The following is a 56778-nucleotide window of genomic DNA, read 5'->3' on the forward strand; positions in this document are numbered from 1 at the left end:
GCATGCCCGAACGCCGCACCCACGACTACGTGCGCAACGGCCTGACCACGCTCTTCGCGGCGTTCGACGTCGGCAACGGCAGGGTCATCAGCTCCCTGCACCGGCGCCACCGGGCCCAGGAGTTCAAGAAGTTCCTCGTCAAGATCGACCGCGAGGTCCCGGAGGGTCTCGACATCCACCTGATCTGCGACAACTACGGAACCCACAAGACTCCGGCGATCCGCTCCTGGCTGGAGCGACACCCACGCTTCCACCTGCACTTCACCCCGACCGGCTCATCATGGATCAACCAGGTCGAGCGGTGGTTCGGCTTCCTGAGCGACCAGCTGATCCGACGCGGAGCCCACAAGAATGTTCAGGTCCTCGAAGCCGACATCCGCACATGGATCAAGAACTGGAACGAGGATCCCAGGCCCTTCACATGGACCAAGTCCGCCGAAGAGATCCTGGGATCCCTCGCCCGTTTCTGCCAACGGATCTCAGGCGCAGGACACTAGTTCTTGGCGGCCTTCTTGATCAGGATCACCACTGCGGCGGCGATGCCGACCAGCACCAGGACGTTGACCGCGAAGCCGATCGCTCCCAGCACCGCGCCGACAATGGTCCAGAAGATCTTCCAGGCGATCACCAGCAGGACGATCGGGACGACGATGTTGCGCACCCACGAGGGCAGCGACTTCCAGAACTCAGCCATGTCCGTACCTTCTCCCCTCGGGCTCGGTGCCGGTGGTTCCGGCTGCGTTCCCGCTCCCTCGATCTCGACACTTCGATCGTAGGTCGCCCGGACGGGTGAATCGAGGTTTCCCGGCCCGGAGAGAACCCGGAGATCCATCCCTGAGCCCCGGCCCGGGAGAACCCTCAGGGTCGGGGTCAGACCGGCCAGGTCTCGCCCTGCCAGGCGGCGTCCCAGAACATCCACTCGTACCGCGAGGTGGTGGTGAAGTGCTCGATCACGCGCCGCCGTTCGCCCGCCGAGAGGTCCTCGCCGATGCGGTCGGTGAGGTCCAGGACGCGGCGCACCACGGCCTGGAACTCCTCCCCGCCGTACGCGGCGATCCACTTGGCGTACAGCGGGTCCGGGGAGGAGCGGCGCAGCAGTTCCTCGCCGACCCGGGCGTAGATCCAGTAGCAGGGCAGCACCGCACCGAGCGCCTCCGCGAAGGAGCCGCCGTAGACGGTGGCCAGCAGGTAGCTGGTGTAGGCGCGGGTGGTGGGGAGCACGGGTTCGGCGGCCGCGGCCGCGCCGTCCTCGCCGAAGGCGTGCAGGAAGTCGGCGTGCATCTCCTGTTCGGCGGCGATCGCGCCGACCGCGTCGTTGCAGAAGGCCAGCACCTCGTCCTCGCCGGGGGCCTTGGCGGCGCACACCGCGAGCGCCCGGGCGTAGTCGCGCAGGTAGTGCGAGTCCTGGACGACGAAGTGGCGGAACGCGGTGCGCGGCAGGGTGCCGTCGGTCAGGCCGGCCAGGAACGGGTGGTCGAGGATGCGGCCATAGATCGGCTCGACGGCCGCCCACAGTTCGTCGGTGAGTGTCACTGGCTCGGTGAGTGTCACTGGCTGCTCCTCGTTCGAATGCTCAAGTGCGGTGCGCGGCACGGTCAGTCCTCCGGCGGGGAGAACACCACCAGGACCCGCAGTTCCTCGGTGATGCGGTGGAAGCGGTGCTCCGTCCCGGCGGGGACGAACACCACGCTGCCGCGCGCGACGGTCGCGGTCTCCCGGCCGACGGTCAGCTCGGCCCGGCCGCTGACCACCAGGTAGATCTCGTCCTGGGCGTGCGGGGTCTGCGGGTCGGTGTCGCCGGGGGAGAGCGCGTACAGGCCGGCGGACATCGTCGGCTGCTTCAGGAAGCGCAGGTACGCGCCGTCGCCGGCGGCGCGTTCGGCGTCGAGTTCGTCCAGCCGGAACAGCTTCATCGGGGCACGGCTCCTCTCCCGGTCCGGGCCCATTCAACAACACTCCGCGTCACGGTTGTTCGGGGGAGCTTCCGCACGACGGGCGGGCCTGCCACCATCCGCAGCATGAAGAATTTCGTGATCAAAACGCTCATCAACGCGGTGGCGATCTGGATCGCCGCCTGGATCGTCAATGGGATCACGCTGGCGGGCGGCGACTGGCAGCACAAGACGGTCACCGTGCTCGCGGTGGCACTCGTCTTCGGTGTGGTGAACTTCGCCGTCAAGCCGCTGGTGAAGCTGTTCTCGCTGCCGCTGTTCATCCTCACGCTGGGCCTGGTCACCTTCGTGGTCAACGCCCTGATGCTCTGGCTGACGTCCTGGGCGTCGGACCGGCTGAACCTGGACTTCCACGTGGAGGGCTTCTGGGCGGCCCTGCTCGGCTCGCTGATCATCAGCCTGGTCTCCTGGGGCCTGCACCTGGCCTTCGGCGACGACGACTGAGGCACGTCGGGGCCGGCGGCGACCGACCGGCCGTCGGACAGCTCCCTGCGGCTGTCGGACGGCCGGTCGCGCCACCGGCGGTGCGGTGTCAGCTCTCGCGGCCGGTGGCGGACAGGATGCCGGCCAGCTCCTGGGCGAGGTCGCCGGCGGCGGTCTCCTGGCCCATCGGCACCACCAGGTCGGTACGGGCGAGGAAGGCCAGCAGCGGCGGGGCGGCGGCCCGCATCCGGGCGTCGCCGTCGGGGGAGCGCAGCACCAGGTCGACCTGGGAGAGGTCCTCGCCGACGGGGTGGATGAGCACGTCGCCCTCGCCGCTGGCCCCACCGATCCCGTCGACCAGCAGTTCGCGCGCGAAGACCCAGGTGACCGGTTCGTCGCCGGGCAGGTGGAACGTGAGCCGGACGGCGAACGGGTCGCCGCCGTCGTAGTCCAGGTCGACCGCGATTCGGAAGGAGAGCTCGCTCGACACCACGAGGTGCATCGCCATATGGGCTCGGACCGTGCTGTGCATGCGCCAGTACCTCTCGTTCTGCCCGCCCGGCACGCCGAGGGTCGAGCGGTGGGGTCGGGCATCTATCGGATGGCTGTCGGTTCTTTGTCCCCGGATTCCCTGTTCGGACCTCATCGTCCTGGTTTGACGGCGATGTGGACAAGGTGTGCTTTTTCAAATGGTGAACGAACCGCCCCGCCGGGGCGGGCGCATGATGGCGACGAGGGGGAGGCCGGCGGAACGGACTCCTCCGATCCGTTCCCGCGTGCGGGTTTCGTGCCCACCGGCGCGCGGGAGACTCCCGCACAACGCACGCGCCACCGGAGGTGGGAGCCATGTCGGGCCCGGTCCGTCCTGTCGTCAAGCGCACCGCCCGCGCGATCCTGCTGGAGTTCGATCCGGCCGCCCCGCACGCCCCCGCCTCGCTGGTGCTGATCCGCCGGGTCCGCCCCGGCTCCCCGCACCCGTACTGGATCACCCCCGGCGGCGGCGTCGAGCCCTCCGACGCCAGCGTGATCGACGCCCTGCACCGCGAGGTGGACGAGGAACTCGGCGCGAAAATCACCGACGTGGTGCCCGCCTTCGTCGACACCGTCGCGCACTCCCACCACGAGGACGGGACGCCCGCCCACCCGCACGGCGTGAAGGTGCAGCACTTCTTCGTCTGCCGGCTCACCGACTTCGACCCGTCCCGCCGCCACGGCCCCGAGGTGGAGCAGCCGAACGGCGAGTACGCGATCGTCCGGGTGCCGTTCACCCGCGAGGGCGTGACCTCGGTCAACGTGGTCCCGCCCAGCCTCCGCGCCTACCTCGCCGCCAACATCGAAGGCATCCGGGCCCTGCTCGCCGAAGACCTCGGCTAGTCGGCCAGGTCGTGCCGGACGGCGTCGGCCGGCATCCCGCAGCGGCGCAGCGCGGCCGCTCCGGCGCGGACCATCGCCTCCGGGCCGCTCAGGTACGCCGCGTAGCCGTGCCACGGGGCGTACCGGGCGACCACGTCGGGGAGCTCGCCGGCCAGTGTCCCGTCGGCGCCGCCGCCCTCGGAGAGCACTGCCCGGACGGTCAACCAGGGGTGCCGGACGGCCAGTTCGCGGAGTTCGGGGAGCCGGTACAGCCCGGCGGCCCGGCGCGCGCCGTAGAACACCTCGACCCGGCGGCCGCCCGGCCCGTGCGCGGCGACCTCCTCGACCAGGGCGGCGATCGGCCCGATGCCGGTGCCGCCGCCCAGGCAGAGCAGGTTCTCCCCCGAGCTGTGGTTCACCGTCATGCCGCCCTCCGCCGGGCCCAGCCGCAGCACGTCGCCCGGCCGCGCCCGGTGCACCAGGGCGTTGCTCACCCAGCCCGCCGGAACCGCCTTGACGTGCAGCGTCAGCAGCCCGTCCGCGCGCGGCGCCGACCCGAACGAGTAGGGCCGCCAGACCCGCGGCCACCAGGGCGTCTCCACCGCCGCGTACTGCCCGGCCCGGTACGGGTACGCCTGGTCGGGGCGGAGCGTCAGCACCGCGACGTCGTCGGAGGCCTGCCGGTGCCCGACCACCTCGGCCTGCCACCACGCGGGGGTGGCCCGCGCCTCCTCCAGGCCCTCGACCAGCAGCCGCGACACCAGCGCCAGCAGCCGCCGCCAGGCCGCCTCGGCCCGTTCGTCCCAGGCGTCGCCGCCGTACCGGGCCAGTGCCTGCACCAGGCACTCCTCGGCCGAGGCGTAGTACCCGGGCAGCGCGCCGTAGGTGTGGTGGCGGCGGCCCAGCGGCACCAGGTGGGCGCGCAGCGCGGCCGGGTCGTCGCCGTGCCGGACGCACTCCTGAAGGGCCCGGAACAGCAGTTGGCGCTGCTCGTCCATGGCGGCCGGGAACACCGCCCGCAGCTCCGGGTGGCGCAGGAACATCAGCGCGTGGAACTGCGCCATCGTCCGGTCCGCGACCGGCTGCACGGCCGCCAGCACCGCCCGGATCGACGCCAGCTCCGCCGCGTCCGGCGGCTCCACGGGCGCGACCGGCCGCACCGCGCCGACCGGCTGCACCGGGGCGGGCCCCGGGCCGGGCATTCCCCATGCTCGGGCCCAACGGTCGCCCGGGCCGACCCAGTTGGGCGTCCGGGTCGGCCGGAACAGCGACTCGACCGCGGCGGGCGAGGGCGGCGCGGGGGCCGGCGGCGCGGGCACCGTCGGCGGCCGGGTGGGCTTCGCCGGGACGGCCGGCACGGGGGTGAGCGGCCTGGTGTCGAGTGCGAGCTGACGAGTAGCCAAGGGAATCGTTCTGCTTCCGGTCGACCGATCTGCTGACGCCGTCAGCACAGTGCCACCGACCGCACAGCAGATCAGGCAATTCCGTCAAAATCCGGACAACCGGACCCTCGGACCGCTACCCTCCCCCGCCCGGGTGCGGCGCGCACCGGGCGCTCCGCACCCGAACCGGGCTCACAGCCCCCGCAGCAGCATCCCCGGGCGCTCCACGCAGTCCGCGACGAACCGCAGGAACCCGCCCGCGGTGCCCCCGTCGCAGACCCGGTGGTCGAAGGTGAACGACAGCTGGGTGACCTGACGGACCGCCAACTGCCCTTCGTGCACCCACGGTTTCGGGGTGATCCGGCCCACCCCGAGCATCGCCGCCTCCGGATGGTTGAGGATCGGCGTGGAGCCGTCCACCCCGAACACGCCGTAGTTGTTCAGCGTGAACGTCCCGCCGGTCAGCTCGGCCGGGCCCAGCGACCCGGCCCGGGCCGCCTCGGTCAACCGGGCCAGCTCCACCGACAGCCGTTCGGTGCCCAGCAGTTGGGCGTCCCGCACCACCGGCACCAGCAGCCCGCGCTGCCCCTGCGCCGCGAAGCCCAGGTGGACGGCGCGGTGCCGGCGGACGGCGTCGCCCTCGACGCTGGAGTTGAGCTCTGGGAAGCGCTCCAGGCCGGCCAGGCAGATCCGCGCCAACAGCGCCAGCACGCTCACCTTCGGGCCCGGCACCTGGTTCAACTGGGCGCGCAGCGCCATCAGTTCGGTCGCGTCGGCGTCCACCCAGCAGGTCGCCGCCGGGATCTCCCGGTGGCTGCGGGTGAGCTTCTCGGCGACGGTGCGGCGCAGTCCGCGCAGCGGGACCAGCTCGTCGTCGGTTCCACGTGGAACCTCCGCCGCCCCGACCACTGCCGCCCCGACCGCTGCTGCCCCGACCGCTGCTGCCTCGACGGCCCCCGCCCGTTCGATCGCCCGCTCGACGTCCCGCCGGGTGATCAGCCCCTCGGGGCCGCTGCCGGCCACCCGCGCCAGGTCGAGCCCGTGCTCGCGGGCGATCCGGCGCACCAGCGGCGAGATCACCGCCAGCACGGCCGGGGCCGGCGGCACGGACGGGGCGGGCGGGGCCACCACGGGAGCGACCGGAAGGGCCGACGCCGCGGCGCCGCCCGGCACGACCCGGCGGCGGCCGGCCCGGCGGGTCTCGGCCACGCCGTAGCCGACCAGCGGCCGTTCCACCTCGGGCTCGGGCGCGATGTCCTCGGACACGTGCCCGGGCGCGACGGCCACGGCGACCAGCGGCGCGCCGACCGGCACCTCCTGCCCGACCTCGCCGAACCGCGCGGTGACCACGCCGCCGTACGGGCAGGGCACCTCGACCACCGCCTTGGCGGTCTCCACCTCCACCACCGGCTGGTCCACGGCGATCACCTCGCCGACCTCGACCATCCAGCGCACCACCTCGGCCCCGGTGAGTCCCTCACCGAGGTCGGGCAGCGTGAACTCGCGGACCACCGGCATCGCCATCACTCCTCCCACTGCAGCCGGGCGACCGCGTCCAGGATCCGGTCCACCCCGGGCAGGTGGTGGTGCTCCAGCATCGGCGGCGGGTACGGGATGTCGAACCCGGTGACCCGCAGCACCGGCGCGGCGAGGTGGTGGAAGCACTTCTCGGTCAGCCGGGCGGCGATCTCCGCGCCGGCCCCGCCGAAGCCGGTGGCCTCGTGCACGACCACGGCCCGGCCGAGCGAGCGGACCACCTCGCAGGCGGTGGCCTCGTCGAACGGCACCAGCGAGCGCAGGTCCAGCACGGCCAGGTCCCAGCCCTCGGCCTTCGCGGCCTCGGCGGCCTCCAGGCAGACCGGCAGCGACGGCCCGTAGCTGATCAGCACCGCGGAGGTCCCGGGCCGGCGCAGCACCGCCTTCCCGATCGGTTCGACGCCCGCCGCCGGGTCCCACTCGGACTTGCCCCAGTACAGGCGCTTGGGCTCCAGGAACACCACCGGGTCGTCCGAGGCGATCGACTCCCGCAGCAGCCCGTACGCGTCGGCGACGGTGGCCGGGGTGACCACGTGCAGGCCGGGGGTGTGCGCGTAGTACGCCTCGGAGGCGTCGCTGTGGTGCTCGACGCCGCCGATGCCGCCGCCGTACGGGACGCGGACGGTGATCGGCAGCGGGAGCTTGCCGGCGGTGCGGTTGCGCATCTTGGCGACGTGCGAGAACAGCTGCTCCAGCGCCGGGTAGGCGAAGGCGTCGAACTGCATCTCGACGACGGGGCGCAGCCCGTACATGGCCATGCCGACGGCGGTGCCGAGGATGCCGGCCTCGGCGAGCGGGGTGTCCAGGCAGCGGTCGGCGCCGAATTCGGCGGTCAGGCCGTCGGTGATCCGGAAGACGCCGCCGAGGGCGCCGACGTCCTCGCCGAGCACGTGCACGGACGCGTCGGCGCGCATCGCGTCGCGCAGGGCGGTGTTCAGGGCCTGCGCCATGGTGCCGGTGCGCAGGCCGTGCTGTTCACGGGTGGCGGTGGTCATCGAGTGTGCACCTCGGCCTCCGCGGCCAGCTCGGCGGCCAGCTGCGCGGCCTGTTCGCGCAGCTGCTGGGTGGGTTCGGCGTAGACGTGCGCGAACAGCGACATCGGGTCGAGGTCGGGGTCGGCGTGGAACTCGGCGCGCATCCGGGCGGCCAGTGCCTCCGCCTCCTCGGCGGCCTCGGCGACCAGTTGGTCGTCCAGCAGGTCGCGTTCGCGCAGCGCGTCCGCCAGCAGCCGGATCGGGTCGTGGGCCTGCCAGGCGGCGACCTCGTCGGCCTGCCGGTAGCGGGTGGCGTCGTCGGCGTTGGTGTGCGCCTCGACGCGGTAGGTGAGCGCCTCGACCAGGGTGGGGCCGCCGCCGTTCCGGGCGCGTTCGACGGCCTCGGTGAGCGCCTGGTGGACGGCCGCGGCGTCGTTGCCGTCGACCAGCCGGCCGGGCATGCCGTAGCCGACCGCCTTGTGCGCCAGGGTCGGCGCGGCGGACTGCCGGGTCAGCGGGACGGAGATCGCGTAGCCGTTGTTCTGCACCAGGAAGACCACGGGGGCGTGCAGCACGGCGGCGAAGTTCAGGCCCTCGTGGAAGTCGCCCTCGCTGGTGCCGCCGTCGCCGAGCAGGGCCAGCGCGACGGTGTCGTCCCCGGCCAGCCGGGCGGCGTGGGCGAGGCCGACGGCGTGCGGGACCTGGGTGGCCAGCGGGGTGCAGAGCGGGGCGGTGCGGGTGGCGCGCGGGTCGTAGCCGGTGTGGGCGTTGCCGCGCAGCAGGGTCAGCGCCTGCAGCGGGTCGACGCCGCGGGCGACCACGGCGAGGGTGTCGCGGTAGGAGGGGAACAGCCAGTCGTCCTCGCGCAGCGCCAGGGCGGCGGCTATCTGGCACGCCTCCTGGCCGGTGGACGCCGGGTAGACGGCGAGCCGGCCCTGCTTGGTGAGGGTGGTGGCCTGCTGGTTGTAGCGGCGGCCGGCGACCAGCCGGCGGTACAGCTCGCGCAGCAGGCCGGGGTCGGCCTTGTCCGCGGCGGGGGTCCCCAGGACGCGCAGCGGTTCGGCGTCCGGCAGCAGCGGGGCGGGGTCGGTGCGGGGCGCGGTGGCGCCGGGCAGCCAGCCGGGCACCAGGTCGGGGTCGGCCTGGTCCCTGTGGTCCAGAACGGTCATGTGGGGCACCTCCGGGGTGGTGGGGGCTCCCTACCGATTGTTCGGTCGCCTGTTCATCTTGACCATATCCGCGCCAAGACGGTGGACAGTCGGCCGAAAGGGCGGTCTGCTGGGGCCAGCACGTCCAATCGCGAGGGGTGGGGGGCCATGTCGGCTGAACAGGTGTCCAGACTCGACCGTGTCGACCGGTCGATCCTGCGGCTGCTGCGGCAGGACGGTCGCGCCTCGATCCGCTCGGTCGCCGAGCGGGTGCACGTGTCCCGGGCGAACGCCTACGCCCGGATCTCCAGGATGGTCGAGGACGGGGTGATTCGCGGCTTCACGGCCCGGATCGACCACGAGCGGGCCGGGCAGGCCGCCTCCGCGTACGTGACGCTGCGGATCGTCCAGAACTCCTGGCGCGCCGTGCGCGAACAGCTGCTGCAGCTGCCCGGGGTCGCGCACATCGCGCTGGTCGGCGGCGACTACGACGTGCTGATGCTGGTGCACACCGCCGACAACCGGGAGCTGCGCGAGCTGGTGCTCGGCAGCATCCAGTCGATCCCGCAGGTCCTCGGCACCCGCACCATGCTGGTCTTCGAGGAGACCGACCACATCCCCTCGGACGCCCCCTGAGCCCGGCCGACGGCGACCGGCTCGTCCCGGTGCGCGGCCCGTTCGGCGAGCAGGTCGCGCAGCGCCCCGGGTTCCTCCGGATCGACCGCGCTCACCGGGCCCGCAGGCCGCCGAAGGCCAGCCGGACGACGGCCTCGGGCAGGTCCTCGGCGCCGCGTTGGCCGGGGCGGTACCACTCCACCACCGAGTTGATCATGCCGAACAGCAGCCGGGTCGCCAGCCGCGGTTCCACGTCCGACCGCAACTCGCCCGCGCCGACGGCCTGTTGGACCAGTTCGGCGACCCGGTGGTCGAAGTCGCGGCGCCGCTCCAGCGCCCACTGCTCGGTCACGGTGTTCCCGCGGACCCTCAGCAGCAGTGTCACGTACGGCAGTTCGGCCAACAGCACCTCGGCGGTCCGCCGCACCACGTGCTCCAGCCGGTCCACCGGCCGACCCTCGACGGCCGCCGGCTCCTCCAGGATCGCGAACAGCGCGTCCAGCGCCCGTCCGACCGCCAGCCGCAGCAGTTCCTCCTTGCCGCGCACGTGGTGGTAGATCGAGGACTTGGAGATCCCCGCGGCCCGGGACAGGTCCTCCATCGAGGTGCCGTCGTAACCGCGCTCGTTGAAGACCCGCACCGTGACGGCGAGCAGCGACTCGACCGTGTAGGAGGCGCGCGTGAGGTTTTCGGCCATGGCAACGAGTATCGCCCCGTCCGCTCCGCCCCGTCAGCCGGGGTACGGTTCCCGGCCCGCCGTCGAAACGCCCGGCCCGGGAGTTCCGGCCGCCCGAAATCGGCGCAAAAATGAGGAATGGCGAGTCACGTCCGGCCGCATTTGCCAATACGTGCCGGGTTCCGCCCGGGAATTCCCCGCTTTGCTTCGGCCGTACCGCAGACCGGCCCGATCGCCGCTGGTACGGCCGCTACCAGGAGTGGTTCCACCGGTGGCCCGGGCGGCGCCGCGCGGAGGCCGACCCACCCGCCCCGCAAGGCCTTTGGCCAGCCCTGACGCAGCCTTACACTGTCCGCACCGCCGCCCCCGGCGGCCCGAAATGGCACAGGATGGAGGCGGCCCGTGGGTGTCGTCCGGCAAGGGATGGCGGGTCGTCCACCGACCTCCGCCGAGAGCGCGACCGAGAGCGCGACCACCACCGAGGGCGACCTCCCGGTCGAGGCGGACGAACCGGCGGAGGAAACCGCCGACGACCGCGAGCCCGGCTCCGCGACGGCTTCCGGATTCCGCGCCGCCGCGCACCGTTTCGGCCCCGCGCTCGCCCTGTACGGCGCGGTGAAACTCGCCGGATTCGCCGCTTTCATGTGGCTGCTGGAAACCAGCGGCCACTACCGGACCACCGACCCGCGTTTCGGCGGCGGCGTCCACCCCTGGGATGTGCTCGGCACCTGGGACGGCCTCTGGTACGAGAAGGTCGCGCAGCTCGGCTACGACCCGCAGCTCATTCCGGAGCAGGGTTTCTTCACCATCAAGCAGAATTCCGCCGCGTTCTTCCCGATGTATCCGGGGCTGATCCGCCTGGTGACGAACACCGGCCTCGGCCTGTACGGCGCGGGCATGCTGGTGTCGATCGTCGCCTCGTTCGTCGCCGCGGCCGGCATCTTCGCCGTGGTGTCCCGGCTGTACGGCCACCGGGCGGGCGTGATCGCGGCCGGCCTGTGGGCGGCGTTCCCGGGCTCCGGCGTGGAATGGGCGGTCTACTCGGAGTCGGTGTTCGTCGCGCTGGCCGCCTGGGCCTGCTTCTTCGTCATCGACCGCAACTGGCTGAGCGCCGCCGTGGTGGCCTTCATGGCCGGCCTGGCCCGGCCGAGCTCGGTGCCGCTGATCGCCGGCGTGGCGCTGGCCGCCGCCGTCGCGCTGTGGAGACGCCGCGACGGCGTGGTCGGCCCGCTCACCGCGATCGTGCTGCCCCCGATCGGCTGCCTGGGCTACCTGGCCTGGGTCGGCTACCGGATGGGGCACCTGGACGGCTACATCACCCTGCAGCGCGGCGGCTGGCTGCACTTCTTCGACTGGGGCCGCTACACCCTGCGGGCGGCCACCAACGTGCTGCGCGGCGAGACCAACTACCTGTTCGCGTACCCCACCGAGGACCTGATCGCGGTCGTGGTGCTGCTCTCCCTGCCGATCCTGCTGGTGTCCCTGATGTCCAAGCGCCCGCCGCTGGTGCTCGTCGTCTACACCCTGGGCACGCTGGTGATGGTGCTCGGCAGCCAGCAGATGTTCGGCACGCTGTCCCGCTTCGTCCTCCCGATCTTCCCGCTGCTGATCCCCCTCGCGGTCGCCCTCGCCCGCGTCCGCCTCCGCAACCTCGCCACCGTCCTCGGCGTCGCCGCCCTCTCCTCCGGCTGGTACGCGGGCTACGTCATCTTCCAGCTCGGCATCCCGTAGACCGCCGAACCGCCGCTCGCGCCCGGCCGGTTCGGCGCGAGCGGCACCGCCGGAAGTCCGTCGAACAGGCAGGCGCAGCCCGCCGGGATCGCCGACCGCCCGCACCCCGAGCAGCGCCCACGCAGAAGTCTCCGCAAGCGACGAGGACCGGGGGTTTGAAGAACCCTTGCACCGACCGATCGTTCGGTTACCCTGAGCTGTGTCCCGCCCCGCCCCCGTGAGGAGCGCACCATGGCCGCCGCGACCCCCCAGCCGGTCGACGAACTGATCGCCCGCCACCAGGACACCCTCGACCACGCCGTCGCCGCGGCCGGGTCACGCGACTACTGGTCGCCGTACCCGGAGTTCCCCAAGGCGTACGGCGAGAGCGCCGCCGCCGACGGCAAGGCCGCCTTCGACGCCCTGCTGGGCCGCGAGTTCGAGCTGCCCGGCCACCCCGACGGCGGCGAGCCGGTGACCGGCGAGGCCTCCCCGTACGGCATCGAACTGGGCATCGGCTACCCGCACGCCGAGCCGGACGCGCTGCTGGCCGCACTGGAGGCCGCCCGCCCCGCGTGGGCGAAGGCCGGCCCGGCCGCCCGCGCCGCGGTCTGCCTGGAGATCCTGGCCCGGATCAACGCCCGCTCGCACGAGTTCGCGCAGGCCGTGATGCACACCACCGGCCAGGCCTACGGCATGGCCTTCCAGGCCGGCGGCCCGCACGCCCAGGACCGCGGCGTCGAGGCGGTGGCGTACGCGTACGCCGAGCAGACCCGGCTGCCGCGCTCCGCGCAGTGGACCAAGCCGCAGGGCAAGCGCGACCCGCTGGTGATGACCAAGGAGTTCACCGCCGTCCCGCGCGGCACCGCGCTGCTGATCGGCTGCAACACCTTCCCGACCTGGAACGGCTACCCGGGCCTGTTCGCCTCGCTGGCCACCGGCAACGGCGTGCTGGTCAAGCCGCACCCGCGGGCCGTGCTGCCGCTGGCGCTGACCGTGCGGATCGCCCGCGAGGTGCTCGCCGAGGCCGGCTTCGACCCGAACCTGGTCTGCCTGGCCGCCGAGCGCGAGGGCTCCGCGATCGCCCAGGTGCTGGCGGTGCGCCCCGAGGTGAAGCTGATCGACTACACCGGCTCCACCGGCTTCGGCGACTGGCTGGAGAACAACGCCCGCCAGGCGCAGGTGTACACCGAGAAGGCCGGCGTGAACACCGTCGTGGTCGACTCCACCGACGACTACCGCGGCATGCTGAACAACCTGGCGTTCTCGCTCAGCCTGTACAGCGGCCAGATGTGCACCACCCCGCAGAACCTGCTGATCCCGCGCACCGGCATCCGCACCGAGGACGGCGAGCGCTCCTACGAGCAGGTGGTGACCGACCTCGCCGCCGCCGTCGACGGCCTGCTCGGCGACGACGCCCGGGCCGCGTCCATCCTCGGCGCCGTGGTCAACCCCGGCGTGCTGCAGCGCAGCGCCGCCGCGGCCGGCGGCGAGCTCGGCGAACTCGCCCTCGCCCCGCGGGTGGTGGCCTCGCCGGAGTTCCCCGGCGCGACCATCCGCACGCCCGCCCTGGTGAAGGCCGACGCCGGCAAGCCGGACGACCTCGCGCGCTTCCTCACCGAGTGCTTCGGCCCGATCGCCTTCGCGGTCGCCGTCGAGTCCACCGCCGCCGCCGTCGAGCTGCTGCACCGCACCACGGTCGAGCACGGCGCGATGACGGCCGGCGCGTACACCACCGACCCCGAGGTCGAGACCGCGCTGATCGACGCCTGCCTGGACGCCGGCGTCTCGCTGTCGCTCAACCTCACCGGCGGCGTGTACGTCAACCAGACCGCGGCCTTCTCCGACCTGCACGGCACCGGCGCCAACCCGGCCGCCAACTCGGCCTACTGCGACGCCGCGTTCGTCGCCAACCGGTTCCGCACCGTCGAGATCCGCAAGTAGTCGGCATCCGCACGTAGTCGGGATCCGCAGGCAGCGGACGCGCACCGCGGGCCCGGACGAATCCGTCCGGGCCCGCGGCGTTCCCTTCCCCCAGGGGGAGTTCGGCAGGGAGTCAACAGGGCCGCCCGCGGCGCGGGTTGAACACCCACGCCCGCAGCAGCACGAACCGCACCACGGTGGCCGCCGCGTTGGCCGCCACCAGCACGCCCAGCTCCAGCCCGCGCCCGGCCCGCGACGAGGCCGCGTGCAGCGCCGCCACCGCCCCGCTGGTCAGCGCCAGGCCCACCAGGAACGCGATGCCGCCCTCCAGTTGGTGCTTGAGGGCGTTCCGACGGCCCGTCACACCGAAGGTGAAGCGCCGGTTCGCCGCGGTGTTGAACACGGCGGTGACGCCCAGCGCCAGCGCGTTGGCGAGCAGCGCCGGCAGCGGCCGCCGCAGCACCAGGAACAGCAGCAGGTAGGCCAGCGTGCAGAGCACCCCGATCACCGCGAAGCTGACGGACTGCCGGCCGAGCCCCGGCGGCGCCTGGGCCTGCCGCACCCGGGCCGGCAGGTCGACCGCGCCCCGGCCGGCCAGGGTGTGCCGGGCCACCCGCAGCATGCCCTTCAGGTCGTCCAGCGCGGTGCGGACGATGTCCACCCGGCTGTCCGAGTCGTCCACCCAGTCCACCGGCACCTCGTGGATCCGCAGCCCGGACGCCTCGGCGAGCAGCAGCAGTTCGGTGTCGAAGAACCAGGCGTTGTCCTCGACCCGTTCCAGCAGCCGCTTCACCACCTCGGTGCGCCCGGCCTTGAACCCGCACTGCGCGTCGGAGAACTTCGCGGCCATGGTGGCCCGCAGCAGGAAGTTGTAGGTCCGCGAGATGAGCTCCCGCTTCGGACCCCGCACCACCGCCGAACCCCGGTGCAGCCGGCTGCCGATGGCCAGGTCGCTGTGCCCGGACAGCAGCGGCGCGACCAGCGGCAGGAACGCCTCCAGCCCGGTGGACAGGTCGACGTCCATGTAGGCCACCACGTCCGCCCCGCTCTGCCCCCACACCTGCCGCAGCGCCCGGCCGCGCCCCTTCAGGTCCAGGTGCACCGCCCGGACCTGCGGGAACCGCTCGGCGAGCGCCGTGGCGACCTCCCAGGTGCCGTCCACCGAGGCGTTGTCGGCCACCGTGATCAGCCAGTCGTACGGGAAGGTCTCCGCCAGGTACGCCTGCAGCCGCTCGACGCAACGCTCCAACGAGTGCTGCTCGTTGTACACCGGCACCACGATCTCCACGAGCCGGGTTCTGACCGCGGCCCCGGCCGCGGACCGGCCGTCGACCGCCGGAACGGAGCGGAGCGGGTGACGCATCGCTGGCTGAGTCATGGGAAGGAGGTTCACAGCCCCGAATGGGGCCGCGATGATGGCAGTCTGAAAGCGCTCTGAGAACCCGAAAGCCGTGGGACTCCGGTCCGTTGACCACCGGCCGACGGGGGATGACGACGGGAGAGACGGATGTCCGAGACGGAGTTCACCGCAGACGTGGTGGTGGTCGGGGCCGGCCCGACCGGCCTGCTGCTGGCCGGCGATCTGGCGGCGGCCGGACTACGGGTGACCGTGGTCGACAAGCGTGCCGAGGAGTCCAACCTGACCAGGGCGTTCGCGGTGCACGCCCGCACGCTGGAACAGCTCGACGCCCGCGGCGTGGCCGACGAGCTGATCGCCACCGGCCTGACCATGCCGTCCCTGCAGGCCTTCGGCGGGCTCCGGGCGGACTTCTCCGCGCTGCCCACCCGGTTCCCGTTCGTGCTGGTCACCCCGCAGTCCCACACCGAACGGGTGCTGCGCGACCGGGCCGTCAAGGCGGGCGCCGAGCTGCGCCGCGGTTCCGAACTGACCGGCCTGCGGCAGGACGCGGAGGGCGTCACGCTGACCGTCCGCACCGCCGACGGCGAGCAGCGGCTGCGTTCGCGCTACGCGGTCGGCGCCGACGGCGTGCACTCCGCGGTGCGCGACCTGCTGGGCATCCCGTTCCCCGGCGAGTCGGTGGTCCGCTCGGTGATGCTGGCCGACGTCCGGCTGGAGCACCAGCCGGAGGAGCCGCTGACGGCCGGCGCGACCGAGCGCGGCTTCGTCTTCCTCGCCTCCTACGGCGACGGCTGGCACCGGGCGATCGGCTGGGACCGCGACCACCAGGTGGCCGACTCCGAGCCGGTGGTGCTCGCCGAACTCGCCGACCTGATGCGCGAGGTGACGGGCCGCGACCTGGGTCTCGCCGAGGCCCGCTGGACGTCCCGCTTCCACAGCGACGAGCGGCAGGCCCCGAGCTACCGCTCCGGCCGGGTGTTCCTGGCCGGCGACGCCGCGCACTGCCACTCCCCGGCCGGCGGCCAGGGCATGAACACCGGCCTGCAGGACGCCGCCAACCTGAGCTGGAAGCTGGTCGCCGCCGTCCGCGGCTGGGCCCCCGACGCGCTGCTGGACACCTACCAGACCGAGCGCCACCCGGTCGGCCGGACGGTGCTGCGCAGCTCCGGCGCCCTGGTGCGGCTCGCCCTCGGCCGGCACGCCACCACCCGGGTGCTGCGCACCGCGATCGGAGCCGTCGCCGAACACCTGGGCCCACTGGCCGAGTTGGGCGCCAAGCAGATCTCCGGCATCGGCTACGCCTACCCCGCCGAGAAGGGCGCCCACCCGCTGGCCGGCCGCCGCGTCCCGGACCTGCGGCTGGCCGTGGACGCGCCCGGCGGCCCGTCCCGGCTGTACGAGGCGCTGCGCGCCGGGAAGGCCGTGCTGATCAGCAACGACGAGCTGTCGGTGGCCGACTCCTGGGCGGAGCGGGTGGTCACCGCCGCCCCGGCCGACCCGCACGGCAAGCTGCGCGACACCGTGCTGCTGGTCCGCCCGGACGGCTACGCGGCGTGGGCCTGCGTCGACCCGACCCGGGGCGAGCTGCGGGCCGCGCTCAGCCAGTGGCTCGGCCGCCCCTGATCCTTATTCACTGAATTGATCTGTGGACATTCTGTTCATTCACTGAAGCCGTGCAGCGCTCCACAGTTGACTGTTCTTTAGTAAGCAATTGCTCAGGCATGGGCCAATTCCTGAAGGTTCTCTGAAAGATTCTGGCGAGCGTTTTCGAAAACCGGAACGCCCCCAGACTTCCGGAGGACCCCGTGCGACCCCGCTCGCTCGCCCTTGCCGCAGCCCTGGCTGTCCTGCCCCTGACCGCCGTCTCGCTCGGCGTCGGCACCGCCCAGGCGGCGCCGACGCCGAACGCCAGCTCCCGGGTGGCGCTCCCGCAGACCGTCACCCCGGCGGTGGCGCGCTCCCACAAGCAGGGAGACGTCCCGGCCGACCGGAAGATATCCGTGGCCGTCAGCCTGAAACTGCGCAACACCGCCGAGTTGGACCGATTCCTCGCGGCGGTCGGCACGCCCGGCACCGCGGAGTTCGGGCACTATCTGACGCCCGAGCAGTTCAACGAGCGTTTCGGCCCGACCCAGGCCGACGTCGACCAGGTCCGCGCGTTCCTCGCCGCCCAGGGCCTGAAGGTCGACTCGGTCAGCGCCAACCGCCAGGTGGTGAACGCCAGCGGCTCGGCCTCGAAGGTCGCCGCCGCGTTCGGCACCCACGAGTCGACCTACAGCGATCCGCAGCAGGGCAACCGGACCTTCTTCGCCAACGACGCCGCCGCCACGCTGCCGGCCTCGCTGGCCGGCGTGGTCGAGGGCGTCAGCGGCCTCAACGACCACACCGTGCGCACCACCCGGATCGCCAAGCCCGACGCGGCCACCCCGCACGCCACCCCGAGCGGCTTCGGCCCGGCCGGCTACGACGGCGCCTACCGCCTCGATCAGCTGGGCGCGGACGGCACCGGCAGCACCGTGGCGCTCTGGGAGTTCGACGGCTACAAGTCCTCCAACCTGACCACCTACGACAGTCAGTTCGGCCTGTCCGGCCCGGCGGTCAGCACCGTCTCGGTGGACGGCGCCAACTACGACTCGAAGCCCGGCGACGGCCAGGGCGAGGTCGAGCTGGACTCGGAGATCGTCCGCGGCGTCGCCCCCAAGGCCACCCAGCTGGTCTACGAGGCCCCCAACAGCGACCAGGGCGAGATCGACATGGCCGCCAAGATCGTCTCGGACAACCGGGTCCAGGTCATCTCCATATCCTGGGGCTCCTGCGAGCCCGACACCACCGCCTCCTCGATGACGGCGGTGAACAACTCCTTCAAGCAGGCCGCCGCCCAGGGCATCTCGATCTTCTCGGCGTCCGGCGACGACGGCTCCCGGGACTGCACCCGCTCCACCTCGGGCTCCTCCGTGAAGGCCGTGGACTTCCCCGCCTCCAGCCCGTACAACACCGGCGTCGGCGGCACCAACCTGAAGGTCTCCGGTACCGCCTACAGCTCGGAGAGCGCCTGGAGCACCGCCGGCGGCGGCGTCTCCACCCAGTTCGCCAAGCCGACCTGGCAGACCGGCACCAACGTCACCGGCACCATGCGCACCGTGCCCGACATCGCGTCCAACGCCGACCCGAACAGCGGCTTCGCGATCTACACCCAGGGCACCAGCAGCGCCGGCTGGCAGGTCTACGGCGGCACCTCCGCGGCCGCCCCGCTGTGGTCCGGCTTCGCCGCGCTGTACAACCAGAAGGCCAAGGCCGCGTCCAAGCCCACCCTGGGCGAGGTCAACCCGAAGCTGTACACCGTCGCCAACAGCAGCTCGTACGGCACCGCGCTGCACGACGTGACCAGCGGCTCGAACCAGGACTTCGCCGCCAAGACCGGCTACGACCAGGTCACCGGCTGGGGCACCCCGATCGCCGACGGCCTCGCCAACGCCCTGCTCGGCACCGGCGGCACCACCCCGCCGCCCACCGGCGGCTGCACCGCAGCCCAGCTGCTCGGCAACCCCGGCTTCGAGACCGGCACCGCCGCCCCGTGGACCACCAGCACCGGCGTGGTCGACAACTCCGCCTCCGAGGCCGCCCACAGCGGCTCCTGGAAGGCCTGGATGGACGGCTACGGCTCCGCCCACACCGACTCCGTCTCCCAGTCGGTGGCGATCCCGTCCGGCTGCAAGGCGACGCTGTCGTTCTGGCTGCACGTCGACACCGCCGAGACCAGCACGACCACGGCGTACGACAAGCTCACCGTGTCGGTCAACGGCACCTCGGTGGCCACGTACTCCAACCTCGACAAGAACACCGGCTACACGCAGAAGAGCATCGACCTGTCCGCCTACGCCGGACAGACCGTCACCGTGAAGTTCAACGGTGTCGAGGACGCCTCGCTGCAGACCGGCTTCGTCATCGACGACACCGCGCTGAACGTCTCCTGACCCGCGTTCAACGCGGGTGCCGGGAGGGTCTCCACGGGCCCTTCCGGCACCTGTGTGTCAGGAGTGTTTCCAGTGCGATCCGTCTGCGAAATACTTGTCGTGACCACTGTCATATGTCCTGATTGATGACGTAGCCTCTCAACCCTGCATAGGGTTCCCCCACACTCGGCGGCGCACCTCCGACGCACCGCGGAGCCGGGGCGAACCCACCGAACCCGCCGGGTGGGGAAGGTGTCGCATGGGCTCACAGCAACCACAGCACGCCGGCCGGCTCCGCCTGGTCGGCCAGCGCGAACACGGCGGTGACCGGCCACCGGCCGGACCGGCCGCGCCGGCCGGCCCGCAGGCAGCCGTCCGCAACTCCGCCTCATCCATATCCGCTCCCGCGGCACAGGCCGCCGTCACCGCACAGGCCGCCGTCGCCGCGACGGCCACCGCCGCTGCGGCCGCCGCCGTTCCCGTCGTTCCCGCCATTCCCGTCGCGCCCGTCGCGCCCGTCGCGCCCGTCGCACCCGCAGCACCCGCTTCCCCGCAGGGAGGCTTCGCCGAGGTCCTCAACGCCGCGATCGAGCACAGCGGGCTCAGCCTCGACCGGATCCGCGCCGCGCTCGCCAAACAGGGCGTCAGAGTCAGCGTCACCACGCTCAGTTACTGGCGTCGCGGCCGCAGCCAGCCCGAACGGGCCACCTCGCTGCGCGCCGTCCACCTGCTCGAAGAACTCCTCGGCCTGCGCCACGCCGCCCTCACCGCGCTGCTCGGCCCGCCCCGCCCGCGCGGCCGCTGGGTCACCCAGGGCCCGGCCCCCGACGGCCTGCGGGTCGAACAGGTCTGGCCCGGCCAGACCGAACTCGGCGAGGTGTTCGCCGAACTCGACGCCCCGCCGGCCGGCCAGCTGGAGCGGCAGTCCATCCACGACGCCTACTACGTCGACGCCTCCCGCCGCGGCCACCTGCTGCGGATGCGCCAGGTGGTCCGCGCCACCGTGGACGGCGTCACCCGGCACGTCGTGGTCCACAAGTCCGACGAGGGCACCGACACCTGCCCCGAGATCACCAACGTCCGGCACGCCCGCCTCGGCCGGGTCCGCCGCCGCCCGGAGAGCGGGCTGCTGGTCGCCGAACTCCTCCTCGACCGGCCGCTCGCCCTCGGCGACTCCACCGTCCTCGAGTACGAGGTGCAGATCCCCGACGCCGGCCCGACCGCCGACTACGGCCGGTACTTCGCCGCCCCCGTGCGGGAGTACGTCCTGCAGGTCCACTTCGACCCCGCCGCCGTCCCCGTCCAGTGCGAGCGCTTCGACCGCACCCCGGGCGCCGAGACCGACCGTCACCGCGAGCCCCTCTGGATCGGCGCCTCCGCCAGCGCCCACGTCCTCACCGCCGACCAGCAACCCGGCCAGGTGGGCATCCGCTGGCAGTGGGAATAACCACCGGCCCGAATCCTCCGACCGACCGACCGTCAGCCCTGCTGCACCACCGCTCCCCCGGCCCGATGCCACGCCGCACGGTCTCCCCGCCGTTCACCCGTTCTGCCCAGTCCGACCGCCCATCAGGTGGTCCGCGCTGCTGCCTCCGTGAAATGTGAGACCCACTCACCGAGGAAAGGCAGGTCCCCTGTGCTGATGGAGTTCAGCGATGTCGAACCGGACGAGTCCTGTGCCTGCGGCGGCTGCACCGCCCGCCGCCGGGCCAGGCACCTCGCCGTCCGGTCGGGCCGAGGCGTCTCGGCGCAGGCCCGCGGCGCGCGGCGGGCGGCGGTGCTGCTGGCCGCCGTCGGCAGCGTGTTCGGCGGCGGGGCGGTGGCGTCGATAGCCGCGGCCGCGCCGCGCACCGACAGCCCGCAGACCGCCACCACGCCACAGGGCGGGGTCGCGGGCCTGTTCGGCGCACCGCCGACGGCCCGCCGGTCACTGGACCGGCCCGCCACCACCCGGACGGACATCATGCGGCGGGCGCAGTCCTGGGTGGACCAGAAGGTGCCGTACAGCATGTCGCAGTACTGGTCGGACGGTTACCGGCAGGACTGCTCCGGCTTCGTGTCGATGGCCTGGGGCCTGGGCAGCAGTCAGACCACCTGGACGCTGCCGGACTTCGCCGACCGGATCTCGAAGGACGACCTGCAGCCCGGCGACGTGCTGATCTACAACAACGCCAACGACCCGCAGGGCGGCTCCCACGCGGTGCTGTTCGGCGGCTGGGCGGACGGCGCGCACACCAAGTACACGGCCCTGGAGCAGACCCGCCCGGGCACCACCGAACGCAGCACCCCGTACGCCTACTGGCACAACTCCGGCGGCTACCAGCCGTACCGCTACAAGGGGTTGACCCGGCCGTCACCGGCCCCGGACGGCTCGGACGCGTTCCCGGGGGCGGACGCGTTCGGGCCCGGCAAGGTCAACGACTACGTGACGCGGCTGGGGAAGCTGCTGGTGGAGCGCGGCGGCGGCCGGTTCTACCGGGAGGGGCCCGGCCCGGACTGGGGCGAGGCCGACCGGAAGGCCACCGAGGCCTTCCAGCTGGCCCAGGGCTGGCGCGGCGCGGAGGCCGACGGCTACCCGGGCAAGGACACCTGGGACTTCCTGGTCCACCACAAGGGCAAGGACATCCCGCCCGCCGCCGGCGCCCCGGCGCCGCCCCCGCCCACCACCCAGGCCCCGCCGCCGTTCCCGGGCGCGGACACGTTCGGACCGGGCAAGGTCAACGACTACGTCACCCGGCTCGGCCGGCAGCTGGTGAAGAAGGGCTTCGGCGGCTACTACCGCGAGGGCCCGAGCCCGGACTGGGGCGAGGCCGACCGGAAGGCCACCGAGGCCTTCCAACGCGCCCAGGGCTGGACCGGCGCGGAGGCCGACGGCTACCCGGGCCCGCACACCTGGAAGCTGCTGTTCTCCTGACGCACGGCGACCGACGACCGACGACCGACGGATGCTCAGCCCTGCGGGAGCGCGCCGACGGCGGCGTGCTCCCGCACCCACGCGTGCATGGCGATCGCCGCGGCCGCCCCGGCGTTGATCGAGCGGGTGGAGCCGAACTGGGCGATCGAGCAGACCGCCGTCGAGTGCGCCCACGCCTCGTCGGTCAGCCCCGGGCCCTCCTGGCCGAACAGCAGCACGCAGCGCTCGGGCAGCGGGTAGGTCTCCAGCGGCACCGCGCCGGGCAGGTTGTCGATGCCGATGATCGGCAGTCCCCGTTCGGCGGCGTACGCGGCCAGCGAGGCCACCGAGTCGTGGTGGCGCACGTGCTGGTAGCGGTCGGTCACCATGGCCCCGCGCCGGTTCCAGCGGCGCCGCCCGACGATGTGCACCTCCCCGGCGAGGAAGGCGTTGGCGGTGCGCACCACGGAGCCGATGTTGAAGTCGTGCTGCCAGTTCTCCACGGCGACGTGGAAGCCGTGCCGCCGGGTGTCGAGGTCGGCGACGATCGCCTCGTGCCGCCAGTACCGGTACTGGTCGGTGACGTTGCGGCGGTCGCCGGCGGCGAGCAGCTCGGGGTCGAGCCGGGGGTCGTCGGGCCACGGCTCGGGGTGCGGGCCGACGCCGATCTCGCGGTCGTCGGCGAGGTGTCCGTCGTCGTACTGCTCGCCCTGCTGGGGCACCGAGGTGTCGCTCACGCAGTCGAGGGTACGGGCTCCTCCCGGGCCGGCTGCGGGCGCGTCCGGACGGCCTTCTCCAGCTCGGTGAGCGCCTGCATGACGAGTCGGGCCCCGGCCCGGGTGACGTCGATGCCCTCGTCGCGGGGGAGCGAGGCCAGCAGGTAGTCCCAGCTGCGGTGGGCCTCGCGCAGTTGGGAGAAGTCGACGTTCTGGCCGAGCAGGATCGCGGCGGCGGCGATCGCGGTGGCGTCCCGCAGCTCCTCGCCGAACGCGCCGGCGCCGGGCAGCGGCGGGGCGTCCTCGGCGGGCAGGTGGGCCTCCAGCAGGACGGTGGAGCGGTCCAGCATGCCGACCGCGGAGCGGGCCCGGTCGAACTGCTTGCGGCTCAGTTCCGGCGTCCTCGCGAAGTGGTGCACGGGCTCCAGCTCGGCCCGGTCCAGCGCGGCCAGCATCTCGGCGCGGGCCTCCCGGACGTCCAGCAGCGCGGCCCGCACGTCGCCCTCGGCGTGCCCGCCGGCCGGCTCGCCGTACGCGGTGAACACGGCGGCCGCGTACCGCCCGGCGGCGGCCAGCCACTCGGCGAGCCGCTCCGGCAGCCGGGCGGTCTGCCAGGTCGGGAACAGCGCGTACGCGCCGAGCGCGACCGCGCCGCCGAGCAGCGTCATCGCGACCCGGTCGAAGGCCAGCTGCACGGGCTCGCCGGGCTGCAGGCCGAGCAGGAACACCACGTAGGAGGAGATCGCGGCCGTCAGCAGCGCGTACCCGGTGCTCAGCATCATGTAGGACATGCCCATCGAGAACACGGCGAGGGCGGCCAGCACCCAGTCGTTGGGCTGGAACACCTGCACGATCGCGGTGGACACCAGCACGCCGGCGACGGTGCCGGCGATCCGGGCGACGCCGCGGCTGAAGGTCTGCGCGAAGTCGGGGCGCATCACCATGGCGGAGGCCATCGGCGCCCAGTAGCCGTGCTCGATGCCCAGCAGCCGGGCCGCCAGGTAGGCGGAGGTGACCACCGCGGACATCCGCACCGCGTGGTGGAAGATCGCCGAGTGCTGGTGCAGCTGCCGGCCGACGGTGGCCAGCGCGGCGGGCGCGACCTTGACCAGCGGGGGGCGGCGCAGTCCGGTGTCGGTGCGGGCCGGGAGGGCGGTCCGGTCCTGCCGGTCGAGCCGGTCGGCGGCCCGGCCGAGCAGCGTGGACAGCCGGCGCGCGGAGCGGCGGGCGCCGCCGCGCAGCAGGTCCTCGCCGGTGCCGGGGCGGGCCAGCGCCAGGCCGGGGGTGTCCTTGGGCAGGCGCACCGCCTCGCCCGTGCGGATCGCCCGGGCCAGCGCGTCCAGCACCTCGGCGGCGGCGGCCAGCACCTCACGAGCCCGGTCGCGCTCGGGGCCCTCCTCGGCGGCGCCGACCCGCGGGTCGGCGAGCGCGGCCAGCGCGGGCCTGATCCGTTCCGCGACGGTGCGCAGGCCGCGCAGCTCGGCCGGGCGGCGGCGGGCCTGCCGGGCGGTCAGCCGGGCGGCCTGCCGGGCGACGATGAACGGCTCCGGGTCGACGTGCGCCACCGGGTCGTGCCGCAGGCTGCGGGCGTAGTCGCCGAGCCCCGCGTAGATGTCGGCGAGGGCGTCGCGCTGCGCCCGCCAGCTGTCGATCGGCCACACGGTGACCACCAGCGCCTGCACGCCGCCGCCGATCGAGCAGAGCAGGGCGTGGCCGAGCGCGGCGGACACCGACACCGGCAGCTGCACCACCACCAGCATCACGGACAGCGTGTTGGCGGAGACCACCCCGGCGGTCGGGCTGATCGCCCAGGTCAGACCAGCGCCGAAGGCCCACAGCGCGAGCAGCACCGGGAAGGCCCCGGGGATGCCGACGGCCAGGTAGCCGAGGAAGGTCGACACCCCCAGTCCGGCGCCCGCCACCAGGGCCAGCGACGCACGCGGCCGGAACGAGCGTTGGAAGGTCGCGACCCCGGCGATGAACGCGCCCATCGCGGCGGACGCGGCGTGCGCGGGCCCGTAGATCGCCATCGTCGGGAAGATCACCAGCGCGGCGGCGACCGCGGCGCGCAGCGACCGGCGCGGGTTGGTGAGCGAGAAGTCCACGGTCAGCCCGGCCTTCGCGGTCTCGCGCAGGGCCGTGAACCAGGACATAACGGGAGCTTAGCGACTTTTCCGCCGCCGGCCCGTCAGCGCGCGCTCCACCGCCAACAGCGCCCCGGTGGGCCAGAACACCGCGTCCGCGGAGAGCATCGCCAGCGAGAAGAACGGCAGCCCGAGCACCACCGCGATCGCCAGGTGCTCGGCCCCCATCAGCACCAGCAGCACGTTCTTCAGCCGCCTGCTCGCCAGTGCGAACGGGAAGCCCACCTGCGCGAGCACCGTCCCGTAGCTGAGCAGGAAGGTCACCAGCAGGCTGCCGCCGAGCAGCGCCGACAGGCCCGGCCAGGGCGTGAACGAGGCCAGGTGCAGCGGGTAGTGGACGGCGGTGCCGTCCTGCCAGCGGGCGCCCTGCACCTTGTACCAACCGGCCGTGGCGTACACCAGCACCACCTGCGCGGCGATCACCAGCATCGCGCAGTTGTGCAGCATCGCCGCCAGCGCGTCGGCCAGCGCCCGCGGCTCGCTCCGGGCGTCCGGGTCGGGGGCGGGCCGGCGGGCGCGACGGCGGGCGTCCAGCGACCAGACGGCGCCGCAGCGGGTGAACACCAGGTAGATCGCCAGCAGGTGGACCAGGTTGTCGCCGCCGTCGCCGACCAGCACGTTGCGGTTCTGCAGGGACAGCACGGTCAGCGCGAAGACGACGGCGCTCGCGCGGGTGCGCCAGCCGAGCGCGAGGGCCGCGGCCGAGACCAGCGCCAGCAGGTACACCGCCTCGAACCACCAGCGTCCGTCGCTCCACGACAGCGCGGTGAAGGCGTGGGTCTCGGCGAGCAGCCGGTCGTTCAGCTCCGCCGACCAGGGCGAGCGGTCCCCGTACAGCAGTCGGCGGTTCGGCCACTCGCGCAGCAGGTAGGCGCCCCAGGTGCCGGCCACCCCGATCCGCACCGCCGCCGCCTGGTGGGGGGCGAGGGTGGTCAGCAGCCGCGGCAGGGCGGCCCGGAACGCCTCGAACCTCACGACAGGCCCCGCCGGTCCTGGTCCTGCACCGGCCACCAGGGCAGTTCCCGGGCGTGCGGGGAGGTGTCGACCTGCTCGTCGCTCCAGGCGGGCGGGGCGACGGCCCGGGTGTCGGCCCGCAGCTGCACCTGCAGCACCCGCTCCCCGCCGGCGAGGCCGATCCGCTGCAGGGCGATCCGTTTCAGGTACTCCTCGGCGAGCCGGCCGCGCGAGCCGGCGGCGGACGGGCCGTCCCCGTCGGGGTGGGTGGTGGCGTAGAAGTCCCAGGCGCGGCGCAGCAGGTTCTGGTCGAGGTGGCTGGGCGCCGGGTCGTGCCGGATCGCGGCGAGGTCGCCGGCCGTCAGCGAGCGCCAGTCCCGGGTGGTGATCCGGCCGTCGTCGGCGATGGTCTGCACCCGGGCGAACACCGTGACCTCGCGCTGCAGCGGGTCCGGTGCGAAGAGCTGCCAGTTCTGCTCGAACTCCGGGTACACCACGGCGTTCAGCTCGGCGCGGTACTCGCGGGACAGCGCGTTCTCCGGCGCCACGTGCAGGAACAGCGCGGCGAGGAACGCCAGGGTGCCGGCCCCCAGCCCCGCCCCGGCGAACGTCAGCACCGCCCGGGCGGGCTTGGACCAGACGCGCACGGCGGCCATCCTGCCGCACCGCGCACCCGTTCGAACAGGGGCGGGAGGGGCCGCTGTTACAGGACGAAGGCGGCCTGGCCGCCGCTGCCCACCATCGGGCGGCCGGCGGCCTCCCAGGCGTACATGCCGCCGTCCACGTTCACCGCGTCCCGGCCGTTCCCGACCAGGTACTGCACGACCTGCGCGGAGCGGCCGCCGACCCGGCACAGCACGTACAGCCGGGCGTCGGGCAGCTCGTCGAGGCGGGCCACCACCTGGCCGATCGGGATGTGCAGCGCACCGTCCACATGGCCGGCGTCCCACTCGTCCTGCTCGCGGACGTCGAGCAGGACGGCGTCGGCGGGCACCGAGGCGGCGTCGGTGGTGGGCAGCTGAGCGAACATCGGGGCGGTCTCCTGGGGTCGGGGCGAATCGTTCGGGCCATTGTCCGGCAGCAGCGCGGCCAGCCGGGACTGCCGGTCGGACGCGGTGGCCAGCAGCTGCTCGGCGAGGTCCTCCAGCAGGCGTTCCGGCTCGTCCGGGCGGAGCAGCAGCAGCTCGCCCATCGGGGTGCGCTCCAGCCGGACCTGCTCGGTGGCGAGCGCGGTGATCCGGCCGGTCAGCCACTCCAGGCGCTGGCGCAGCCAGGCCAGCCGGTCGGGGGAGTCGACGGCGGGCGCGGACTCCGGGTCGGTGGACCACTCCTCGGCGAGCCGTTCCAGCCCTTCGGTGTCGGCCAGCGCGTACGCCTCGTTGACCCGGGCGATGAACGCGGAGCGGCGCTGCTGCTCGGCCGGGTCGGTGGACAGGTCGGGGTGGGCGCGGCGGGCCAGTTCGCGGTAGACCCGCTGGGCGTCCCGGTCGGGCCGCACCCGGCGGGCCTCCGGCTCGCCCTCGCGCGGGCCGCGCTGCTCGGCGGGCTCGACCCGCTCCCGGGCCTCGGCCGCCCGCCGCAGGTCCTCGGGGTCGCCGCTGAGCGCCGCCACCGCCTCGGCGATCAGCGCGTCCAGCTCGTCCAGCTCGGCGTAGAGCGGGCCGAGCAGCTGGTGGTGGGCGAGCGCGAAGTTGTCGATCTCCACCCGCAGGGTGGCCACGTCCACGTCCAGGGTCAGCCAGGCCAGCTCGGCCGCCGCGACCCGCTCCTCCAGCTCCTGCCGCTCCGGATCCGCCCACACCTCGACGCTCGGTACGCTCACCCGGGCAACCCTACCGGGGCCGCCGCGCCGCCCGACCGGGTGATGACGGAGCACACCGGGGGCGCGCCGTCAACGACACGCAACTGATACGGACGAATCTGCCCGATTAACTACCTCCCATTGGCATCTCCGTGCTTCATTGGAGGACGCACGCAAGGACGCGCGCACCGGCCAGGAGGAGCAGCAAGAACTCAAAGGGGCAGACCGATATCCATGGTGGACCAGCCCATTTCCGCACCCGACCGGGCGGACCTGCCGGGCGGCCTCCCCGCCGGGGTGGTGGCGCTGCTGCGGGTGGCCGCCGTGCTGGTCGATCCGGACGGCCGGATCGCGGTGTGGAACCGCACCGCGGAGGAACTCTTCGGCCATCGCGCGGCCGTCGCCGTCGGCCGTACCGCGCACGGCCTGCTGCCCGCCCTCTGCCCCCGCCACGACTCGGACGCCCCCGCACACCGCTGCGACGCCTTCGACACCCTCGACGACCTCACCGCCGACGGCCCGTGGGCCGGCGGGATGACGGTGCACGACCGCGAGGAACGGCCGCGCGACATCCTCTGGTGGGCCTACCCGCTGGCCGAACCGGCCGGCCGCGCACTGCTGGTGCTGGCCGCCGACGCCGGCCCGCTGCGCGCCGCCGGCCCCCGGATCGCCCTCGGCGAGCGTCTCGTCCCGTACACCGCCGCGCCCGCCTCGGCCCGCCCGCAGCAGGTCGCGGCCGCCCTCGCGCCGCCCGTCGGGCAGGCCCCCGAGGCGCTGGCCGCGCTGCTGCCGCCGGGCTCCGCGGAACGCCGTGCCCGCCTGCTGGCCGCCCTGTCCGCGGCCGGCCCGCCGGCCCTGCGGGTGGACGGCGCGACGCTGCTCGCGGTCGCCCCGTACCAGTCCTCGCCGGGCGGGCCGTCCGGCACCGCGCGGGTCGCCGCCGGCATCGGCCGCCGCTACCCGACCCCGCAGCAGCGGGCCGCCCAGCAGCGCGAGCGCACCGTCCGGCGCCCTGCGGAGCCGCAGCGCGGCACGGGTGCCCGCGCCCCGCTCGGGGTACGGATACAGGCTGCCGGGTCCGCGGAGAACGCGCGGGTGCCCGGCAGCACCGTGCCCAGCCCACGCGAAGCCGCCGCCCACGGCCCGACCCCGGGAGGCCCCGCCATCGACCCCGCCGCCGCCCCACCCGAACCGGCCACCGCCCCGGCCGCCGTGCCCGGCCCCGCCAGGGCCGCCCGCGCCGGCGTCGAGGTGGTCCGCGGCCTGCCCGACGACGGCGACCTCGCGCTGCTGGCCTCGGTCGGCAGCCAGGTCGGCACCACCCTCGACCTGGACACCACCGCCCGCGAGCTGTGCGCGGTGCTGGTCCCCCGGGTCGCCGACTTCGCCTGCGTGGACGTCCTCGACGGGCTGCTCTCGGACGGCGAACTGCCCGCCGACCCGCCCGACGACCGCACCGTGCTGCGCCGCGTCGCCCGCACCTTCAACGCCGGCTCGCCGCGCTGGAACCACGTCCTGGACGAGGGCTCGCTGCTCACCATGCCGCGCGCCACCCCGCCCGGGCTGGCCCTGCAGGAGAACCAGCCGGTGCTGGTGCCGCTGATCTCCGCGGACGTCGCGGTCGACTACGCGGCCTCGCTGGGCGGCCCCGAACTGGAGCCGACCGTGGTCGGCCGGTCGATGCTGGTGCTGCCGCTGTCCGCCCGCGGCGCGGTGCTCGGCATCCTCAAGCTGCTGCGGCTGTCAGACCGGGCGCCGTTCACCCGCGCCAACGCCGACACCCTCAAGGAGATCGCCGCCCGCGCCGCCCTGTCGCTGGACAACGCCCGGCTGCACCGCGCCGAGTCCAAGGTCGCCACCACCCTGCAGCGCTCGATGATCCCCACCCGCCCGCCGAAGATCCCCGGCGTGCAGATCGCCCACCGCTACATGCCGGGCGACCGCAAGGCCGAGGTCGGCGGCGACTGGTTCGACGCCATCCAGCTGCCCGGCAGCCGGGTCGCCCTGGTGGTCGGCGACGTGATGGGCCACGGCCTGCACTCGGCCGCCGCGATGGGCCGCTTCCGCACCGCCATGCAGACCCTCGCCGCCCTCGACCTGCCACCCGGCCAGTTGCTGCGCCACCTCGACAACCTGGCCCTGAAGATCGGCGACGACCACCTGGCGACCTGCCTGTACGCCGTCTACGACCCGATCAACCGCACCTGCGAGCTCGCCTCGGCCGGCCACGTCCCGCCGGTCCTGGTCCACCCCGACGGACGCGGCGAACTGCTCGACCTGCCCTCGGGCGCGCCGATCGGCGTCGGCGGGGTGCCGTTCGTCGCCACCCGGATCGACGTCTCGGACGGCTCGATGCTGGTGCTGTGCACCGACGGCCTGGTCGAGGTCCGCGGCGGCGACATAGGAGAAGGTCTGGCCGCGCTGTGCGGCAACCTGATCGACCCCAAGCAGACCCCCGACGAGGCCTGCGACACCGTGCTGAACACCCTGCACTCGGACGACCGGCAGGACGACATCGCGCTGCTGGTGGCCCGCTTCGACGGCGTCCCGCCGACCGAGGTCGCCACCTGGCAGCTGGGCGTCACCGAGGCCGAGGTCGGCCGGGCCCGCCGCCTGGTGCGCGACCAGCTCGCCGCCTGGCAACTGACGGCCATCGGCGAGACGGTCGAGCTGCTGGTGTCCGAACTGGTCACCAACGCCGTCCGGGTGGCCCGCTCCGAGGTGCAGCTTCAGTTGATCAGGGTCGACAAGCTGCTGGTCGAGGTCAGCGACGACAACCACAACCTGCCGTCGCTGGAGCCCGCCGACTCGCTGTCCGAGCACGGCCGCGGTCTGAACCTGGTCAGCAAGCTGGCCGAGAAGTGGGGCACCTCCCGCAAGGCGGTCGGCAAGGTCGTCTACTTCGAGATGCCGCTGCCCCGCGGCTGAGCCCCCGTCGGGGTCAGGGCGTGACGGCCCTGGCCCCGCCCTGCGCCACCGAGGCGGCCGCGCCGACCCCGGACAGCACCCGCGGCCAGTAGTCGCCGAACACCTCGACCCAGACCGCGATCACCACCGCCGTGCTGATCGCCACCAGGTGCTCCAGACCCGCCAGGTTCGGCAGCAGCGCCGCCTCCGCCACCATCGCCAGCACCACGGCGCCGCCCGTCCACCAGGCCCGGCAGCGGAACGCCACCACCACGGCCAGCGCCACCACCGCCGCCGACGGCCCGGTGTCGCGCACGTGCGCCACCCAGCGCGGGAACCCCAGCAGGTGGTGCGGGCCGAGCGCCACCGCGAGCCGGGCGAACAGCGTCCCCGCCAGGGTGCAGACGTACGCGACCACCAGGGTCAGCCGCCGCCCCAACACGATCTCCGCCACCCCGAACACCAGGAACACCTGCGCCAGCGCCCCCCACACCGGCAGGTCCAGGGCCGGCACGTACAGCGACAGCGGCGTGCGCAGCAGCGACAGGTCCAGCGGCAGCGCCGCCTTCACCACCCCGATGTCCGCGACGAACCGGTCCCCGCCCGGCAGGTGCTGGACGATCGAGAACAGCAGCACCAGCGCGGTCGCCGCGGTCGCCAACGGCACCGCCGCGAATTTCCGCCGCAGCACCTGTTCCTTCACGGCGCCGAACAGCGCCCCCCACTCGGCGACCGCGGCCCGGCGGAATACCGCCCCGGGCCCCGATCGCACGCCCCCCGCGTGGGTGTTCTGCTTCACGTCCCGGTTCTCCCGTTTCCGACGTACGGCTTTTCCCGACGTCCGTCCTGTTTCGCGCCTCGTTCCACGCCTCTTCTTCGACACTACGCAGCGGACGTATCAAGGGCATCAGCTTCGAAGCCCGATCACGTCCTACCGGAGTCTGATCTCCCGGCCCACTCCGCCCCCCGGCGGAGGGACCACCGTCCCGGACCCGTCGGGCCCGGAAGCCCGTGGCTCAGCCCTTGCGGGCGTGCCGTCGCCGGAACAGCGCCGGCATGGTCGGCACCGTGATGAAACCCTCCGCGCGGGCGGAGGCGATACCGATCCGCGGAATCTCGCTGCTCTTCTGGAAGAGCAGATACCGCGGCTCCCAGATCGGCCGGTATTTCGCGTTCGCCCGGTACAGCGACTCGATCTGCCACCAGCGGGAGAAGAATCCCAGCACCGAACGCCACAGCCGCAGCACCGGTCCGGCGCCCAGCTTGGAGCCGCGCTCGAAAACCGACCGGAACATCGCGAAGTTCAGCGAGACCCGTTCCAGTTCGACCTCCTTCGCGCGCTGCAGGAGTTCGATGACCATGAACTCCATCAGGCCGTTCTCGCTGTCCCGGTCGCGCCGCATCAGGTCCAGCGACAGGCCGTGCACGCCCCACGGGACGAAGCTCAGCAGCGCCCGCAGCTCGCCGTCCCCGTCGAAGCACTCCAGCATCACGCAGCGTCCGTCGCACGCGTCGCCGAGCCGGCCGAGCGCCATCGAGAAGCCGCGCTCGGTCGCGCCGTCGCGCCAGTGGTCGGCCTTGGTCACCAGCTCGGCCATCTCCGTCTCCGGGATGTCCTCGTGGCGGCGGATCCGCACCGTGTACCCGGCCCGCTTGACCCGGTTGTAGGCCTGCCGGACCACCCGCATCGCGCGGCCGTCCAGCGAGAACTCGTCCAGTTCGACGATCGCCTCGTCGCCCAGTTCCAGCGCGTCCAGGCCGTGCCGGGCGTAGATCACCCCGGCCTCCTCGGAGGCGCCCATCACGGCCGGCACCCAGGCGTGCTCGCGGGCCTCCGCCAGCCAGGCGTCGATCGCGCCTGGCCAGGCCTCCGGGTCGCCGATCGGGTCGCCGGACGCCAGCGTGACGCCGCCGACCACCCGGTAGGCGATCGCCGCCTTCCCGCTCGGCGAGAAGACCACGGCCTTGTCCCGGCGCAGCGCGAAGTAGCCCAGCGAGTCCCGCTCGCCCTGCTTCTCCAGCAGCTCGCGCAGCTTCTGCTCGTCCTCGTCGGTCTGCAGCTCCTCGCCGCGCGGCGAGCGGAACGTCACGTACACCACGCCCAGGAACAGCAGCGCGCCCATCACGTTGATCGCCGCGTTCACCCAGGTCGGCACGGAGACCACGTCGATCACCTTCGCCGACGGCGTCACGGTGATCATCCGGTGCACGGAGTAGCTGAACCGGGTGCCGAAGCCCGCCCCGCTGATGTGGTTGGTCAGCTGCACCAGCACCGAGCCGATCAGGCCGCCGAGCAGCACGCCGCCGACGCCCGCCGCGACCGCGGTCTTCGGGTTGGAGCGGTCGCCCTTGGAGGTGAACTCCCGGCGCGAGACCAGCAGCGCCACCAGGAACAGACCGGTCAGCACCACCGAGAACCAGTTCAGGGGGTGCGAGGTGAAGTGCTCCCCCCAGACCAGCAGCGCCAGGAAGGTGGCGAAGGTCAGCCCCGCCGCGACGGTGTTGAAGATCCACGCCGCCCGCTTGCGGCGCCGCATCGCCACCGCCAGGAACAGCGACAGCGCGACCGCGGTCAGCCCGGCGGTGACCAGGTAGGGAGTGAAGAACTCTCCCTCGTTGTGACGCTGCACCTGGTTCCGGAACGGCACCGACAGCACCGCCACCAGGTTGAGCAGCGCGACCAGTCGCAGGTACCAGACCGTCGATCCGGCGGCCCGGCGCCGCCAGCGCTCCAGCGGACCGGGGCCTTCGCCCCGGGTGGGGGACACGGCCGAGGCAGCCGTCTTCACTGTGGACACAGCAACCATTCCAGACGATCGAAACTCGGGGCGCATCCGCGCGCAGTCTGCGCACTCGGCCCCGATTTCCATGGTTGCCCAGCGGAGATGAGAATTGCGTGAATCCGGTAGCGGATTCCCACCCCCGCCGATCGGCGGGGGTCCCGGGCCGTTCCCGGGACCGAACCGAAACCCCCACGAGGGAGAGACATGCCGCCGACCCGGGTCCTGATCGTGGACGACGAGGTGCTGGTCCGCTCCGGGCTCGGCCTCATCGTCGGCTCCGCACCCGACCTGGAGGTCGTCGGCGGCTGCTCCGGCGGCCAGGCCGAGCAGCAGACCCTGGCGCTCTCCCCGGACGTGGTGCTGCTCGACGTCCGGATGCCCGACCTGGACGGCATCAGCGTGCTGCGCCGGCTGCGCGCGCTGCCCGACCCGCCCGTCGTCGCGATGCTCACCACCTTCGACACCGAGGAGTACATCGGCACCGCGCTGCGCGCCGGGGCGGCCGGCTTCCTGCTCAAGGACACCGCGCCCGAACAGCTGGTGCACGCCGTCCGGGTGCTCGCGTCCGGCGGCAGCGTGCTCTCCCCGACCGTCGCCCGCACCGTGATCACCGGCTACGTCGACGGCGGCGGCCCCGACCTCACCGCCACCGCCCTCACCCACCGGCTCACCGGCCGGGAACTCGACGTGCTGGCGCTGCTCGGCGAGGGCCTCTCCAACGCCGAGATAGCCGACCGCCTGTTCCTCGGCACCGGCACCGTCAAGGACCACATCAGCGCCATCCTGGCCAAGCTCGGCGCCGCCAACCGGGTCCAGGCCGCCGTCGTCGCGCACCGCGCCGGCCTGGTCCGCGAACGCCGGGACGGGGAGTGACCGACGCCGCCGCCGCGGCCGCCGTCCCGCGACGCCGGGCCTGGCTGCGCTCCCCCCGCACCACCCTGCTGGTCCCGGTCGCGGCCGCCGCGGTCGACTCCGCCCTGGTCGCCAAGGGCTCCGAACCCTGGCAGATCGCCCTGTCCGCGCTGTCCGTCCTCGCCCTGCTCGCCCGCCGCCGCTACCCGCTGACGGTCGCCCTGCTCGCGCTGCCCGGCGCGTTCTTCAACGAGATCTGGCTGGCCCCGCTCACCGCCGTGTACGCGGTCTCCGCCGCCTACCCGAAGCCCCGGATCCCGGTCGCCTGCGCGGTCTCCTTCGCCCTGGTCGAGTTCTTCCACTGGCCTTTCGCCCCGGACCTGTTCGCACTCAGCCGGGACAACGCGCTGTACGCCATCCAGTGCGTGATGCTCGGCGCCGGACCGGCCGCGCTCGGCATGCTCACCCGCACCCGCCGCGAACTCGACGAACGCGTCACCGAACTCACCCAGGGCCGCCGGCGCGAGAGCCGGCTGATCGCCGAACGGGTGCTGACCGCCGAACGCGCCCGGCTGGCCCGCGAGATGCACGACGTGGTCTCCCACCAGGTCAGCCTGATCTCCATCCAGGCCGGGGCGATCCAGGTCGCCAGCACCGACCCGGCCGCCCGGGAGGGCGCCCGCACCGTCCGCGAACTCTCCGTCCGCACCCTGGACGAACTCCGTCAGATGGTCGGCGTGCTGCGCGCCGACGGCGCCCGCAACGGCACCCCGCTCAGCCCGCAGCCCACCCTCGCCGACCTGCCCCGGCTGATCGGCGGCAGCGGCCTGCCCGTCGCCCACCGGCTCGACCCCGGCCGCCGCGACTGGCCCGAGGCCGTCGAACGGGCCGCGTACCGGACCGTCCAGGAGGGCCTCACCAACATCAGCAAGCACGCCCCCGGCGCCCAGGTCACCGTCCGGGTCGCCGCCCGCGGCGAGAAGCTCCACGTCGAGGTCCGCAACGGCCCGCCGACCGGCCCCGCCCCCGCCGCGCCGCTGCCCGGCGGCGGACACGGCCTGGTCGGCCTGCGCGAACGCGCCGCTCTGCTCGGCGGCACCTTCACCGCCGGCCCCACCCCCGACGGCGGCTTCACCCTGCACGCCGTGCTGCCCGCCTGAGTCCGTACTGCCCGCCCGAGCCCGCGCCGGCGACGCGGGCTCGGGCGGCATTTCCGGGAACAACAAAAAGCCCCGCAGATCCTGAGATCTGCGGGGCTTCGCTGTGCGCGAGGGGGGAGTTGAACCCCCACGCCCTTTCGGGCACTGGAACCTGAATCCAGCGCGTCTGCCTATTCCGCCACCCGCGCATGGGTGTTGTCTTCGGGAGCTTGTCGCTCTTTCGACTCTTCGAGAAGCTTAGCGCATCTCTCCGGGTCTTCCGTTCGGCTCCCTTGCGGGTGCCCCTTCCGACATGGAAAACATTAGCACGCCCCGAGCCCCACCTGCGAATCCATTCCGCCGGGCCCCCTGCACGCCTCCCGCCGGGCCGCAACCGGGGGCCGGGCCGAACGGGTGAGCGGACCGTCCAGTGGGTACCCTCCGGGCGCGACCTGGCCGGGGAACCGTACGGAAGGGCCGGGCGTGGATACGATCAGTACGGAAGTACCGCTTTCCAGCCGAGAAGCCGGCCCGACCGACGCCCTGAAAGGGGGTGCACCGTGGGAGTCCTGAAGAAGTTCGAGCAGCGACTCGAAGGTCTCGTGAACGGCACCTTCGCCAAGGTGTTCAAGTCCGAGGTCCAACCGGTGGAGATCGCCGGCGCCCTGCAGCGCGAGTGCGACAACAACGCCAGCATCTGGAACCGGGACCGCACGGTCGTCCCGAACGACTTCATCGTCGAACTCAGCCCGCACGACCACGAGCGCCTCAGCCCCTACGCCGGGCAGCTCGGCAACGAGCTCGCCGGCATGGTCCGCGAGTACGCCGAGGCGCAGCGCTACACCTTCATGGGCCCGCTGCAGGTCGCCCTGGAGAAGGCCGACGACCTGGACACCGGCCTGTACCGGGTGCGCAGCCGCACGCTGACGGCCGAGGAGCCGCAGCAGCAGCCCGCGCCGCCCGCCGCCCCGCCCGGCTACGGCCGCCCGCCGACGCCGCCGGCCCCGGGCGCGCCCTGGCAGCAGGGCGGCGGCGCCCCGTACGGCGCTCCGCCGCCGCCCTCCGCCCCGCCCGCGATGCCGCCCGCCCCGCCGGCCCCCGGCAACAACGTCCGGCCGTTCCCCGGCGCGGGCCACGGCGGCGCCGGCACCCGGCGCTGGATCGAGGTGAACGGCGCCCGCCACCAGATCAGCCAGAACGCGGTCGTGCTGGGCCGCTCCACCGAGGCCGACATCCGGATCGACGACCCCGGGGTGTCCCGCAAGCACGCGGAGATCCGCCCCGGTACGCCCGCGATGGTCATGGACCTCGGCTCCACCAACGGCATCGTGGTGGACGGGCAGCACACCCAGCGCGCTACGCTCCGCGACGGCTCCCGGATCGTCCTGGGGTCGACCACCATCGTCTACCGACAGGTCGAAGGGTAGAAGCGGGCCGGTATGTCTGATCTGACCCTCACGGTCATGCGGCTGGGCTTCCTCGCCGTGCTGTGGCTGTTCGTCATCGTCGCGGTGCAGGTGATCCGCAGCGACCTGTTCACCACCAAGAGCGCCGCCCCGCGCTCCGGGCACCGGGCCGCGCCCGCCGCCCCCACCGCGGCCGGCGCGGGCCGCCCGCCGCAGGGGCAGCCCGGCGGCGCCCAACAGCAGCAGCAGGCCCGGCAGCGCCGCGGCCAGCCCACCCACCTGGTGGTGACCCAGGGGTCGCTGGCGGGCACCACGGTCGCCCTGCACGGCCAGACCGTGACGCTGGGCCGGGCACACGACTCCACGATCGTCCTGGACGACGACTACGCGTCCTCCCGTCACGCCAGGATCTACCCGGATCAGGCTGGGCAGTGGACCGTGGAGGATCTAGGCTCCACCAACGGCACCTATCTGGACCGACAGCGGCTGACCACGCCGACGCCGCTCCAGATCGGGGTGCCGATCCGAATCGGCAGGACCGTCATCGAACTGCGGAAGTAGTCAGCGCATGAGGACCAGCTCCACCCGAAGGAGGGCCCGGACAGCATGAGTCTCGTGCTGCGCTTCGCCGCCGGCTCGCACAAGGGCCTGATCCGCGAGGGGAACGAGGACTCCGGCTACGCCGGACCCCGGCTGCTCGCGGTGGCCGACGGCATGGGCGGGGCGGCGGCCGGTGAGGTCGCCTCCTCCGAGGTGCTGGGGTCGATCGTCCGCCTCGACGAGGAACAACCCGGCGCCGACCTGCTGTCCCTGCTGGGCGAGGCGGTGCAGACCGCCAACGACCGGCTGCGCCAGATGGTCGACCAGGACCCGCAGCTCGAAGGCATGGGCTGCACCCTCACCGCGCTGCTGTGGGACGGCCACCGGATGGGCCAGGTGCACATCGGCGACTCCCGCGCCTACCTGCTGCGGGACGGCCGGCTCGACCAGATCACCCAGGACCACACCTGGGTGCAGCGGCTGGTCGACGAGGGCCGGATCACCGCCGAGGAGGCCGAGACCCACCCGCAGCGCTCGCTGCTGATGCGTGCCCTGGACGGCCGCGGCCAGGTCGAGCCCGACCTGTCGGTCCGCGAGGTCCGGGCCGGCGACCGCTACCTGATCTGCTCCGACGGCCTGTCCGGCCCGGTCAGCCACCAGACCCTGGAGGAGACGCTCGGCAGCTACTACGCGCCGCAGCAGACCGTCCAGGAGCTGATCCAGCTGGCGCTGCGCGGCGGCGGCCCGGACAACATCACCTGCATCGTCGCGGACGTGATCGACGTCGGCGCCACGGACACCCTCAGCGGCCAGGTCAAGCAGGCCCCCGAGGTGGTCGGCGCGGTCGCCGACACCCAGGCGAACCCGATGCACGACCCGCACCTGCTGGACACGCCCGCCGGTCGCGCGGCCGGCCTCGGCCGCGCCCCGCAGGCCCCGCAGGGCGCCTTCGGGCCCGCCGAGGGCTACCAGGGCGGCTACGACCAGCCCGGTGGCTACGGCGCCCCGGCCGGCGACTTCGGCCCCGCCGAGGGCTACCAGGACGGTTTCGACCAGTCCGGCGGCTACGGCGACCCGGCGGGCTTCCCGCCCGGCGACGGCGCCGAGTACGGCGACCCCGACCCGTACGAGGGCGAGGCCCCGCCGAGCCGGCGCAAGAAGAAGAGCGGCCTGAAGTTCACCCTGATCGGGGTGCTGGTGCTCGCGCTGCTCGGCGGCGGCGGTTTCTTCGCCTGGCAGTGGAACCAGAGCCAGTACTACGTCGGCACCGACAACGGCCACCTCGCCGTGTTCCGCGGCACCGACCAGAACCTGGCCGGACTGAAGCTCAGCTCGGTCTACCAGCAGTTCACCGACGTGGAGCTGAAGTACCTGCCCGCGTTCCAGCGCGACCAGGTCGCCAAGAACATCCAGGCGAGCAGCCTGGACGACGCCCGGAAGCAGGTCGAGACGCTGCGCGCGCAGGCCGACGTCTGCAAGAAGGTCGCCGAGTCCAAGGCCGCCCCGGCCACCGGGGACGCCACGCCGTCCGCCCCGCCGTTGACCGAGCAGGAACAGCAACTCGCCGTTTCCTGCTCCGGGCAGTAGCCGCGGGCGATCCCGGGGGTTTTCCAGGCATGAGCACATTCGACGTGAGCAGCGGCCGCACGCCCACCACCGGGCGGCGCCGCGCCGTCGGCCGGTCCTCGGCGGGCGACGCCCCGAACCGGCGCAACACCGAACTCCTGATGCTGGGCTTCGCGCTGGCGATCCCGATGCTGGCGTACGCCAACGTCGGCCTGGCGATGGACGGCAGCCTGCCCGCCGGCATGCTGAAGGTCGGGCTGGGCATGAGCGCGCTGGCGCTGGTCGCGCACCTGGCGGTACGGCGGTTCGCGCCGTACGCGGACCCGCTGCTGCTGCCGCTGGCGACGCTGCTGAACGGGCTCGGCCTGGTGATGATCTGGCGGCTCGACAAGGCCGGCAAGCTGCTGATCAAGAACTTCCCGGCGGCGCCCAACCAGCTGATGTGGTCCGGGCTCGGCGTGGCGATGTTCATCGGCGTGGTGATCCTGCTGAAGGACCACCGGATCCTGCAGCGCTACACCTACATCTCGATGGTGGTGGCGCTGGTGCTGCTGGCCGCGCCGGCCTTCTTCCCGTCCCGGGCCGAGGACTTCGGCGCGAAGATCTGGATCCGCTTCGGCTCGTTCTCGATCCAGCCCGGCGAGTTCGCCAAGATCATCCTGACGGTGTTCTTCGCCGGCTTCCTGATGGTCAAGAAGGACGCCCTGGCCCTGGCCAGCCGCAAGTTCATGGGCCTGTACCTGCCGCGCGGGCGCGACCTCGGCCCGATCGTGGTGGTCTGGCTGCTGTCGATCCTGATCCTGGTGTTCGAGACCGACCTGGGCAGCTCCTTCCTGTTCTTCGGCCTGTTCGTGGTGATGCTGTACGTCGCCACCGAGCGGACCAGCTGGATCGTCTTCGGTCTGACCATGTCGCTCGGCGGCGCGGCCGTGGTGGCCTCCGCCGAACCGCACGTGAAGACCCGTATCAACGCCTGGCTCGACCCGATGGCGGCGTTCGGGCCGAAGCCGCCCTCGCAGTCCTCGGAGCAGATCGGGCAGACCCTGATGTCGCTCGGCTCGGGCGGCACCCTCGGGACCGGACTGGGGCAGGGCCGCAGCTGGCTGATCCAGTTCGCGGCGAAGAGCGACTTCATCCTCGGCTCGTTCGGCGAGGAGCTGGGCCTGGCCGGCCTGATGGCACTGTTCATGGTCTACGGCCTGGTGGTGCAGCGCGGCCTGCGCACCGCACTGGCGGCCCGCGACCCGTTCGGCAAGCTGCTGGCGGTCGGCCTGAGCTCGGCGTTCGCGCTGCAGGTGTTCGTGGTCGCGGGCGGCGTCACCGGCCTGATCCCGCTGACCGGTATGACCATGCCGTTCCTCGCCCAGGGCGGATCCTCGCTGGTGGCGAACTGGGCCCTGATCGCCATCCTGATGAAGATCAGCGACACCGCCCGCCGGCCGGCCGTCGAACCGGCCGCCATCCCGGAACCGGCCGGGCCGGAACGGCTCGGGGCCGGCCCGGGCGCGCCGGACGAGAGCAGGGGAGCGACCTCGTGAACAAGCCGATCCGCCGGGTGTCGATCTTCTGCCTGGTCCTGATCCTGGCCCTGATGCTCCGGGTGAACTGGGTGCAGGGCGTTCAGGCGTCGACGTGGGCCAACAACCCGCACAACGACCGCACCAAGTACGACAAGTACGCCTACCCGCGCGGCAACATCATCGTCGGCGGCCAGGCCGTCACCAAGTCCGACTTCGTCAACGGACTGCGCTACAAGTACAAGCGCTCCTGGGTGGACGGGCCGATGTACGCGCCGGTCACCGGCTACTCCTCGCAGACGTACGACGCCAGCCAGCTGGAGAAGCTGGAGGACGGCATCCTCTCCGGCACCGACTCCCGGCTGTTCTTCCGCAACACCCTGGACATGCTGACCGGCAAGCCCAAGCAGGGCGGCGACGTGGTCACCACCATCGACCCCAAGGTGCAGAAGGCCGGCTTCGAGGGGCTGGGCAACAAGAAGGGCGCAGCGGTCGCCATCGACCCGAAGACCGGGGCGATCCTGGGGCTGGTCTCCACCCCGTCGTACGACCCGAGCACCTTCGCGGGCGGCACCAAGGACGACGAGAAGGCCTGGACGGCACTCGACAGCGACCCGAACAAGCCGATGCTGAACCGGGCGCTGCGCGAGACCTACCCGCCCGGCTCGACCTTCAAGCTGGTCACCGCGGCGACCGCGTTCGAGACCGGCAAGTACCAGAGCCCGTCGGACGTCACCGACACCCCGGACCAGTACATCCTGCCCGGCACCAGCACCCCGCTGATCAACGCCAGCCCCACCGAGGACTGCGGGAACGCCACCGTGCAGCACGCGATGGACCTGTCCTGCAACACGGTGTTCGGCAAGATGGGCGCCGAGCTGGGCGGCGACAAGCTGCGGGCGCAGGCCGAGAAGTTCGGCTTCAACAAGGAAGTGACCGTCCCGATCCGGGCCGACGCCAGCCACTTCCCGTCCGGCTCCAAGCCCGACGGCACCGCGATGGACGCGATCGGCCAGCACGACACCCGGGCCACCCCGCTGCAGATGGCCATGGTGGCCGCGGCGATCGCCAACAACGGCTCGCTGATGGAGCCCTACCTGGTCGCCCAGGAGGGCTCGGCCGGGAACGTGATCTCCACCCACACCGAGCGCCAGATGTCGCAGGCGGTCTCGCCGGCCACCGCGCAGAAGCTCCAGCAGCTGATGGAGTCGGTGGTGCAGCACGGCACCGGCACGAACGCGAAGATCCCGGGCGTGACGGTCGGCGGCAAGACCGGCACCGCCCAGCACGGCCAGGACAACTCGGGCCTGCCGTTCGCCTGGTTCGTCTCCTACGCCAAGGGCCAGGACGGCAAGCAGGTCGCCGTCGCGGTGGTGGTCGAGGACGGCTCCAGCGAGGCGCAGCAGATCTCCGGCGGCTCGCTGGCCGCGCCGATCGCCAAGGCGATGATGCAGGCGGCGCTCGGGAAGTAGGTCGGTCGTATCCGTCACATTCCGGCCATCGATCCTCGATCGGTGGCCGGAATTGTCACAATGGGACGGTCCTGGTCGATACCGGTCTGGTCTCAGCTGGCTGCCTGCACGAGGGCGGTGAGGTTCGCCCGGTAGCGTATTCGCCAGCAGCGGGTGTACCCGCAGCCGGCCCGCGGCCACCCCGCGGGCTCGCCGACACCGTGAAACCACCGCGGCGGCGGCCGCGTCAAGACAGAGCGTGCGGGGACACTACGTCATATCCTCACCGGCCGGTGGGGGAGAGGGTCGGAGATATGGAAGAGCCTCGTCGCCTAGGCGGCAGGTACGAGCTCGGCGGCGTTCTCGGACGCGGTGGCATGGCCGAGGTGTACCTCGCCCACGACACCCGGCTCGGCCGCCAGGTCGCAGTGAAGACCCTCCGCACCGACATGGCCCGCGACCCCTCGTTCCAGGCCCGCTTCCGCCGTGAGGCACAGTCCGCGGCCTCCCTCAACCACCCCGCCATCGTTGCCGTCTACGACACCGGCGAGGACTACATCGACGGGATCTCCATCCCGTACATCGTGATGGAGTACGTCGAGGGCTCCACCCTGCGCGAACTGCTGCACACCGGGCGGCGGCTGCTGCCCGAGCGCGCGCTGGAGATGACCATCGGCATCCTTCAGGCGCTCGAGTACTCGCACCGCGCCGGCATCGTGCACCGCGACATCAAGCCCGCCAACGTCATGCTGACCCGGCAGGGCAACGTCAAGGTGATGGACTTCGGCATCGCCCGTGCGATGGGCGATGCCGGCATGACGATGACGCAGACCTCCGCGGTCATCGGCACCGCCCAGTACCTCTCCCCCGAGCAGGCCAAGGGCGAGACCGTCGACGCCCGCTCCGACCTGTACTCCACCGGCTGCCTGCTGTACGAACTGCTCACGGTGCGTCCCCCGTTCGTGGGCGACTCCCCCGTCGCGGTGGCCTACCAGCACGTCCGCGAGGAGCCCTCGCCGCCGTCCGTGTACGACCCCGAGGTGCGCCCGGAGATCGACGCGATCGTGCTGAAGGCGCTCGCCAAGGAGCGCGACTACCGCTACCAGTCCGCCGACGAGATGCGCGACGACATCGAGCGCTTCCTCGACGGCCTCCCGGTCGCCGCCGCCCAGCAGGCCGCCTACGGGGCCGGCCCGGGCGGTTACGGCTACGACCAGGGCGCGCAGTACGACCCCTACGGCCAGACCAACATGCTGCCCCAGCAGGGCGGCCCCACCACCATGCTGCCGCCGGTCGGCCACCAGCAGCCCGCCCCCTACGGCGGCTACCAGGACGACGGCTACGGCAACGGTGGCGGCGGCTACGACGACGACGGCTACGAGGGCCGGGCCGGCCGCCGGCGCGAGGAGCAGCCGAAGAAGAGCAACACCTCCTGGATCGTGCTCGCCGTCGCGGCGGTGCTGGTCCTGGTCGGCGCGTTCTTCGTGGTGCAGGCGATGGTGAAGACCGGCTCCACCGCCAAGACCACCGTCCCGAACCTGATCGGCAAGACGCTCTCCGACGCGGAGGCCGCGGCCAAGTCGCAGAACTCCTCGCTCACCGTGGTCGCGGGCGACCCGATCGCCTGCCCCGACACCAAGATCCAGAAGGACCAGGTCTGCACCCAGGAGCAGGCCTCGGGCACCGAGATCGCCGCCACCGGCAAGATCACCGTGCACCTGTCCTCCGGCCCGGCCCAGGTCGACGTCCCCGACGTCACCGGCCAGACCAAGGACGCCGCCACCGCGACCCTGACCGGCAAGGGCTTCCAGGTCACCGTCAACTACAGCAACGACGACAAGGTCGAGCCGGACAAGGTCATCTCGCAGTCGGTGAACGGCAAGGCCGCGGCCAACGCCAGCATCACCCTGGTGGTCTCCTCCGGCCAGCAGAAGGTCACCGTGCCGAACCTGGTGGGGCAGTCCCAGGACAACGCCTCCCAGGCGCTCTCCGACCTCGGCCTGCAGGTGGCCGTGGTCACCAAGACCGTCAGCGCCGCCGACCAGGCCAAGGTCGGCCAGGTCATCGCCCAGGACAAGACCGGCCCGGTCGCGAAGAACACCAAGGTCACCCTCACGATCGGCAAGCTGGCCGACAAGATGACGGTGCCGCCGCTGCAGAACCTCAAGCTGTCCGACGCGATCAAGGCGCTGACCGCGAACGGGATCACGAAGTACCAGCTGATGGGCCCCCAGGACCCGCAGGCGATCGTCTACAACTTCACCCCGAGCGCCGGGACGCAGATCACCGCGGACGACACCGTGACGCTGTGGCTCAAGCCCGCCGACAAGACGCCGGGCACGCCCTGACCGGCACCGCACAGTGAGAGGGGCCGCACCGTCCGACGACGGCGCGGCCCCTTCTCGTCGACCGGGCGTCAGCGGATCTCGGGCGGCGGGGTGCGATGGGTGTCCATCGCGTCGATGCGGACGAGCTGCGCCCACACGGCCATCCGGTAGCGGGAGGTGTACACGGGCGTGCAGCTGGTCAGCGTCAGGTACTTGCCCGGGCCGGTGAACGGCGAGCCCTCGGGGACGGGCGCGACCACGCCCACGTTGTACTTGGAGGTCTGCTGCAGCGTCCCCGCGACCCGGTACACGTACCAGGCGTCCCGGGTCTCCACCACCACCGCGTCACCCTCGCCGAGCCGGTCCAGGTCGTGGAACTTCGCGCCGTGCCCGTCCCGGTGCGCCGCCAGCGCGAAGTTGCCCTCGGCGTCCCAGGGCATCGCCGAGCGGTACGGCTCCTCGTAGACCCCGGCCACGCCCTCGTTGAGCACCTCCGTGCTGGTGCCCATCCGGATCAGTATGGTCTGGTCGCTCTTCTCGAAGGCCGGGACGTGCAGGAAGCCCACGCCGTCCCCCGCCTCGTACTGCGGGGCGGGGGCCTGGTCGCCGGGCGCGGCCGCCGGGGCGCTCCAGGTCTGCCGCAGCCGGTCGCCCTGCCGGCCCGCGGCCGCCTCGGCGACGACGTCCGTCCACCAGAGCGAGTACCCGACGAACAGGGCCAGCACCAGGCCGAGGGTGATCAGCAGCTCCCCCATCAGGCCCAGGGCCGTAGCCACCCGTCCGCGTCCTCGCCCGCCCCGAATGGCTTTGCCCATGGTGCCGTGCCTCGCTGCTCAGTGTTGCCCGGTCAGCGCCTCCGGCTGCCCCTGGCTCCTCGGCCGTTCGTCGACCATCTTGCCAAACACGATCAGCCTTCCCCGGGCACTGAACTCCGGCGTGCATGTCGTCATGGTCAGATAGCGGCCCGGCGCGGTGAACGGCGAGCCCTTGGGCACCGGTTGGATCACCGACACATTGCTCGGCGGGGTCTCCGGGATGCCGCCCGCCACCTCGTACGTGTAGTAGGCGGTCGCGGTCTCCACCACGATCTTGTCCCCCGGGACGAGCTTGCCGATCTCCCGGAACGGCTGGCCGTGCGTGGTGCGGTGCGCGGCGACCGAGAAGTTGCCGGCCTGGTCGGAGGGCATCGCGGTGCCGGAGTAGTGGCCCACCAGCCCCTTGTCGAGCACCTGCTGCTTGTTGGTGCCCTCGGCGATCGGGTAGCTCAGGTCCAGCTTCGGGATGTGGATGATCGCGAAGCCCTTGCCGGGCTCGAACGTGGTCGGCGGCGCGGGCGTGGTCCCGTCGGTCGACGGTGCGGCGGGCTGCGCCCACTGCTGTTCCAGCTTCTTGCCGGCGGCGTTGGCGGCGTTGTCGGCCACCACGTTGGTCCACCACAGCTGGTAGGAGACGAACAGCAGCATCACCACGCCGAGGGAGATGAACAGCTCCCCCAGCACGCGGGCCAGCACCACCCGCTTGCGTTCCTTGGGCCGCGGCGGACGCGGCCCCTGGGCCCGCCCGGACGCCCGCCGTCGGCCGGTGCCCGCCCGCAGGCCCACCGGCCCCTGGGCGCGCCGCCGTCCGGCGCCGTCGTCCGGCCCGGGTATCGCGGCCCGGTCCGGCTCGGTGGGCGGCAGCCGCAGCTGCAGGGTCTGTTCCGGGGCCGGCTCGTAGACGCTCCAGCCGTCCGGCTCGCCCATCTCCTCGGGGACGCCCCGCTCCGGGCGCACGGCGGTCATCCGGTCAGCTCCGGCCGATCACCGGGGCGAGGCCGGCCGAACGGCCGACCGCCTCCGGGAACCCGCACTCGGCCAGCCAGTTGGCGAGCATCCGATGCCCGCCCTCGGTGAGCACCGACTCCGGGTGGAACTGGACGCCCTCGACCAGCAGTTCACGGTGCCGCAGGCCCATGATCACGCCACTGTCGGTGCGCGAGGTGACCACCAGCTCGGCGGGCACGGTGTCGGGCTCGACGGCCAGCGAGTGGTAGCGGGTCGCGGTCAGCGGCGAGGGCAGGCCCTCGAACACCCCGCCGTCCTCGTGCACCACTGGGGAGGTCTTGCCGTGCAGCAGCTCGGGGGCCCGGCCGACGACCGCGCCGTACGCCACCGCGATCGACTGCAGCCCCAGGCACACCCCGAACAGCGGCAGCCCGATCCGCGCGCAGTGGTGCACCATCTCCACGCACACGCCCGCCTCCTCCGGCGTCCCGGGCCCGGGGGACAGCAGCACGCCGTCGTAGCCCTCCGCGCCCTCCCTGGGCCGGGCGTGAGCCACCGTCAGCCGGTCGTTGCGGACCACCTCGCAGACCGCGCCCAGCTGGTACAGGTACTGGACGAGGTTGAAGACGAAGCTGTCGTAGTTGTCGACCACGAGGATCCGGGGCGGGTGGCCGGCGGAGGTCATCGCTAACTCCTGGGGTGTGCGTGCGTCGAAGGGCGGGCGGAACCGGAGCCGGTTCAGCCGCCGGCGCCCTGGTCCACCGTCACGTTCCCGAAGGGGAGCAGCGGCTCGGCCCACGGGAACACGAACTGGAACAGGACGTAGACCACTCCGAGGACGAGCGCCAGCGCGATCAGCGCACGAACCGGCGAAGGGCCCGGAAGATGCCGCCAGATCCAGCCGTACATGGTGCTCCTCGTCACTCGGGTCGCCCCAAGCGTAGACGCCCACCCGCCCGCCCCAGGCGGGTATCCGCGCAACGAACCCCGCGCGGCGGCCTACTGGGCGGAGGCGGCCCGCAGGTCGATCGATCCGGCGTACCCTGGCAGGCTCAGCTCGTTGCCCTCCTGGACCTTCCAGCCCAGTCCGTAGGCGGCCACGTAGCCCAGGTAGTTGCGGATCGTCGGGTCGGCGTCCACCGCGGCGCGCAGCGCGTCGCTCCGGCCGACCGCGCGGATCACGTACGGCGGGGAGTAGACCCGGCCCTGCAGCAGCAGGGTGTTGCCGACGCAGCGGACGGCGCTGGTGGAGATCAGCCGCTGGTCCATCACCTGGATGCCCTCGGCGCCGCCCCGCCAGAGCGCGTTCACCACGGCCTGGATGTCCTGCTGGTGGATCACCAGGTCGTTCACCCCGGGTTCGGGGACGCCGGGGATCCGGGCGGTGGCGTTCGGCGGGGCGTCGTCCAGCGTGACGGTCAGCCCGGGCCCGTGCAGCGGGTCCAGCCCGGCGGCCTGCTGCAGCGCGGCCAGCCGGGCGGCGTCGTCCGGGCTCTGCCCCTGCTCGCGGGCCAGGCCGTCGGCCCGGTCCTGGTCGGCGGCGACCTGCTCCTGGAGCTGCTGGTTCTGGGTGGACCGCTGCTGTATGACGTCGCTGAGCTTGAGCAGCGAGTTGTCGGTGCGCAGGTCGGTGCCGTGGGCGGTCCGACCGCTCACGTAGAACAGCAGACCGGCGAGTGCGAAGACGGTGCAGGTCAGGGCACGTCCGACAATTCGACCCCGGCGCGGGCGCGCAGCCGGGATCGGCGAAGAAATCGTGGAATCAGGCACCGTACCCTTATCTCCCTCAGACCCGGCGAGCCACTACGCTAACGGACGCCGGTGGCATGTGCGGAGCTCCGACCGTACGGATCCGGTCCCGTGTGCCACCTCGCCCCCACTGACCACCTGCGCGGTCACAGCGCATCGACAGGAGAGCCCCTCGTGCCGAAGTCTCGACTCCGCAAGAAGGCCGACTACACGCCGCCGCCGACCGCCGCGACCCCCGTGAAGATCGGCTCCGGCAACCGGAGCTGGGTGGCACCGCTGATGCTGGTGCTGTTCCTGATCGGCCTGGCCTGGATCGTCAGCTACTACGTGACCAGCGGCACCTGGCCGGTCCGCAGCTGGGGCAACTGGAACATCCTGGCCGGCTTCGGCTTCATCGCGGCGGGATTCGGCGTCTCCACGCAGTGGAAGTGAGGCCCCTGCCGCCCACCGGGCGGCTGTCGGCCTGATCCGCCTCCGCACCGCCTCGACCTCCGGGCCGGGGCGGTGTTCGGCGCGCCCGGGCGTCGGCCGGTCACGGAGCGTCCGAACGTTTATCCACAGGGTTGTCCACACTGGGGAAAACTTCGCCGGTCCTGTGGATAACTCGCAACGCAGCAGGATAACGCGCGTAGACCGGGGAAATCCAATCGCCGCCGCGCACCGCCTGTGGACAGCGCGGGAGGACGCCGATCAGCCCGGCAGGCGGGCCATCCCCAGCAGCACCAGCGCCAGGCCGACGGCCAGCACCGCGACCGTCGTCAACCCCTGCACCAGGTTCCGGTGCGCCCGTGGGGCGTACATCATGCCCGCGGCGATGACGGCGCCCGCCACCAGGCCGCCGATGTGCGCCCGCCAGTCGATCATGCTCTTCAGCGAGAACGTGATCACCAGGTTCACCACCAGCAGCGCGATCACCGGCTGCATCGGCACCCGGCGCACCCGGAACAGCACCGCGGTGGCGCCCAGCAGACCGAAGATCGCCCCGGACGCGCCGACCGTGAACAGCTGGTGGGGCCCCGCCGTCAGCAGGAACGACAGCGCGTTGCCCACGATGCCCGACACCAGGTACAGCACGACGAACCGCACCCGGCCCAGCACCCGTTCCAGCTGGGGCCCGAGCACCCAGAGCGAGAACATGTTGGTCGCGATGTGCAGCAGGCCGCCGTGCACGAACATCGCGGTGACCAGCCGGTACCACTCCTGCGGACCTTCGGCCATGCCGTACCGCAGGCCCGGCAGCGGCGCCCAGCTGACCAGGCCCAGCTTGACCTGCCAGTCCCTGGAGACGTACTCGGTCAGCAGGAACACCAGCAGGTTCAGACCGATCAGCACCTTGGTGACCAGCGCCCCGTCGCCGAGCGCCAGCACCCCGCCGAACGAGGTCCGCTGCCGGGGCGCCTGTTCGGCCGCGCCGCGCACGCAGTCCGGGCACTGGAAGCCCACCGAGGCGGACACCATGCACTCCGGGCAGACCGGCCGCCCGCACCGGGCACAGGACACGCCCGTCTCCCGCTCCGGGTGCCGGTGGCACCGGGGCAGCCCGGATCCCTGGCTGTCCACGGGCATCGGCCGCACGGGTTCCTCCGGAAGCATCGGCGCAGTCCCTCCTCGACGAAACGGTCCCGGCGCCGCCGCCGCGCGAAACGGGGCACCGCCGGGACCGTCCAGGCTACTGCGCGCCGGGGCGCGCGGGACCGCCCCGAAGGGCGGCAGGGTCGCGAATCAGCCGCGCGAAACGACGACCGACTCGATCACCACGTCCTGGACCGGGCGGTCGTAGGGCTTGGTGGTGGCGGTGGTACCGATCGCGTCCACGACCTTCTGGCTGGCCGCGTCCACGACCTCGCCGAAGATGCTGTGCTTGCGGTTCAGCCAGGTGGTCGGGGCCACCGTGATGAAGAACTGCGAGCCGTTGGTGCCCGGGCCGGCGTTGGCCATGGCCAGCAGGTACGGGCGGTCGAACGACAGGTCCGGGTGGAACTCGTCGGCGAACTTGTAGCCCGGGCCGCCGGTGCCGTTGCCCAGCGGGTCGCCGCCCTGGATCATGAAGCCGTCGATCACACGGTGGAACACGGTGCCGTCGTACAGCGGCTTGGCGGCCACCTCGCCGGTCTCCGGGTTCTTCCACTCGCGAGTGCCCTCGGCCAGCTCGACGAAGTTCGCCACGGTCTTCGGGGCGTGGTTCGGGAAGAGCTTCACCACGATATCGCCGCGGTTCGTCTTCAGGGTGGCGGTGAGTTCCTCGGCCACGGGAGTACCTTCCTGTCTTTCAGCTGACTATCCGGGGAATCATCCCATGATCGCCGCAGACGGCTCAGTCGAAGGTGCTCGGCAGATAAGCAGGATGCATGATCTCCTATCAGGTGGAAAGGTGCATACCGGACAACGCCGGACACCCGCCGAGAAGGAGAAGCCCGTGAGCCGTACGGACACTGCGCGCGAGACCGCCGCACGGGCGAAGGACGCCGTCGCGCCCTACGCCGCCTCCGCGAAGGAGACCGCCCTGCACTACGCCGAGGAGGCCAAGCAGGTGCTCGGCCCCAAGCTGGAGGCGCTCGGCCCGAAGGCCGCGGCCGCCGGCGCCCAGGCCCGCAGCGGAGCCGGCCAGGCCGCGCAGGCCGCCCGGGTGCAGTACGTCAAGCACCTCGCCCCGCACCTGGAGCAGGCCTTCTTCAGCCTCCCCCCGGACACCCAGAAGGCCGCCCTGAAGGCCGTCCACCGGGCCCAGGAAGCCGCGCTCGCCGCCAAGCTGTCGGCCGGTCAGGCCGCCTGCCAGGCCCGGACGAACGTCGCCCCCAAGGTCGTCGAGACCTTCCACGCCGCCAAGGACAGCGTCGTCCCGCTCGCCCAGGAGGCCCAGTCCCGCGGCGCCGCCGCGATCACCGCGCTGCAGGGCAACGTCAGCGCCGCCGAGATCGGCGAACTGGCCGCCAAGAACGCCAAGAAGAAGCGGTGCAACGGCTGGGCGACCGGCCTCGCGGTGGCCGGCGCCGTCGCCATCGGCACCGGCGTGGTGGCCTGGCAGTGGCTCCGCAAGCAGAACAATCCCGAGTGGCTGGTCGAGCCCCCGGAGCCCGCCACCGCCCCATCCGCCACCGCCACCGCCACCGCCGCCGGCGCCGCCCGGCCCGGCACCGCCACCGGCGCGCCGGTCGGCGGGGCCACCCTGAACGGCTCCGTCCCGAACGACGGTCCGGAGGCCGCGGACGCCGCCGAGGCCTCGGAGGCGGCCGGCGCCTCGCCCGCGCCGAAGTCGGGCCCGTCGGTCGGCCGTCCCGCCGAGGAGGACGACCGTCCGAAGCCGCACGACCCGCGCAAGCCGCACTGAAACGGCGCAGGCCCGGAGAGCAGAAAACGACTCCGCCCGACCGCAGCTGGTGCGGTCGGGCGGAGTCGTATCGAGTGGAGCCTAGGGGAGTCGAACCCCTGACATCTGCCATGCAAAGACAGCGCTCTACCAACTGAGCTAAGGCCCCGAGCAACGGGCACTAGCCTACCCGCTCCTGGGCAACGCCCCACGCGGGTTTCGGACCGGCCCCGGCAGGTGCTCCGCGGGCCGGTCCGAGGAAGACTCGTGCGTCAGCTCAGCGGCCGGCCGGGACCGGGTCGGTCGCCTCGGTCCACAGGTCCTGCTCGGCGCGGTCCGCCTGGACCTGACGGTAGACAAAGAAGCCGCCGAGGGCGACCAGGGCGACCAGGAGAAGCTTCTTCACCGCGGGACCTCGTCCTTCTTGCTTGCTTGGATGTAAGGGTACGAACCAGCGGTCAGGCTGAAGACCGCCCTGGGGCCGATGATACACACCGGTAACCGGTTCAGAAGCGGCCCCCGCCACCGTCAACCGGCCGATCTGCAAGCGCCTTTGACGCTTCCGAACCAGTACGGTCATCGGACTGCGAGCCCACTCCCTCCCCCGAGTACCGACGAGTCGGGCCCGCCGTCGGTTCCGCACCGGCGACGGGCCTTTCGAACACCCGGCAACTATCCGCGACGACGCCTGCGCAGAAGGGCGACATCCCGCCGGATCGCCCGGACGTCCTCGCTCAGCGCGTCCAGCCGGCCGCCGTGGGCGTCCAGCCGCGACTCCTGCCGGGCGACCCGCGCACTGATCGCGGAGATCACCACGCCCTGCGCCTCCAACCGCCGGTCGACCGACCCGAGCGCGTCGGCCGGCTCGGCGACATCCACCCACTCCTCCCCCACCGGCGGCGCGGCCGGCAGGCACTCCTCGAACGGCTCCAGCCCGTCGATCCGCCGCCGCCACGCCGCCACGGCCGGATCCCGCCGCACCGCTTCCTCCTCGTCCCACCGCAGCTCGCTCCACCGCTTCCACGGCCGCGCCCGGAACGGCCGCACCCCCGGCGGCTCCGCAGCCCGCTCGACCAGATCGAGCAGCCGGCTGCGGACCGCACGGGCGACCTCGCTGTCCCGCAGCAGCATCGCGACATTCAGCACGGCCCGCCGCGAGTACAGCGCGATACCGTTCCCGCCGCCCTGGGGACGACGCCCGGCGGGGCCTTCCAGGTCACTGACCTGCCAGACCTTCATCTTGAAGGTCTGGTCGGCCGAGTTATCCACAGGGCTCACGGACGGATCGCCCGCTTCCGCCTGCGGCAGGCCTCCGACCTGCCAGAGTGACACCTTGTCACTCTGGTTGTCGGGGTTGCCCACAGACCTGAGGACGACGTACCCGTTGCTCTCCAACTCTTCGCGGTGGCGGCCGACGAGGCTGTAGACGGCCTTCTCACCGACCCCGAAGTAGTCGGCGACCATCCGCGTGGTGACGTGCAGTCCGTCGGACAGCAGGACGAGGGCCTTGACCTCGTCGAGGACTTCGGTGCGCTCGCACAGGCCGCTTCGGAGCGTCCTGGATTCGAGCAGGGCGGCTTCCATGGACATGGGAATGCCTCACAGGGTGAAAGAAGACGTGACGGGGGAAACCGCCCGGGTGCCCGGGGCGGGCGGGGCCGGTCATCCGCCGGCCGGAGCAGAGGTCGCGCTGTGTCCCACGTCACCCAATGACCGGGTCTGTCGCCCGGCTGTCCCCGACTTCACATCAGTTTCGAGTCAACTCACCCTGTGTTTCGCCTCTGCGCACCAGGCTCAACGAGCCGTCGCGGCCGGAGGTTACGGGGAAAATGTCGAAGGCCCCGATCACCAGGTGATCGGGGCCTTCGCGCCGGTGGGCCTAACAGGACTTGAACCTGTGGCCTCTTCCTTATCAGGGAAGCGCTCTAACCGTCTGAGCTATAGGCCCTTGCCGCACTGAAAGATTAGCGGACCGATGGCCGATCTCCCAAATCCGTATCCGCGGCGTCCGTCGGACGGTGCTGCTCAGGGGGTTCGGCGAGCCACTGGGCGCGGGTCGCGGGGAGCCGGGAGGCGCCCGCGGGGGTGGGGCGGACGGCGAGGACCTGGTTGATGCCGATGCGGTTCTGCTCGAAGGCGAGGGCGCAGGCGGCCATGTAGAGCCGCCAGACCCGGGCCCGGCCGCGACCGGCCAGCGAGACGGCGTCGGGCCAGTGGGCCTCCAGGTTGGCGACCCACTCACGGAGGGTGAGCCCGTAGTGCTCGCGGAGGGCCTCGACGTCGCGCACCTCGAAGCCGGCCTCCTCCAGTCGGGTGACGGTGGTGCCGACGGGGGAGAGCTCGCCGTCGGGGAAGACGTAGCGGTCGATGAAGGGGGAGAGCCGGTACTTCTCGCCGGGCTCCAGCGGGCGGCGGGCGATCTGGTGGTTGAGCAGGCGGCCGCCGGGGGCGAGCAGGTCGTACAGGTGGCGGGCGTAGACCAGGTACTGGGCCGAGCCGACGTGCTCGGCCATACCGACGCTGGAGACGGCGTCGAAGGGGCCGTCGGGGATCTCCCGGTAGTCCTGCAGCCGGATCTCGATCCGGTCGGTCAGACCGGCCTCGGCGACCCGCTCGCGGGCCAGCGCGACCTGTTCGGTGGAGATGGAGACGCCGACCGCCCGGACGCCGTAGTGGCGGGCCGCGTGCAGGACCAGGGAGCCCCAGCCGCAGCCGACGTCCAGCAGCCTCATGCCGGGGCGCAGGCCGAGCTTGCGGCAGATCAGGTCGAGCTTGGCCTCCTGGGCGTCCTCCAGGCTCTTCGCGGCGGGCGTCCAGTAGGCGCACGAGTAGACCATGGTGGGACCGAGGACGAGGCCGTAGAAGTCATTGCCGACGTCGTAGTGGTGGCTGATCGCGGCGCGGTCGCGGCGGCGGCTGTGTGCGCTGCCGCGGCGGCCCCGGACCTCCTCGGGCGGGGGCGTGGGCGCGGGGCCGAGGGCGCCCAGGCGCAGGGCGGTACCGAGCAGTCGGCGGCCGTGGGCGCCGAGGAGTCGGCGCGGGCCGAGCTGGAGGGCGCGGACGTCCGGGTCCTCGGCGAAGGCGGCGACGGCGTCCAGCACCTCGTAGAGGTCGGTGCCGGGGTCGAGTTCGAGGTCGCCGGAGACGTAGGCGCGGGCCAGGCCGAGTTCGCCGGGGGACCAGACCAGTCGGCGCAGGGCCCGCCGGTTGCGCAGGACGACGGTGGGCGCGCCGGGCGGGCCGGCCTGGGAGCCGTCCCAGGTGCGGACCCGCAGGGGGAGCCGACGGCCGATCAGGCCTTCGAGCGCTCGGACCAGTTGCTGTGCGTTCTCCGCCATCACGGACCTCCCGACCGGCCGTACCCGTCCGGGCCGCCCGGTGTCCGCTGTCGCGGCCGGCCGGCCCCGTGCTCGTTCGCGTATTCCATTTGTCCATGCGGGAGCGGTGCCGCGGATCCCGGCGCGCCGCCCGGTCACCCGATTGCCGCCGGAGACGACGAACGGGCCCCGAAGGCTTCAACAGCCTTCGGGGCCCGGGGAATTCCGCCGAACTGACGCGGGGTCAGTCCTCTTCGGCCAGAGTGAGTTCGATGCCGCCGGTGAAGCCGGCCGCGGTGTTGTAGATGAACGCGGCGAGAGTGGAGAGCGCCGTCATCAGGACCACGTCGACCACCGCGATCAGGGTGGTGAACATCATGACCTTGCCGAACCCGATGTAGTCCATCAGGTTGAACGCGCCGGAGCTGTCGGTGCCGGTGACGTCCTTGAGGGTGCTGGTCAGCGAGTCGAAGACGCCGAGGCCGTCCAGGGTCATCCAGAGCACCGCGGAGGCCACGATGACGATCACGCCGACGGCCAGCGAGAGCAGGAAGCTGACCTTCATGACCGACCAGGGGTCGGCCTTGATGATCCGCAGCCGGGCCCGGCGGACCCGGCCGGTGCCGCCGGCGGCGCTCTGCGCGGGGCCGCCGGGGCGACGGGCCTGGCCGCCGCCCTGACCGCCGGGGGCGCCGGGAGCGCCGCCCTGGGGCCCCGGGCCGCCGGTGAGGGTGCCGCGGGCCGGGGTGGGCTGGCCCTTGGCGTACGTGGTGGGCTGGGAGAAGCCGCCGGCGGGCGCGTTGCCGGGGGCGGGCGGGGTCTGGCCGCCGTAGCCCGGCTGGGCGGCGGCGCCCTGGCCGGCCTGGGGCATCACCGAGGTGGACGTGGCAGGGTTCTCGGGGCGCTGCGGCGCACCGTACGGTGTCCCGCCCGGTCCGCCCGACAGCCCGCCCGTGGCACCTCCAGCACCCGTGGCTCCGCTCACCGTGGTCCTCCCGAACCGTCCGCCAGGCCGATCGAACCGCCTGGTCCGTGTTGTGCTCGCTCCGCCTGCCCGGTTGGCCTGCGGTCAACCCGCGGTGCCCGCCCCGCCGGAAGCGGAACGGGCACCACGGTCGCGGTCGTGCGTCAGCCCTGGTCGGGCGTGCCGTCCGCCTCGTGCTCGGTGGCGGTCGCGGTCTCGGTCGCCTCGGCGTCGAGGTCCGCGCCCTCCTCCTCGTCGGCTTCCGCGTTGCGGGCCATGCCCACCACCGCGTCGCGCTTTCCGAGGTTGATCAGTTGGACGCCCATGGTGTCACGTCCGGTTTCACGAACCTCGGAAACCCTGGTCCGGATCACTCCTCCGGAGAGCGTGATGGCCATGATCTCGTCGGTCTCCTCGACCACCAGGGCGCCGACCAGCGAGCCCCGGCCCTCGACGATCTTCGCAGCCTTGATACCGAATCCGCCGCGTCCCTGGACACGGTACTCGTCGACCGACGTCCGCTTGGCGTAACCGCCGTCGGTGGCGGTGAAGACGTACGTCCCCGGCCGGACCACGTTCATCGACAGCAGTTCGTCGTCCTCGCGGAACGACATGCCCTTGACGCCGGAGGTGGCGCGGCTCATCGGGCGGAGGGCCTCGTCGGTGGCCTTGAAGCGGATCGACTGGGCCTTCCTGGAGATCAGCAGCAGGTCGTCGTCGGCGGAGACCAGCTCGGCGCCGATCAGCTCGTCGTCCCGGCCCTCCTCGTCCTGGCGGAGGTTGATCGCGATCAGGCCGCCGGAGCGCGGGGAGTCGTAGTCCTTGAGCGGGGACTTCTTGACCAGGCCGCCGCGGGTGGCGAGCACCAGGTAGGGCTTGTCCTCGTAGGTGCGGACCGCCATCACCTGGGTGATGTGCTCCTCCGGCTGGAAGGCCAGCAGGTTGGCGACGTGCTGGCCGCGGGCGTCGCGCCCGGCGTCGGGCAGCTCGTAGCCCTTGGCGCGGTAGACCCTGCCCTTGTTGGTGAAGAACAGGATCCAGTTGTGCGTGGTGGTCACGAAGAAGTGGTCGACGATGTCGTCCTGCTTCAGCTGCGCGCCGCGCACGCCCTTGCCGCCGCGCTTCTGCGAGCGGTAGAGGTCGGAGCGGGTGCGCTTCACGTAGCCGCCGCGGGTGATGGTGACGACGATGTCCTCCTCGGCGATGAGGTCCTCGATGGAGAGGTCGCCGTCGGAGGGGATCAGGGTGGAGCGCCGCTCGTCGCCGTACTTCTCGACGATGGCGGTGAGCTCCTCGGAGACGATCTCGCGCTGCCGGGAGGGCGAGGCGAGGATCGCGTTGTACTCGTTGATCTTGGTCTGGAGCTCGTCGTGCTCGCTGAGGATGCGGGCGCTCTCCAGGGCGGCCAGGCGGCGCAGCTGCATCTCGAGGATGGCGTTGGCCTGGAGTTCGTCGATCTCCAGCAGTTGCATCAGGCCGGTGCGGGCGGCGTCGGCGCTCTCCGAGGCGCGGATCAGCGCGATCACCGCGTCGATCTGGTCGAGGGCCTTGAGCAGCGCGCGCAGGATGTGGGCGCGCTCCTCGGCCTTGCGCAGCCGGAAGGTGGTCCGGCGGACGATGACCTCGATCTGGTGGGCGACCCAGTGCCGGATGAAGGCGTCCAGCGAGAGGGTGCGC

Annotated in this window: 50 protein-coding genes and 3 tRNA genes (1 of these 53 only partly in view); 21 read left to right on the forward strand and 32 right to left on the reverse strand. The window is 72.6% G+C overall.

Annotation, left to right across the window (positions count from 1 at the left end):
- On the forward strand, positions 1-497 hold a 497-nt coding region (locus ACFV4P_RS19365; RefSeq protein ID WP_380472623.1), incomplete at its 5' end, for an IS630 family transposase.
- On the opposite strand, the gene ACFV4P_RS19370 is transcribed toward ACFV4P_RS19365, so the two are convergent.
- The 3 genes from ACFV4P_RS19370 to ACFV4P_RS19380 all read right to left on the reverse strand — a co-directional run bounded on the left by ACFV4P_RS19370 (position 494) and on the right by ACFV4P_RS19380 (position 1913).
- Positions 494-694, reverse strand: a complete 201-nt coding sequence (locus ACFV4P_RS19370) for a hypothetical protein (protein ID WP_073807029.1) — start codon at positions 692-694, stop codon at positions 494-496. The two genes, ACFV4P_RS19365 and ACFV4P_RS19370, sit on opposite strands and share 4 nt — an antisense overlap.
- Before the next feature lie 176 nt (positions 695-870).
- Positions 871-1551, reverse strand: a complete 681-nt coding sequence (tenA, locus tag ACFV4P_RS19375) for a thiaminase II (RefSeq protein ID WP_380472625.1) — start codon at positions 1549-1551, stop codon at positions 871-873.
- Between the two features lie 44 nt (positions 1552-1595).
- Complete coding sequence (locus ACFV4P_RS19380; RefSeq protein WP_380472627.1) at positions 1596-1913, reverse strand: cupin domain-containing protein; 318 nt, start codon at positions 1911-1913, stop codon at positions 1596-1598.
- A 105-nt stretch (positions 1914-2018) separates the two neighbouring features.
- Between ACFV4P_RS19380 and ACFV4P_RS19385 the strand changes: the two genes are divergently transcribed.
- On the forward strand, positions 2019-2396 hold the full coding sequence (locus ACFV4P_RS19385; protein WP_380472629.1) for a phage holin family protein: 378 nt from the start codon (positions 2019-2021) through the stop codon (positions 2394-2396).
- Positions 2397-2484: 88 nt separating this feature from the next.
- On the opposite strand, the gene ACFV4P_RS19390 is transcribed toward ACFV4P_RS19385, so the two are convergent.
- Entirely contained in the window at positions 2485-2907 is a 423-nt protein-coding gene (locus ACFV4P_RS19390; protein WP_380472631.1) for an SsgA family sporulation/cell division regulator, read from the reverse strand.
- A 314-nt stretch (positions 2908-3221) separates the two neighbouring features.
- Here ACFV4P_RS19390 and ACFV4P_RS19395 point away from each other — a divergent pair, with 314 nt between their 5' ends.
- Entirely contained in the window at positions 3222-3749 is a 528-nt protein-coding gene (locus ACFV4P_RS19395; RefSeq protein ID WP_380472633.1) for an NUDIX domain-containing protein, read from the forward strand.
- Here ACFV4P_RS19395 and ACFV4P_RS19400 read toward each other — a convergent pair.
- The 4 genes from ACFV4P_RS19400 to pdhA all read right to left on the reverse strand — a co-directional run bounded on the left by ACFV4P_RS19400 (position 3746) and on the right by pdhA (position 8789).
- Positions 3746-5131, reverse strand: a complete 1386-nt coding sequence (locus ACFV4P_RS19400) for a globin domain-containing protein (protein ID WP_380472635.1) — start codon at positions 5129-5131, stop codon at positions 3746-3748. The genes ACFV4P_RS19395 and ACFV4P_RS19400 overlap by 4 nt on opposite strands.
- A 171-nt stretch (positions 5132-5302) precedes the next feature.
- Complete coding sequence (locus ACFV4P_RS19405; RefSeq protein ID WP_380473168.1) at positions 5303-6628, reverse strand: dihydrolipoamide acetyltransferase family protein; 1326 nt, start codon at positions 6626-6628, stop codon at positions 5303-5305.
- A 5-nt stretch (positions 6629-6633) separates the two neighbouring features.
- Complete coding sequence (locus ACFV4P_RS19410) at positions 6634-7641, reverse strand: alpha-ketoacid dehydrogenase subunit beta (protein ID WP_380472637.1); 1008 nt, start codon at positions 7639-7641, stop codon at positions 6634-6636.
- A complete protein-coding gene (pdhA, locus tag ACFV4P_RS19415) occupies positions 7638-8789 on the reverse strand; it encodes a pyruvate dehydrogenase (acetyl-transferring) E1 component subunit alpha (RefSeq protein ID WP_380472639.1) in 1152 nt (383 codons plus the stop codon). The genes ACFV4P_RS19410 and pdhA overlap by 4 nt, the downstream gene beginning before the upstream one ends.
- Before the next feature lie 147 nt (positions 8790-8936).
- Here pdhA and ACFV4P_RS19420 point away from each other — a divergent pair, with 147 nt between their 5' ends.
- Complete coding sequence (locus ACFV4P_RS19420) at positions 8937-9404, forward strand: Lrp/AsnC family transcriptional regulator (RefSeq protein WP_380472642.1); 468 nt, start codon at positions 8937-8939, stop codon at positions 9402-9404.
- A 91-nt stretch (positions 9405-9495) separates the two neighbouring features.
- Here the strand turns inward: ACFV4P_RS19420 and ACFV4P_RS19425 are convergent, their stop codons facing one another.
- The gene (locus ACFV4P_RS19425) at positions 9496-10080 is read right to left on the reverse strand and encodes a TetR/AcrR family transcriptional regulator (RefSeq protein ID WP_380472645.1); all 585 of its coding nucleotides are present in this window, start codon (positions 10078-10080) and stop codon (positions 9496-9498) included.
- Positions 10081-10482: 402 nt separating this feature from the next.
- On the opposite strand from ACFV4P_RS19425, the gene ACFV4P_RS19430 reads away from it, so the two are divergent.
- A complete protein-coding gene (locus ACFV4P_RS19430; protein ID WP_380472648.1) occupies positions 10483-11790 on the forward strand; it encodes a hypothetical protein in 1308 nt (435 codons plus the stop codon).
- A gap of 231 nt (positions 11791-12021) precedes the next feature.
- On the forward strand, positions 12022-13713 hold the full coding sequence (paaN, locus tag ACFV4P_RS19435; protein ID WP_380472649.1) for a phenylacetic acid degradation protein PaaN: 1692 nt from the start codon (positions 12022-12024) through the stop codon (positions 13711-13713).
- A gap of 112 nt (positions 13714-13825) precedes the next feature.
- On the opposite strand, the gene ACFV4P_RS19440 is transcribed toward paaN, so the two are convergent.
- Positions 13826-15070, reverse strand: a complete 1245-nt coding sequence (locus tag ACFV4P_RS19440; RefSeq protein WP_380472651.1) for a glycosyltransferase — start codon at positions 15068-15070, stop codon at positions 13826-13828.
- Positions 15071-15199: 129 nt separating this feature from the next.
- Here ACFV4P_RS19440 and ACFV4P_RS19445 point away from each other — a divergent pair, with 129 nt between their 5' ends.
- The 4 genes from ACFV4P_RS19445 to ACFV4P_RS19460 all read left to right on the forward strand — a co-directional run bounded on the left by ACFV4P_RS19445 (position 15200) and on the right by ACFV4P_RS19460 (position 21919).
- Positions 15200-16675 (forward strand): FAD-dependent monooxygenase, encoded by a 1476-nt coding sequence (locus tag ACFV4P_RS19445; RefSeq protein ID WP_380472653.1) that lies wholly within the window; start codon positions 15200-15202, stop codon positions 16673-16675.
- 182 nt (positions 16676-16857) lie between these two features.
- Entirely contained in the window at positions 16858-19026 is a 2169-nt protein-coding gene (locus ACFV4P_RS19450) for a protease pro-enzyme activation domain-containing protein (RefSeq protein WP_380472655.1), read from the forward strand.
- A 238-nt stretch (positions 19027-19264) separates the two neighbouring features.
- Entirely contained in the window at positions 19265-20452 is a 1188-nt protein-coding gene (locus ACFV4P_RS19455) for an XRE family transcriptional regulator (protein ID WP_380472657.1), read from the forward strand.
- Between the two features lie 195 nt (positions 20453-20647).
- On the forward strand, positions 20648-21919 hold the full coding sequence (locus ACFV4P_RS19460) for a peptidoglycan-binding protein (protein ID WP_380472659.1): 1272 nt from the start codon (positions 20648-20650) through the stop codon (positions 21917-21919).
- Positions 21920-21954: 35 nt separating this feature from the next.
- On the opposite strand, the gene ACFV4P_RS19465 is transcribed toward ACFV4P_RS19460, so the two are convergent.
- Genes ACFV4P_RS19465 through ACFV4P_RS19485 form a run of 5 tightly spaced genes read right to left on the reverse strand, consistent with a single transcriptional unit; the run spans position 21955 to position 27534 of the window.
- Positions 21955-22635: a TrmH family RNA methyltransferase gene (locus tag ACFV4P_RS19465; RefSeq protein ID WP_073807056.1), complete on the reverse strand. Its 681-nt coding sequence runs from the start codon at positions 22633-22635 to the stop codon at positions 21955-21957.
- A complete protein-coding gene (locus ACFV4P_RS19470; protein ID WP_380472662.1) occupies positions 22632-24767 on the reverse strand; it encodes an FUSC family protein in 2136 nt (711 codons plus the stop codon). The genes ACFV4P_RS19465 and ACFV4P_RS19470 overlap by 4 nt, the downstream gene beginning before the upstream one ends.
- Before the next feature lie 9 nt (positions 24768-24776).
- On the reverse strand, positions 24777-25733 hold the full coding sequence (locus ACFV4P_RS19475) for an HTTM domain-containing protein (RefSeq protein WP_380472664.1): 957 nt from the start codon (positions 25731-25733) through the stop codon (positions 24777-24779).
- On the reverse strand, positions 25730-26368 hold the full coding sequence (locus ACFV4P_RS19480; protein WP_380472666.1) for a DUF5819 family protein: 639 nt from the start codon (positions 26366-26368) through the stop codon (positions 25730-25732). The genes ACFV4P_RS19475 and ACFV4P_RS19480 overlap by 4 nt, the downstream gene beginning before the upstream one ends.
- Positions 26369-26415: 47 nt before the next feature.
- Complete coding sequence (locus ACFV4P_RS19485) at positions 26416-27534, reverse strand: rhodanese-like domain-containing protein (RefSeq protein ID WP_380472669.1); 1119 nt, start codon at positions 27532-27534, stop codon at positions 26416-26418.
- Positions 27535-27747: 213 nt separating this feature from the next.
- Between ACFV4P_RS19485 and ACFV4P_RS19490 the strand changes: the two genes are divergently transcribed.
- A complete protein-coding gene (locus ACFV4P_RS19490) occupies positions 27748-30441 on the forward strand; it encodes a SpoIIE family protein phosphatase (RefSeq protein WP_380472671.1) in 2694 nt (897 codons plus the stop codon).
- A gap of 13 nt (positions 30442-30454) precedes the next feature.
- Here the strand turns inward: ACFV4P_RS19490 and ACFV4P_RS19495 are convergent, their stop codons facing one another.
- Both ACFV4P_RS19495 and ACFV4P_RS19500 read right to left on the reverse strand, forming a co-directional pair.
- Positions 30455-31219: a hypothetical protein gene (locus ACFV4P_RS19495; protein WP_380472672.1), complete on the reverse strand. Its 765-nt coding sequence runs from the start codon at positions 31217-31219 to the stop codon at positions 30455-30457.
- A 217-nt stretch (positions 31220-31436) separates the two neighbouring features.
- Positions 31437-33227 carry a phosphatidylglycerol lysyltransferase domain-containing protein gene (locus tag ACFV4P_RS19500; RefSeq protein WP_380472674.1) on the reverse strand — a complete coding sequence of 597 codons (1791 nt, stop codon included), beginning with the start codon at positions 33225-33227 and terminating at the stop codon, positions 31437-31439.
- Between the two features lie 180 nt (positions 33228-33407).
- On the opposite strand from ACFV4P_RS19500, the gene ACFV4P_RS19505 reads away from it, so the two are divergent.
- The gene (locus tag ACFV4P_RS19505; RefSeq protein ID WP_380472677.1) at positions 33408-34076 is read left to right on the forward strand and encodes a response regulator; all 669 of its coding nucleotides are present in this window, start codon (positions 33408-33410) and stop codon (positions 34074-34076) included.
- Positions 34073-35215 (forward strand): sensor histidine kinase, encoded by a 1143-nt coding sequence (locus ACFV4P_RS19510; RefSeq protein ID WP_380472679.1) that lies wholly within the window; start codon positions 34073-34075, stop codon positions 35213-35215. The genes ACFV4P_RS19505 and ACFV4P_RS19510 overlap by 4 nt, the downstream gene beginning before the upstream one ends.
- Positions 35216-35319: 104 nt before the next feature.
- On the opposite strand, the gene ACFV4P_RS19515 is transcribed toward ACFV4P_RS19510, so the two are convergent.
- A tRNA-Leu gene (locus tag ACFV4P_RS19515) sits at positions 35320-35403 on the reverse strand.
- A 351-nt stretch (positions 35404-35754) separates the two neighbouring features.
- Here ACFV4P_RS19515 and ACFV4P_RS19520 point away from each other — a divergent pair.
- The 6 genes from ACFV4P_RS19520 (at position 35755) to pknB (ending at position 44022) form a co-directional block, all read left to right on the forward strand.
- Complete coding sequence (locus tag ACFV4P_RS19520) at positions 35755-36621, forward strand: FhaA domain-containing protein (protein WP_380472681.1); 867 nt, start codon at positions 35755-35757, stop codon at positions 36619-36621.
- A 12-nt stretch (positions 36622-36633) separates the two neighbouring features.
- Entirely contained in the window at positions 36634-37161 is a 528-nt protein-coding gene (locus tag ACFV4P_RS19525; RefSeq protein WP_380472684.1) for an FHA domain-containing protein, read from the forward strand.
- A gap of 45 nt (positions 37162-37206) precedes the next feature.
- Positions 37207-38727 carry a protein phosphatase 2C domain-containing protein gene (locus ACFV4P_RS19530; RefSeq protein ID WP_380472687.1) on the forward strand — a complete coding sequence of 507 codons (1521 nt, stop codon included), beginning with the start codon at positions 37207-37209 and terminating at the stop codon, positions 38725-38727.
- 29 nt (positions 38728-38756) lie between these two features.
- Entirely contained in the window at positions 38757-40244 is a 1488-nt protein-coding gene (locus ACFV4P_RS19535; protein WP_380472689.1) for an FtsW/RodA/SpoVE family cell cycle protein, read from the forward strand.
- Positions 40241-41695 carry a peptidoglycan D,D-transpeptidase FtsI family protein gene (locus tag ACFV4P_RS19540; protein ID WP_380472692.1) on the forward strand — a complete coding sequence of 485 codons (1455 nt, stop codon included), beginning with the start codon at positions 40241-40243 and terminating at the stop codon, positions 41693-41695. The genes ACFV4P_RS19535 and ACFV4P_RS19540 overlap by 4 nt, the downstream gene beginning before the upstream one ends.
- 293 nt (positions 41696-41988) lie before the next feature.
- Positions 41989-44022: a Stk1 family PASTA domain-containing Ser/Thr kinase gene (gene pknB / locus ACFV4P_RS19545; RefSeq protein WP_380472695.1), complete on the forward strand. Its 2034-nt coding sequence runs from the start codon at positions 41989-41991 to the stop codon at positions 44020-44022.
- Between the two features lie 68 nt (positions 44023-44090).
- Here the strand turns inward: pknB and ACFV4P_RS19550 are convergent, their stop codons facing one another.
- The 5 genes from ACFV4P_RS19550 to ACFV4P_RS19570 all read right to left on the reverse strand — a co-directional run bounded on the left by ACFV4P_RS19550 (position 44091) and on the right by ACFV4P_RS19570 (position 47507).
- The gene (locus tag ACFV4P_RS19550; protein WP_380472698.1) at positions 44091-44777 is read right to left on the reverse strand and encodes a class E sortase; all 687 of its coding nucleotides are present in this window, start codon (positions 44775-44777) and stop codon (positions 44091-44093) included.
- A gap of 57 nt (positions 44778-44834) precedes the next feature.
- Positions 44835-45782: a class E sortase gene (locus tag ACFV4P_RS19555; protein WP_380472701.1), complete on the reverse strand. Its 948-nt coding sequence runs from the start codon at positions 45780-45782 to the stop codon at positions 44835-44837.
- 4 nt (positions 45783-45786) lie between these two features.
- Positions 45787-46449, reverse strand: a complete 663-nt coding sequence (locus ACFV4P_RS19560; protein WP_380472704.1) for an aminodeoxychorismate/anthranilate synthase component II — start codon at positions 46447-46449, stop codon at positions 45787-45789.
- 53 nt (positions 46450-46502) lie between these two features.
- Entirely contained in the window at positions 46503-46688 is a 186-nt protein-coding gene (locus tag ACFV4P_RS19565; protein ID WP_380473190.1) for a hypothetical protein, read from the reverse strand.
- Positions 46689-46763: 75 nt separating this feature from the next.
- A complete protein-coding gene (locus tag ACFV4P_RS19570; protein WP_083646481.1) occupies positions 46764-47507 on the reverse strand; it encodes a DUF881 domain-containing protein in 744 nt (247 codons plus the stop codon).
- Positions 47508-47687: 180 nt separating this feature from the next.
- On the opposite strand from ACFV4P_RS19570, the gene crgA reads away from it, so the two are divergent.
- Entirely contained in the window at positions 47688-47945 is a 258-nt protein-coding gene (gene crgA, locus ACFV4P_RS19575) for a cell division protein CrgA (protein ID WP_073807079.1), read from the forward strand.
- Between the two features lie 258 nt (positions 47946-48203).
- Here crgA and ACFV4P_RS19580 read toward each other — a convergent pair whose 3' ends face one another.
- Both ACFV4P_RS19580 and ACFV4P_RS19585 read right to left on the reverse strand, forming a co-directional pair.
- Entirely contained in the window at positions 48204-49079 is an 876-nt protein-coding gene (locus tag ACFV4P_RS19580) for a rhomboid family intramembrane serine protease (RefSeq protein WP_380472707.1), read from the reverse strand.
- A gap of 156 nt (positions 49080-49235) precedes the next feature.
- Complete coding sequence (locus ACFV4P_RS19585; RefSeq protein WP_073807081.1) at positions 49236-49763, reverse strand: peptidylprolyl isomerase; 528 nt, start codon at positions 49761-49763, stop codon at positions 49236-49238.
- A gap of 166 nt (positions 49764-49929) precedes the next feature.
- Between ACFV4P_RS19585 and ACFV4P_RS19590 the strand changes: the two genes are divergently transcribed.
- Entirely contained in the window at positions 49930-50841 is a 912-nt protein-coding gene (locus ACFV4P_RS19590) for a DUF5324 family protein (protein WP_380472710.1), read from the forward strand.
- Positions 50842-50916: 75 nt separating this feature from the next.
- On the opposite strand, the gene ACFV4P_RS19595 is transcribed toward ACFV4P_RS19590, so the two are convergent.
- The 7 genes from ACFV4P_RS19595 to gyrA form a co-directional block, all read right to left on the reverse strand.
- A tRNA-Ala gene (locus ACFV4P_RS19595) sits at positions 50917-50989 on the reverse strand.
- 108 nt (positions 50990-51097) lie between these two features.
- Positions 51098-51226 (reverse strand): DLW-39 family protein, encoded by a 129-nt coding sequence (locus tag ACFV4P_RS19600; RefSeq protein ID WP_014137031.1) that lies wholly within the window; start codon positions 51224-51226, stop codon positions 51098-51100.
- Between the two features lie 266 nt (positions 51227-51492).
- On the reverse strand, positions 51493-52410 hold the full coding sequence (locus ACFV4P_RS19605) for a hypothetical protein (RefSeq protein WP_380472713.1): 918 nt from the start codon (positions 52408-52410) through the stop codon (positions 51493-51495).
- 284 nt (positions 52411-52694) lie between these two features.
- Positions 52695-52768 (reverse strand) — tRNA-Ile (locus ACFV4P_RS19610).
- Between the two features lie 16 nt (positions 52769-52784).
- A complete protein-coding gene (locus ACFV4P_RS19615) occupies positions 52785-54158 on the reverse strand; it encodes a class I SAM-dependent methyltransferase (RefSeq protein ID WP_380472716.1) in 1374 nt (457 codons plus the stop codon).
- A gap of 223 nt (positions 54159-54381) precedes the next feature.
- Positions 54382-55008, reverse strand: a complete 627-nt coding sequence (locus ACFV4P_RS19620; protein WP_380472719.1) for a DUF3566 domain-containing protein — start codon at positions 55006-55008, stop codon at positions 54382-54384.
- Between the two features lie 257 nt (positions 55009-55265).
- Positions 55266-56778, reverse strand: the 3' portion of a protein-coding gene (gene gyrA / locus ACFV4P_RS19625; RefSeq protein ID WP_380472722.1) for a DNA gyrase subunit A. The gene runs 1088 nt beyond the window's last position; only the last 1513 of its 2601 coding nucleotides appear in the window; its start codon lies beyond the right edge, outside the window — the gene reads right to left on this strand; its stop codon occupies positions 55266-55268.

Source organism: Kitasatospora sp. NPDC059795 (genome assembly GCF_042732175.1).
Taxonomy (GTDB): domain Bacteria; phylum Actinomycetota; class Actinomycetes; order Streptomycetales; family Streptomycetaceae; genus Kitasatospora.

Bases quoted from the DNA above. Each gene is read 5' to 3' on its own strand.
- ACFV4P_RS19405 (WP_380473168.1), bottom strand. From the start codon at position 6,628: ATGCCGGTGGTCCGCGAGTTCACGCTGCCCGACCTCGGTGAGGGACTC.
- ACFV4P_RS19490 (WP_380472671.1), top strand. From the start codon at position 27,748: ATGGTGGACCAGCCCATTTCCGCACCCGACCGGGCGGACCTGCCGGGC.
- pknB (WP_380472695.1), top strand. From the start codon at position 41,989: ATGGAAGAGCCTCGTCGCCTAGGCGGCAGGTACGAGCTCGGCGGCGTT.
- ACFV4P_RS19480 (WP_380472666.1), bottom strand. From the start codon at position 26,368: ATGGCCGCCGTGCGCGTCTGGTCCAAGCCCGCCCGGGCGGTGCTGACG.
- ACFV4P_RS19505 (WP_380472677.1), top strand. From the start codon at position 33,408: ATGCCGCCGACCCGGGTCCTGATCGTGGACGACGAGGTGCTGGTCCGC.
- ACFV4P_RS19370 (WP_073807029.1), bottom strand. From the start codon at position 694: ATGGCTGAGTTCTGGAAGTCGCTGCCCTCGTGGGTGCGCAACATCGTC.
- ACFV4P_RS19535 (WP_380472689.1), top strand. From the start codon at position 38,757: ATGAGCACATTCGACGTGAGCAGCGGCCGCACGCCCACCACCGGGCGG.
- ACFV4P_RS19420 (WP_380472642.1), top strand. From the start codon at position 8,937: ATGTCGGCTGAACAGGTGTCCAGACTCGACCGTGTCGACCGGTCGATC.
- ACFV4P_RS19620 (WP_380472719.1), bottom strand. From the start codon at position 55,008: ATGCCCCAGGCCGGCCAGGGCGCCGCCGCCCAGCCGGGCTACGGCGGC.
- ACFV4P_RS19395 (WP_380472633.1), top strand. From the start codon at position 3,222: ATGTCGGGCCCGGTCCGTCCTGTCGTCAAGCGCACCGCCCGCGCGATC.
- ACFV4P_RS19390 (WP_380472631.1), bottom strand. From the start codon at position 2,907: ATGCACAGCACGGTCCGAGCCCATATGGCGATGCACCTCGTGGTGTCG.
- ACFV4P_RS19455 (WP_380472657.1), top strand. From the start codon at position 19,265: ATGGGCTCACAGCAACCACAGCACGCCGGCCGGCTCCGCCTGGTCGGC.
- ACFV4P_RS19445 (WP_380472653.1), top strand. From the start codon at position 15,200: ATGTCCGAGACGGAGTTCACCGCAGACGTGGTGGTGGTCGGGGCCGGC.
- ACFV4P_RS19470 (WP_380472662.1), bottom strand. From the start codon at position 24,767: ATGTCCTGGTTCACGGCCCTGCGCGAGACCGCGAAGGCCGGGCTGACC.
- pdhA (WP_380472639.1), bottom strand. From the start codon at position 8,789: ATGACCGTTCTGGACCACAGGGACCAGGCCGACCCCGACCTGGTGCCC.
- ACFV4P_RS19440 (WP_380472651.1), bottom strand. From the start codon at position 15,070: ATGACTCAGCCAGCGATGCGTCACCCGCTCCGCTCCGTTCCGGCGGTC.
- ACFV4P_RS19500 (WP_380472674.1), bottom strand. From the start codon at position 33,227: ATGGTTGCTGTGTCCACAGTGAAGACGGCTGCCTCGGCCGTGTCCCCC.
- ACFV4P_RS19410 (WP_380472637.1), bottom strand. From the start codon at position 7,641: ATGACCACCGCCACCCGTGAACAGCACGGCCTGCGCACCGGCACCATG.
- ACFV4P_RS19560 (WP_380472704.1), bottom strand. From the start codon at position 46,449: ATGACCTCCGCCGGCCACCCGCCCCGGATCCTCGTGGTCGACAACTAC.
- ACFV4P_RS19385 (WP_380472629.1), top strand. From the start codon at position 2,019: ATGAAGAATTTCGTGATCAAAACGCTCATCAACGCGGTGGCGATCTGG.
- ACFV4P_RS19525 (WP_380472684.1), top strand. From the start codon at position 36,634: ATGTCTGATCTGACCCTCACGGTCATGCGGCTGGGCTTCCTCGCCGTG.
- ACFV4P_RS19580 (WP_380472707.1), bottom strand. From the start codon at position 49,079: ATGCCCGTGGACAGCCAGGGATCCGGGCTGCCCCGGTGCCACCGGCAC.
- ACFV4P_RS19555 (WP_380472701.1), bottom strand. From the start codon at position 45,782: ATGACCGCCGTGCGCCCGGAGCGGGGCGTCCCCGAGGAGATGGGCGAG.
- ACFV4P_RS19460 (WP_380472659.1), top strand. From the start codon at position 20,648: ATGGAGTTCAGCGATGTCGAACCGGACGAGTCCTGTGCCTGCGGCGGC.
- paaN (WP_380472649.1), top strand. From the start codon at position 12,022: ATGGCCGCCGCGACCCCCCAGCCGGTCGACGAACTGATCGCCCGCCAC.
- ACFV4P_RS19380 (WP_380472627.1), bottom strand. From the start codon at position 1,913: ATGAAGCTGTTCCGGCTGGACGAACTCGACGCCGAACGCGCCGCCGGC.
- ACFV4P_RS19430 (WP_380472648.1), top strand. From the start codon at position 10,483: ATGGCGGGTCGTCCACCGACCTCCGCCGAGAGCGCGACCGAGAGCGCG.
- ACFV4P_RS19605 (WP_380472713.1), bottom strand. From the start codon at position 52,410: ATGTCCATGGAAGCCGCCCTGCTCGAATCCAGGACGCTCCGAAGCGGC.
- ACFV4P_RS19425 (WP_380472645.1), bottom strand. From the start codon at position 10,080: ATGGCCGAAAACCTCACGCGCGCCTCCTACACGGTCGAGTCGCTGCTC.
- ACFV4P_RS19530 (WP_380472687.1), top strand. From the start codon at position 37,207: ATGAGTCTCGTGCTGCGCTTCGCCGCCGGCTCGCACAAGGGCCTGATC.
- ACFV4P_RS19615 (WP_380472716.1), bottom strand. From the start codon at position 54,158: ATGGCGGAGAACGCACAGCAACTGGTCCGAGCGCTCGAAGGCCTGATC.